The organism is Alistipes sp. DJF_B185, assembly GCF_964250025.1.
In the GTDB taxonomy this organism is placed as follows: Bacteria; Bacteroidota; Bacteroidia; order Bacteroidales; family Rikenellaceae; genus Alistipes; species Alistipes finegoldii.
In genome coordinates, this window is record NZ_CAXUDY010000003.1 from 253,799 (window position 1) to 311,469 (window position 57,671).

Genomic DNA, 57,671 nt, shown 5'->3' on the forward strand with positions numbered 1-57,671 from the left:
TGATTCCCGAAGGCGACAAGTTCGAGCTGCTGGGCTGGGCGATGCCCCGTTTCAACAAATTCTCCGTATCGCGCGCCTACTTCTCGTGGCTCTGCCCCAAGAAGGAGTACAATCTCGATACCAACATGAACGGCGGCGAGCGTCCGTTCGTGGTGACGGGCCTTTACGAGCGGTATCTGCCGATGGACATCTACCCGATGTACCTGCTCAAGGCGTGTCTCGCCGGCGACATCGACAAGATGGAAAACCTCGGCATCTACGAAGTGGTCGAAGAGGATTTCGCGCTTTGCGAGTTCGTCGATCCCTCGAAGATCGAGATTCAGCAGATCATCCGCGACGGTATTAACTTAATGATTAAGGAGGCTTAACGATGAGCGCATTACGCAATTTAGTAGACAAGCTCAAGCCCACGTTCACCAAGGGTGGCAAGCTGGGCTTCTTGGAATCGACGTTCGATGCGTTCGAAACGTTCCTGTTCGTACCCGACACGACGACTTCCAAAGGCGCGCATATCCGCGACTGCAACGACATGAAGCGTACGATGATCATGGTGGTCGTCGCCCTGATGCCGGCGCTTCTGTTCGGTTTCTATAACACGGGTTACATGCACTTCCTCTCGCAGGGCGTGCAGCCCGAATTCTGGGCTTCGCTCTGGTTCGGATTCCTCAAGGTGCTCCCCCTGATCGTCGTTTCGTACGTCGTGGGTCTGGGCATCGAGTTCGCATTCGCCCAGTTCCGCGGCCACGAGGTCAACGAGGGCTTCTTGGTGTCGGGTCTGCTGATCCCGATGATCATGCCGGTGGACATTCCGCTCTGGATGGTGGCTCTCTCGACCGCCTTCGCCGTCGTCTTCGGCAAGGAGGTGTTCGGCGGTACGGGCATGAACGTCTTCAATCCCGCGCTGCTGGCGCGCGCCTTCGCCTTCTTCGCCTATACGCCCTCGATGTCGGGCGCGACGGTGTGGATCGCGGGCATGACCTCCGGCGAGGGCGTGGTGGACGGCTTCTCCGGCGCAACGGCGCTCGAAAACCTGAGCACCACGGGCCGGATGGGCTATTCGGCCATGGACGCCTTCCTCGGTTTCATTCCGGGCTGCGTGGGCGAGACTTCGACGCTGGCGATCCTGATCGGCGCGGCGATCCTGCTCTTCACGGGCGTCGCTTCGTGGCGCACGATGGTCTCGGTATTCGTCGGCGGTCTGGCGATGGGCTATCTCTTCCAAGCGCTCGGCGTGACGACCTATCCGGCATGGTGGCACCTGATCGTCGGCGGTTTCGCTTTCGGTGCGGTCTTCATGGCCACCGATCCCGTCACCTCGGCGCAGACCGATAAGGGCAAATACATCGTGGGTCTGATGACCGGTGCGCTGGCCGTGCTGATCCGCGTGGTCAATCCGGCCTATCCCGAAGGCATGATGCTATCGATCCTCTTCATGAATGCGCTGGCTCCGCTGGTGGACTACTATGTGGTCGAGGCGAACATCTCGCGCAGAAAGAAACGTGTTAAACTGGCAAAATAGGGGAGAATATGGCAACGAAAAAATTCAAATGCACCGTTTGCGGCTACATTCACGAAGGAGACGCCGCACCCGAAAAATGCCCGGTCTGCATGGCCCCCGCCTCGGCGTTCGTCGAACTGAAGGACGAGAAGAAAAAGGGGCTGTTCAGCGACAAGAACGGCAACGCATATATTATAATGTACTCGACGGTGATGGTGGTCATCGTAGCGACGCTGCTGGCCGTGGCCGCACTTTCGCTCCAGTCGCGCCAGTACGCCAACGAGCTGAACGAGAAGAAGCAGTCGATCCTTTCGTCGCTCTCGGCGCAGGGTGAGAATTACGACGCCTTCATCAAGGGCTACGTGCTCGACGCCGACGGCAACGAGCTCGAAGGCGAGGATGTCTTCGAGCTGCTGAAGGACCTTCAGGGCGCTTTCGACGACGGCAAGTTCCCCGTATTCGAAGCCGCCGACGGCCGCGTGGTGATTCCCGTGACCGGCATGGGCCTCTGGGGACCCGTCTGGGGCTATATCGCCCTCGAAAAGGATATGGACACCGTGGCCGGTATCATCATGGCCCACAAGGGCGAGACCCCCGGTCTGGGCGCCGAGATCGCAACGCCGAAATATCAGGCGCAGTTCGTCGGCAAGAAGATCTTCAAAGGCGACGAGTTCGTCTCCGTGAAACTGCGCAAGGGCGGCGCTCAGGACCCCGAACATGAGGTCGATGCCATTTCCGGCGGTACGAAGACCTCGGACGGCGTGACGGCGATGCTCTACAACAGCATGGAACACTACCTGCCGCTGCTCGAAGCCAAGCGCAAGGCCGCGGTCGAGCAGGTCGTATTTGCTCCCGTGCGGGATGAGTCTAACGAAGAAAATGTAGAAAACAATGAGTAAGAACGAAAAAGAGCCTTTGTTTTCGGCTAAGAACATGAAGTTCCTGACGGGGCCGTTCTCCGCGAACAACCCGGTCATCGTGCAGATTCTGGGTATCTGCTCGGCGCTGGCCGTCACCGTACAGCTCAAACCCGCCATCGTCATGGCCTTGTCCGTGACGGTCGTGACGGGATTCTCGAATCTGGTGATGTCGCTGCTGCGCAACGGCGTGCCCTCGCGCATCCGCATCATCGTACAGCTGGTGGTTATCGCCGCGCTGGTAATTCTGGTCGATCAGGTGCTTAAAGCCTACGTTTTCGAGGTTTCCAAGCAGCTGTCGGTTTACGTGGGCCTTATCATCACCAACTGTATCGTCATGGGCCGCATCGAGGCCTTCGCGCTGGCCAACAAGCCGTGGGCGTCACTGCTCGACGGTATCGGCAACGGTCTGGGCTACGGCCTGATTCTGGTGATCGTGGCTTTCTTCCGCGAGCTTTTCGGTTCGGGTTCGCTGCTGGGCTTCCGCATCGTTCCTGAGAGCTGGTATATCGCCGAGGGCGGTTTCTACTCCAACTGCGGCCTGATGCTCTTCCCGCCGATGGCGCTGATCATCGTGGGCTGCATCATCTGGGTGCACCGTTCGCGCAACAAGGATTTACAGGAAAAATAGGAGAATAGCGTATGGAATCATTGAATATCTTTATCCGGTCGATCTTTATCGACAACATGGTCTTCGCGTTCTTCTTCGGCATGTGTTCCTACATCGCCGTTTCGAAGAGCGTCAAAACCGCCCTCGGCCTCGGCGCCGCCGTTACGTTCGTAATGGTGATGACCGTGCCGCTGAACTACTTCCTGTATGAATACGTACTCAAGGCGGGCGCCCTCGCGTGGGCCGGGCTTCCGGACGTCAATCTGGACTTCCTGACCTTCATCGTCTTCATCGCCACCATCGCGGCTTTCGTGCAGCTGGTGGAGATGGCCGTCGAGAAGTTCTCGCCGACGCTTTACAGCCAGCTGGGCATCTTCCTGCCGCTGATCGCCGTGAACTGCGCCATCATGGGCGGCTCGCTCTTCATGCAGCAGAAAGTCGATGCGCTGGAGCTTACGTCGCTCTGGCAGTCGATCGTCTACGGTCTGGGCTCCGGTCTGGGCTGGTGGCTGGCTATCGTGATGATGGCCGCGATCCGCGAGAAGACGACTTACTCGCAGATTCCTGCGGCGCTCAAGGGGCCGGGTATCGCCTTTATCATCACCGGCCTGATGGGTATCGCCTTCATGATCTTCTCCGGTATTCAGTTCTAACCTTAAAAGAGATTCGGAAAACATGGAATTGACTATTATAGTTGCAATCATTGCCTTTCTGGCTGTAACCCTCCTCTTGGTGGGGCTGCTTCTCTTCGCAAAGGCTAAACTGACCTCGTCGGGCGAAGTGACGATCGACATCAACGACGGCGAGAAGGTCATCACCGCCGAGAGCGGCTCGACGCTGCTTTCGACGCTGGCCAACAACAAGGTGTTCCTGCCTTCGGCCTGCGGCGGCGGCGGTTCGTGCGGCATGTGCAAATGTCAGGTGCTCGAAGGCGGCGGCGATATTCTGCCGACCGAAACCGGATTCATTTCGCGCAAGCTGGCCAAGGACCACTGGCGTCTGGGCTGTCAGGTCAAGGTGAAGGAAAACCTCAGGATCAAGGTCCCCGAAGCCGTGCTCGGCGTCAAGAAGTGGGAGTGTACGGTCGTCTCCAACCGCAACATTTCGACCTTCCTCAAGGAGTTCGTCGTGAAGCTGCCCGAAGGCGAGAACCTCAAGTTCCGCAGCGGCGGTTACATTCAGATCGACATCCCGAAGTACGACGCCATCAAGTTCTCGGACATGGACGTCGATGAGAAGTACCGCGCCGACTGGGACAAGTTCAAGATGTGGGATCTGGTTACGACCAACCCCGAAGACACGTTCCGCGCCTACTCGATGGCCAACCACCCGGCCGAGGGCAATATCATCATGCTCAACATCCGTATCGCCACTCCGCCGTTCGACAAGGCGACGGGCGGCTTCATGAAGGTCAATCCGGGTATCTGCTCGTCGTATGTCTTCTCGCGCAAGCCGGGCGACAAGATCACGATTTCGGGTCCTTACGGCGAGTTCTTCCTGCCGGACGACCTGCCCGACACGCAGGAGCTGATCTTCATCGGCGGCGGCGCCGGCATGGCGCCCATGCGCAGCCACCTGATGCACCTGTTCAAGACCGAGAAGACCAAGCGTCCCGTTTCGTTCTGGTACGGCGCGCGTGCGCTGAAGGAGGTTCCCTATCTCGACGAGTTCCACGCCATCGAGAAGGATTTCCCCAACTTCTCGTTCAATCTGGCACTCGACCGTCCCGATCCCGAAGCGGACGCCGCAGGCGTGAAGTACACGCCGGGCTTCGTCCACAACGTGCTGTACGAGAATTACCTGAAGAACCATCAGGCGCCTGAGGACTGCATCTATCTCATGTGCGGACCTCCGATGATGATCGCTTCGGTGGTGAAGATGCTTGACAGTCTCGGCGTGCCGCCCGAAAATATCCTCTACGACAACTTCGGTTCGTAATCCGATTTGTCGGTATTCGAATCCCCGGACAGCTGTCCGGGGATTTTTTTGTGCTACGGAACGGTCCCTTTGCGGGGACGCCGTTTCGGGAATTTTATTATATTTGTAGTAATAACCGATTTACCAACTTAAAACCAAATTCTATCGAAATGAACATTCCTTCCATTTTCTGGTTCATTCCCGCTGCCGCGGTTATCGCCCTGCTGCTGGCTTGGGCGTTTTACCGTGCGATGAAGCGCGAGGATGAAGGCACGCCGCGCATGCGCGAGATCGCCGGGCACGTGCGCCGGGGCGCCATGGCCTACCTGCGCCAGCAGTACAAGGTCGTCGCCATCGTATTCGTGGTGCTGGCGCTGTTTTTCGCCTATCTGGCCTACGGCGCCGGGGTGCAGAACCCGTGGGTGCCCTTCGCTTTCCTGACGGGCGGATTCTTTTCGGGACTGGCCGGCTATTTCGGCATGAAGACCGCGACCTACGCTTCGGCGCGTACGGCCAACGCCGCGCGCCAGTCGCTCGACCGCGGCCTGAAGGTCGCATTCCGCAGCGGCGCGGTGATGGGGCTGGTCGTAGTGGGGCTGGGCCTGCTCGACATTTCGTTCTGGTACGTCATCCTCGAATATTTCGTCGATGTCACCGGACCGCAGAAACTCGTCGTCATCACGACCACCATGCTGACCTTCGGCATGGGCGCTTCGACGCAGGCGCTCTTCGCGCGCGTCGGCGGCGGCATCTATACCAAGGCGGCCGACGTGGGCGCCGACCTCGTGGGCAAGGTCGAGGCGGGAATTCCCGAAGACGACCCGCGCAATCCCGCGACCATCGCCGACAATGTGGGCGACAACGTGGGCGACGTGGCCGGCATGGGCGCCGACCTTTACGAAAGCTACTGTGGCTCGATACTCGCCACCGCGGCCCTCGGAGCCGCCGCCTTCGCTTCGGCGGACGGGATGGCCATGCAGCTGCGCGCCGTGCTGGCGCCGATGCTGATCGCCGCCGTGGGCATCGTGCTTTCGATCATCGGCATCTTCCTCGTGCGCACCAAGGAGGGCGCCACGATGCGCGAACTGCTCCGTTCGCTGGGCGTGGGCGTCAATTTCAGTTCGCTGCTGATCGCCGGCGCGACGTTCGGCATCCTCTACCTGCTGGGAATCGAGAACTGGATCGGACTGTCGTTCTCGGTCATCACGGGACTCTTGGCCGGCATCATCATCGGGCAGGCCACCGAGTATTACACCTCGCACTCCTACAAGCCGACGCAGAAGATCGCCGGAAGCGCACAGACGGGACCCGCCACCGTGATTATCGCGGGTATCGGGTCGGGCATGATCTCGACGGCCGTTCCGGTCCTGACGATCGGCGTGGCGATTATCCTCGCCTACCTTTGCGCCATCGGCTTCGACATGGAGCATATCATGTCTGCGCAGAGCATATCGCTGGGCCTTTACGGCATCGGCATCGCCGCGGTCGGCATGCTCTCGACGCTGGGCATCACCCTCGCCACGGACGCTTACGGCCCGATCGCCGACAATGCCGGCGGCAATGCCGAGATGAGCGGGCTGGGACCCGAAGTGCGCAAACGCACCGATGCGCTCGACGCGCTGGGCAACACGACGGCCGCCACGGGCAAGGGCTTCGCCATCGGTTCGGCCGCGCTGACGGCCCTCGCGCTGCTGGCCTCCTATATCGAGGAGATACGCATCGGACTGCTGCACAACGGCGTGACGGCCCTCGACCTGCCCAACGGCACGACGCAGCTGGTCGAGAAGGCTTCGCTCCTCGATTTTATGGAGTATTACCACGTGTCGCTGATGAATCCGACGGTGCTGATCGGCGTGTTTGTCGGCGCGATGATGTCGTTCCTGTTCTGCGGCCTGACGATGAACGCCGTGGGGCGTGCGGCCCAGAGCATGGTGAACGAGGTGCGCCGCCAGTTCCGCGAGATCAAGGGCATCCTTACGGGCGAGGGCACTCCCGACTATGCCCGGTGCGTCGAGATTTCGACGCGCGGCGCCCAGCGCGAGATGCTGCTGCCGAGTCTGCTGGCTATCGCCGTGCCGGTGGTCGTCGGCTTGGTGTTCGGCGTGGCGGGCGTCATGGGACTGCTTGTCGGCGGCCTGAGTTCGGGCTTCGTGCTGGCCGTGTTCATGGCCAATGCGGGCGGCGCGTGGGACAACGCCAAGAAGATGGTCGAAGAGGGGCATTTCGGCGGTAAAGGCTCCGACTGCCACAAGGCGACCGTCGTGGGCGATACTGTGGGCGACCCCTTCAAGGATACGTCGGGTCCGTCGCTCAATATCCTCATCAAACTGATGTCGATGGTCTCGATCGTCATGGCCGGCCTGACGGTGGCTTTCCACCTTTTTTAGTCTGCCGGAATCCCTTGCTGCGACGGCTGCCTGCATCTGCGGGCGGCCGTCGCTGATTCGGCGGGAGTGCGGATTCGAAACGAAGCATGCCGTCTGCCGTTTGCCGTTCGCCGTTGTCTGTTTACCGCATTCTGCCCGTCGCTTTATCGTTCGCTTTTTGCCTGCGGGATTCCTGTGCCCGCTGCTTTGCGTCTGTCGCTTAGCGTCCGTTGTTTCTTGGCTGCCAGTCCGCTGCGTTGTTGTTTGCTTTTCCGCCGGTTGTCCGCAGCCGGCCTCTCTCCGGCGGCGGTTCTCTGCGCGTCGCTTTGTATCTGCCGCACCGCCGTCCGCCGCCATATGTGAAAAAGCCTTTCGGCCATAACGGACGAAAGGCTTTCGTGTGTCGGAAGATGATGTTATCCGGAGGTGCCGTTATTTCTTGTTCGCGCCGCTTTCGAGAATCGAGACGATGGAGTAGAGCGTGAAGCAGATGGCGCCGAATCCCGTCAGTACGCGCGCCGGAACGAAGTATTTGGTTTCGAACAGCGCCGCTTCGTAGAGGAACGCGGCGAGGAAAAGGCACGCCAGCGCCGTGAGTACCGGAATGATCGGGATGCGGTTGGCCAGCGGGAAATCGGCGTGCCAGATTTTCGCCAGCAGGATCACCTTGCTCGAAATGCTCCAGCAGATCAGCGCCAGTCCGATCAGCACGAAGCCCACGAAATTGATCGACTCGCCCCGGAATGTGAAGATCATGATCAGCCCCAGCACGAAAGCCAGTCCGCCCATGCAGAGCACCAGACTCATCCAGCGGCGGCGTTCGCCCATCGTGTAGCTGCCCCGTGCCTGACGGGCGATGCTGGCGACCAGCGCGATCAGCGAGGTGCAGACGCAGGCGATGCCGAACATGACGCTGCCCGCGACGATATGCGCCGGGAGCGTCCCTATCGAAAACAGCAGGATGCACCAGAGCCATGCTCCGGCGGCCACGGCCGATACGATGAAGATCAGCAGCGAGCTTTGTCCGCGCGAGAATCCCGCGGGATTGATCGAGAAACTGCTGTCGCCTGAGTTTTTGGGGATCAGGCTGAATCTGGTCGAGGAGGTGGCGGCCGTCGAGACGCAGGCCGTGATGAGTCCGAGTCCGCAGACCACATGCCCCGTGACGTATGCGCCCGTCATGTTCGACGTGATGATGAAGATTCCGCAGATGACCGTCATGGCGGCGAAAGCGTAACCGACGGCCGGGAAAAGGTACTTCGCGGCGGCGCTGTAGGTGCCGATGATCTGGCGGATGATGGTCGCGGCCGTGCAGTAGAGCGCGACGCAGATCGAGCCGAGAAAAAAGACGACGGGACCTGCGGTCAGCCGTGAAGGATCGCTTCCGGCGGCGAAGACGTAGGCTCCGTAACCGAAACAGAATGCCGCCATCGCGAGGGGTATGGCGCGGAAAAGAATGCTTATGCCGTGGTTCATAAACTGAGTTTTTGTTCGAACGCAGACCTGCAAATCCCGAACCAAAGAAAAAATGGCTATCTTTACGCCATGAAAAATATCGTTTTCGACCTCGGCGGGGTGCTTTTCGCCCGCGACAAAAATAAGTCCACACAGGAATTCCATGAATTTTTCAGCTTTATCCGCTCGGAGCGGATGCCCCTTTTCTGGGAGGAGTACGACCGGGGCGCATCGACGCTCGGCGAGGTGACCGACATTCTCGCCCGGACGACCGGCTGCCCGCGCGAAAAGTGCGAACGTTTTCTGCTGCTGTCGATCGACATGCAGGAGCCCGTCGCGCCGACCGAACGGCTCGTCGGCGACCTGAAGGCCGCGGGGTACAGGCTTTACGTGCTTTCGAACATGTCGCGCGAGTTCATCGCCTTCCTGCGCCGTTTTCCCGTCTACCGGCTTTTCGACGGCGAGGTGGTCTCCTGCGAGGAGGGGACGGTAAAGCCCGAACCGCGGATTTACGAAATCCTGCTGGAACGCTACGGACTCGATCCCGCCGAAACCCTTTTCATCGACGACCGCGCGGCGAATATCGCCGCCGCCGAAGGGCTGGGCATCGCCGGATACCTTTTCGACCACCGGAATCCCGCCGCCGCATGCGACGAGCTGCGCCGCAGGCTGCTGTAACAATAGGAAGCGATAAAAATAAGAGAGGCCGGTTTTCACCGGCCTCTCTTTGCATTGCAGTCTTTCGGAGACTTAGTTGAACGTGTAGCGGATGCTGAACATGGCCGACCAAGTCGCAACCGTGCTCGCATACTTCGACCAAACGGGCTTGGTGAAGTTGTAGGCGTTGGTCTTGGTGTTGTATTTCAGAATCTGCGACGATTCGAGACGGTCGATGCCGCACCAGTTGCGGTTGATCAGGTTGGCGAGGTTGTTGATATCGACGCCCAGCGTGATCGTGTTGCGCTTGCCGTTGATATTGATGTAGAAATCCTGCGAGAATTTGAAATTCACCATGTGCTGCCACGGCATCACGGCGCCGCCGCGCTTCGAGTATTCGCCGATGTGCTTCGACAGGTAGGAATCCTTGTTGATGAATGCCCAGAAGTCGTTTTTCTGGTCGGCGGCCGAGTAGATGACCTTGCCGTTGTCCACCAGATCGGCGAACGTCATCTTGTCGAGCTGTTCGCGGGTCGGGATGTAGAGAAGCAGGGCTGCACCGCCGTCGCCGGTGACGTTACCCATCGTATAGGAGTAGCGCGAGTAGGAGTAACCGCCGATATAGCCGTGCTGGAACGCTTCGTAGTAGAGTCCGAAGTTCGATGCGCCGTTCTTCTGCGCCAGACGGTAGCCTACGTTGAAGAGAATGCGGTGGGGCGATACGTACGATGCGTATCCCAGTTCGGGCGTGTTCGAACCGTTGCGGTTGAACGTATTGGTGTTATATGCCGAAGTCACTTGGTCGCCGATGCCGTCGATCACGTTCTTGGCGCTCGAATAGGTGTAGGCAGCCATCAGCGAGAGACCGAAGCCCCAGCGTTTCGACACCTGAGCGGAAACCGATGCGTAATATCCGTCAATATCGGCGTTGTTGATCAGGTAAGGATTGATGGAGTATTTCTCTTCGGGATTCTTGTTTCTGATATTCTGGCTCTTCCATGCCTTGCGCAGAGCAGGTTCGCCCGGAAGCTGAATGCCTGCGGGGTTCTCTTCGATACCGAGTTTGGTTACGGTTACCGAGTTGAAATCCTTGTTGTAGATTCCCTCGATATTCAGGTCAACGTCACCCGGCAGTTTCAGATCCAGCGCCAGCGAGGTCTTCCACGTGGAGGGCATCTTGAGTTTCTTGTCCAGAATGGTAGGCTGCGTGTTGGCCGCCAGATCCTGCTGTTTGTAGGTGCCGCCGTAAATGTCCTTCAGCATGTCGTTGACGTTGGTGTGGAAGCTGGGCATGCGCGAATCGCCCTTGTAGAGCGAGAGTCCGTTCTGGATGCAGTTGCTGTTTCCGGCTACCGACACCAGCCATACGAACGGCAGACGGCCGTTGAAGACGCCCGTACCGCCGCGGAGAATGTATTTGCGTTCGCCGGTCATATCCCAGTTGAAACCTACGCGGGGAGCTACGGCCAGACGTGCTTTGGGCATGTCCGAGGTCTTATAGCCGCCGTAGTTGGCGAAAGCCTGCGTGAAGTCCTTGTTCTCGTTGTTGTCGATGGAGGGGTAGGAGGGCACCTCGAAACGGATGCCGACCGTCGCCTTGAAGCGCTCGCTGAAATTGATCTCGTCCTGCAGATAGATCGAATACTGCATGTAGGTGAACTGGGGATACTCCTGAGCCAGTACGTCGTTGTTGCCGTGGGCGATACGGAACGCCAGCGGTTCGCGGTCGTTCTTGAAATCGTCCCATGTCTCATAGACGTAGTAGCCGGCGCCGCCCTGCAGGTAGCCGTTCTTGGCCACGTTGTGCTCGAACTGCAGACCGGCGACGAAACGGTTCTTGCCGACCGTATAGCCGATTTCGTCCGTCACGACGTGCGTGCTGACCTCGCGCAGGTTGCCGTACGTGAAGGGGTCGAGACCGAACGAGGCGTATACGGCGCGGTTGCCTTGGTATTCTTCCAGAATGTCTACGGTCGGGAAGAGCTTGCCGTCGTAGCTGCGCGGCTCGTACTGATGCGAGTAGGTGTAGCGCAGCGTGTTGGTCAGACGGCCTTCGAGGAAGCGCGAATTCAGCTCGGCGGCTACCGACGTGAAGTTCTGCTCCTGATAGTAGCGCGAATTCTGGAAATACATGGCGTAATTCGAAGTACGGCCGTAGTCGTTGCGGTCATAGGTCAGTTTGCTGTCCAGCGGGCTGATCGAACTGGACGGCGACGACGAATACTTGTTCTGCGTACGGCTGAAGCGTACGTTGAGCGAGTTGTTGCGGTTGATGTTCCAGTCTACGCGGGCCATGAGTTTGTAGCCGGGCGTTTTTACCGAATAGCCTTGGTAGGGACCGGGGTTGTAGCCGTATTTGTCGATCAGGAAATTGCTGATTTCGTCGAGTTTTTCGACCGTCGGACGGTTGTACTGCGAGCCGCCGCCGAAGCTCTGGCCGTCGCTGGTGCGTGCCAGACGCGACGTTCCCGGCGTGGTGTTCCACTCGCGCTCGAAGTTGGCGAACACGAAGAGCTTGTCCTTGACGATCGGGGCGCCGATGCTGAAGCCGAGGGTGGTGTTGCGCATTTCGCTCAGCGACAGTTTGCCGCCGTCGTACTTGTCGCCCTGAAGCTGGTCGCTCTTGGCGAAAACATATGCCGAAGCCTTGAATTCGTTGGTTCCCGACTTGGTTACGGCGTTGATCGCACCGCCCGTAAAGCCGCTCTGGCGAACGTCGTAGGGGGTGACCGATACCGACATCTGCTCCAGTGCGTCGAGCGAGATGGGCGAGCCGCCTGCGGGCAGGTTGCCGCCGATGCCGAAGGCGTTGTTGAACGCGGCGCCGTCGACCGTTACGTACGACTGACGGTAGTTACCGCCGCCGATCGCCAGACCCGACGTGGTGGTCGAAGCCTGCGGCGTGAGTTTCATGATGTCGTTCATGCTGCGGCTTACCGAAGGCATCAGCTCGATCTGCTCGCTGGAGATGCTCGTAACGGCGCCTGCGCGGTTTACGTTCATCGAGCTGTTGCGGCCGTCGGCCGTAACGACTACGGCTTCGAGCGTCTGGCTGTCCTTCAGGAAAGCGTTGCGCGTGAGGGTTTCGCCCAGCTGCAGTTCGAGTCCGGGGAACTCGACGCCCTGATAACCCACGAACGAGAAGGTCACGGTGTAGGGACCGCCCGTACGCAGGCCCTGCAGGTTGTAGCGGCCGTCCTTGTTGGTCACGGCGCCGTACTGCGTACCCGAAGGGGTGTGCACGGCGATAACGGTGGCGCCGGCGAGGGGCTGGCCCTGTTCGTCGGTAACCGTACCGTTCATGCCCGAAGTCGTCACCTGCGCGGAAGCCGCGGCGACGGTGAAAATCGAGAGCATCAGAATGAAAAGTTTCTTCATACCAGATAATTTAGTTAATAAAAAAGGGTTTTGTTATGGTTTTCGTTGCATTTGCGATTCGCTTCCCTGCCGCAGACCCCTGCAAGGCCGTTTTCCGGAGTGTCCGTAAAAGCAGAGAGGGATACACCTCGTCCGGAGTATCCCTCGTTACTTATATTATATAGTCACGATGATCTAGTTGCGTTCGTTTTCGCACGTTATAAAAGCCACCCCCCCCCGCATATATACGGAAAAGATGCGAACAGACCGATATGTTGACTAAGTCAGCCATAAGTTTCATAGCACAAATATAAATCAAATATTCCGACGCCGCAATAGAATATGCGAAATTTTTATCAAACAAATTTTCAGTGCGTTGCCGGGGCCGCCGGAGGGGCTTCCGGCACGTTCCTTGCGCCCGCTGCGGCGTATGCGGAACTTCAGGGAAAGATACTGGCGCTATTCGCTTTTCGTGCTGATCCTCGGACTGGGGATCACGATCTGCATCGAGCTGACTCCGTTTCTGGGTGGTCTGCTCGGAGCGGCGACGATCTACGTGCTGCTCCGGCGGCAGATGCAGGTCCTGACGGCCTGCCGCCGCTGGCGGCGCAGTCTTGCCGCCTCGCTGCTGCTGGCCGAGGCGGTGCTCTGTTTTCTGGTCCCCATCAGCCTGATCGTCTGGATGGTAGTCAATCAGGTGCAGGACATCACGCTCCGGCCCGATTTGATCATTACGCCGCTCAAGCACATCGCGGCGCTCATTCACGAGAAAACCGGCTACAACCTCTGGCAGGAGGAGAACATCTCCTCGATGATCGGCATGATTCCCAAGCTGGGGCAGTGGGTCGTGTCGAGCATTTTCGATTTCGGGATCAATATCGTCGTGCTGCTGTTCGTGCTTTACTTCATGCTCATCGGCGGCCGCCGCATGGAGGAGTACTGCCGCGAGATACTTCCCTTCGACAGCTCGGTGAGCGGCAGCGTCATGCGCGAAGTGCATATGATCGTCCGCTCGAACGCCATCGGAATCCCCCTGCTGGCCGTGGTGCAGGGTATCGTGGCCTACATCGGCTACCTGATCTTCGGCGCTCCCAGTCCGCTGTTCTGGGGCGTGCTGACCTGCTTCGCGACGATCATCCCGATCTTCGGCACGGCGCTGGTCTGGCTGCCGCTGGCCGGATACATGGCCCTTGCGGGCGAGTGGGGGCCGGCCGTGGGGCTGACGCTGTACGGCGGACTGGTGGTGACGCACGTGGACAACGTCGTGCGTTTCGTGATGCAGAAGAAACTGGCCGACACGCACCCGCTCGTGACGATCTTCGGCGTATTCATCGGACTCTCGCTCTTCGGGTTCATGGGCGTCATCTTCGGTCCGCTGCTGCTTGAGATGTTCGTCTTCTGCGTCAATATCTTCAAGAAGCGCTACCTCGACGGCACGCCTGATAAACAGCTCTTTGTGCCCGGCGGCGCTGTCAGGGCGCATGGCCCGGAAGTCCCTGCGGAGCGGGGCCTTTACGAAAAGTAATCTTTTCGGTCGTTTTTTGTGAAAATTCCGTGCAAAATAGTTGGAATTTGAAATTGTTTATTATATTTGTTATTGGAATAACAGTAAGAACGAGCATAAGAACCCTTAATCCATATATCACAATGGCGAGAAATCTCAAAATCAGAGACCTTACGTTGCGCGACGGACAGCAGTCCTCGTTCGCGACGCGCATGTCGCAGGCGCAAGTAGACCGCTGCCTGCCGTACTACAAAGATGCAAATTTCTATGCGATGGAGGTCTGGGGCGGTGCCGTGCCCGACTCGGTGATGCGCTATCTCAATGAGAATCCGTGGACGCGTCTGGAGACCATTTACAAGGCCGTCGGCAATGTGTCGAAACTCACGGCCCTGTCGCGCGGCCGCAACCTGTTCGGCTACGCTCCCTATCCCGACGACGTGATCGACGGCTTCTGCCGCAACTCGATCGAGAGCGGGCTGGGCATCATGCGTATTTTCGACGCCCTGAACGACGTGGACAACGTCAAATCGACGGTCAAGTACGTCAAGCAGTACGGCGGCATCGCCGACTGCGCGGTTTGCTATACGGTCGATCCGAAATATCCCGAACCCGGTTTCTTCGCCAAGCTCATGGGCAAAAAAGGCCATGAGCAGGTCTTCACCGACGCCTATTTCCTCGACAAGGCCAAGCAGATGGCCGCGTTGGGCGCCGACATGATTACGATCAAGGACATGTCGGGTCTGATTCCGCCGCGCCGCGTCGCTACGCTGGTCAAGCTGTTCAAGAAGAACATCGACATTCCGGTCGATTTCCATACCCACTGTACGCCCGGCTACGGCCTTGCATCGGTACTTGCGGCAATCATCGCCGGCGTCGATGTCGTCGATACCAACTGCTGGTATTTCGCCGAAGGCACGGGCGCCCCGGCCATCGAGCTGGTGCACGTCTTCTGCAAGAAACTCGGCGTCGATACCGGTGTGAACATGGAGGCCGTCGCCAAGATCAACACCCGGCTGCGCGAGATCCGCAAGGAACTCAACCAGTCGGTATTCGGCACGGAGAAACCCGAACCCAAGCCCTTCAATCCGCTCACCGACACGCTGCCCGCCGAGATCGACGCGCTGTTCGACAAGGCGATCAAGGCCGCTCAGGCCGACGATGAGGCCGCGACGATCGACGCCTGCCGCAAGATCGAAGCTTACTTCGGCTTCCCGGCTCCCAACGAACTGGTGCAGAAGGCCGAGATTCCCGGCGGTATGTATTCGAACATGGTCGCCCAGCTCAAGCAGCTCAAGGCCGAGGATATCCTGCCGCGCGCCATGGAGCTGATTCCGTCGGTGCGTCTGGCCGCGGGTCTGCCGCCGCTGGTGACCCCTACTTCGCAGATCGTGGGCGCGCAGGCCGTGAACTGCGCCCTCGACGAGAAGGCCGGACGTCCGATGTACACCAACAAAAGCTCGCAGTTCGTGGGGCTGGTGAAGGGCGAGTACGGACATACGCCCGTGAAGATCGACCCCGAATTCCGCTTCAAGATCTGCGGCGTCCGCGAGGAGACTCCTTACGATACGTCGAAATACCAGATGCAGCCCAATCCGGAGCTTCCCGAAGCCGGCGGCGTGAAACTCGCCGCCAACGAGAAGGAGGTCCTGCTGCTCGAACTCTTCCCGCTGGTCGCCAAGAACTTCCTGACGGACATGAAGGTCAAGGCCTACGCCGCTTCGAAGCCCGCGGAACCCAAGGCCGAGGAGAAGAAGGCCGAGGAGAGTGTTGCGGCCGCCATTACGGGCAATACCGTTACGGCACCGCTGCCCGGCCGCATCATCGAATTCAAGGTGAAGGTCGGCGATACGGTAAAAGCGGGTCAGGAAATCGTTGTTCTCGAAGCCATGAAGATGGAGAACTCCGTGACGACCGATTACGCCGGCACCGTCAAGCAGATTCTGGCGCATCCCGGCGACAACGTGGCCACCGACGCCGTGCTGGTCGAGATAGTATAGTTCCCTCCGGCCTGCTTATCCGAAGAAAAGCTGCCCGCGTTCTGCGGGCGGCTTTTTTTGATTGCGGATTCGGTAAATATCGCTATATTTGTTCCATCGATTAATTTAACCTCAGATTTATGGCATTTTTCAAAGAATTCAAGGAGTTTGCCCTCAAGGGAAACGTGATGGACATGGCCGTCGGCGTAATCATCGGCGGCGCTTTCGGCAAAATCGTGTCGTCGCTGGTGAATGACATCCTGATGCCGCCGATCGGGGCGCTGATCGGCAATACCGACTTCTCGCAGCTGCGGCTCGATATTTCGAAGTTCCGCGACATGACTTCGAGCGCCGTGCATGCCGTCGGCGATGCCGTGACGGGTGGAGGCGAGACGGTGGCGCAGGCCGCCGTCGAACCCGTCTACTGGAATTACGGCGCTTTCATCCAGCAGTGCATCGACTTTACGATTCTGGCGTTCTGCGTCTTCATGATGGTGAAATTGATGAACCGCCTGATGAAGAAGAAGGAGGAGGCCCCTGCGCCCGCCGCCGGGCCGGTGCTGTCCAAAGAGGAGCAGCTGCTCACCGAAATCCGCGACCTGCTGAAGGCGCAGAAGAAATAGGGGATGTCTCCCCGAAAAGAGGAGTCCGGCCTATTGGTCGGACTCTTTTTTGTGCGAGTACTCCTGCAGTACGTAGGTCGTGAAGATCGGGAAGAACATCATGCCCAGCGAGGGGAGCATCACGCAGAATATCTTGCCGATGGTCGTCACGGGGAATATCTCGGCCCCGACGGTCGTGACGTTCATCCACGCCCACCACAGCGCGTTGCCGAAACCGTGGAGCTTGCTGTTCACGAGTATTTCGTAATCGTAGAAGACCAGCGCCGAAATATAGGTGAAGACGACCACGGTGAAGATGTAGGCGAAGAAGAGTTTTCGGACCTTGTTGTCCACGAGCCACTGCACCACGATGTAAAATGCGAGGAACGCCCGCATCAGCGGCATGATGCCGATCAGCGTGGCCCAGTAGCGGGGGAGTTCGGCGCTGCTCCAGTCGATGATGTTCAGATAGGGTATCGAAATCAGCAGTACGAGGAAATTGCGGCCGAAGAAGCGGGCTTTGCGCTCCGAGGCTGCCCACCGTACGAAGAAATCGCACAGGAACAGAATGCAGACTACGAGCTGGATGATCAGGTAGTTGCGTGAAAAGTGCATGTGGTCGCCGGCGATTATTTCCCACGAAATGGCGGCGAGCAGAACCACTCCAGCGATTACTTTGAGGATGCTCAGGCAGTTACGGATCTCCGTGCGTGTAGATTCTGACAGGGACATATTTTCGGTTTACGTGCACTCGGCTCAAAATCAGTGCCAAAGCGTCGGAATGCGAATTTTCCGTCGATTTTTTGCCCGAAGATTTTGCACGATCGAAAATTTCTATTACCTTTGCATTCGCTTTGATAGCAATGGCGGGTTAGCTCAGCTGGTTAGAGCGCATGATTCATAATCATGAGGTCCCGAGTTCAAGTCTCGGACCCGCTACTTTTTCGAAATGAGGTGCTTAGTAAAATTAAGCACCTCATTTTTTTCTATAGGGTTTATTCGGTAGGTTTTTCGGCATCTGTCTCGGATAAAAACGCTTTTGCGGCGGATCTTATCCTCTCTACGACGTTGGATTGTACTTTGACGGGCATTTCGATAATGGCTTTTGCCGTACGCATCGCTTCGTTTGTCCGCCCGTTTTTTTCATAGAGCCTGAATAATTGATAAAGGGGAACAAATCTGTTCGGAATCATTCGGCTGGCGATAATATAGTGCTCCTCGGCTTTTTCTTGGTTATTCATGTTATCGTAATTGTCCGCAATTATCCGCTGAACGTCATAATCGTTGAAATAGTCCGTGCATTGAAACATGACAGCGTTGCTGCCGGAATAATCTCCGGCATGATTTAAAACGGCTCCGTAATTATAGAGAAACATGGGGTCTCCGTTCCACTGGGCATGCAGAGCCGCATAACGGTCAAGAATTTCGCTCTTGTCCGGAAGACCGTCTTGCCGGGCTAACCGGCCCCAGTGTTTTTCAAATTCCACATCCCGTATCAGGAATATACCAATAACACCCAGCAAAGCCGCCCATATGAATTTTCCCCTGCCGTTTATCCTAAAGGCGGTCGCTGGTTTTATCTTAATCGCGGCCAAGGAATAAGCCAGCAAGACCGTCACGAAAGAATAACGCAGCGGATACGAGAAGCACGCGAAGACAGCTGCGGACAAAATACAAAGATGAGGGATGGTTATTTGCCGGGATGATTTTATCAGAAATACGAATGCGTCGAGTACAGGCAGAAGTCCGACTGCGCCATATTCTATTGCAACCAGCAAATATTCATTGAATGGATGAGTTACATTGCCGGCCAACAGTGCATATGGGCTGTCGGTATTTTTAGCAAAATAATCAGCCTGACAGAGCATATATTCCCGCATAAATCCCGAAGGTCCGAAGCCCAACACCGGTTGGTGGGAAATCATCTCGCAGGTATTTTTCCAGATAAGAATTCGGCCGAGAGCGGAGTCCTTTTTGAGGAGAAACAATCCGGCGACCAATATGACGAATATGATGCCTGATAGCGGAAAAATGAAATTGCGGTGTTTCCTGAGCAGGCCGCAATATCTATGGCCCAAATATACTGCGGCAACAATTACAACGGCAAGGATGCCTGCCCGCGATCCCGAAAGAATTATGGACAGGGTAATAATTGCGGATGCGGCCAATCCGAAAAGGCGCATCCGTTTACTTTTCCGCATGACTGCCAGACAAAAGGGGAAACCTGCTGAGAGGCATGCGGCAAAGCCTGCCGGATTGTCAAAACTCCCTGTAATGTCAAATCCTCGGCTGACATAAAAGATTCCTATGTACTGTAGTAATCCATATACGGCCTGCAGCAGGCATGCTATGACAATGAGAAGATCGGTATTGTGCAAATCCCAATCATCTATTAGCCTGAACGACAGATAAGTTGAAGCGAATGAGGCGATCGAAAGAATGAAAATGTCCGGTTGGGGCGATCCGCTGAAAAATATACGGGCAAAGAGATAGAAGATAAATGCGGCTGCCAAGATTGAGATTTTATCTATGGCGATCTTCGGACGCTTGATCAGGACCAGCAGGCCAAAACCGAGCAGTACGCTTCCTCCTGTAAAGGCATACCATTTCGATACGATTTCGGATTCGACGAATCCACGGCAGTTGAGGAACATGGTCGAAAACAGCATAAGGGCAATGGCCGCGTTTATAACCAATGCCCTTATGTCGAGTGCTGCCAATGATTTATAACTGACCACCTTTTACCAATTTGCGCAGATAATCTTTTGCATCGTTTATACTTCCCCGGAAGATTAATGTACCATCGGGATCGAAGATAATTATCGTCGGGAATAATTTGACTTTTATTTCCGTAACAGCCGGATCATTCCTTTTTATTGAAAAGACCGGAAACGTATAGTTGTACTCTTGCAGTCGGTCCTGTCCGGTCGTAATTGTCTCTGCTTTTTCTTCCCGTCTGAAATGCAAGGCTCCGATTTTTATAGACCGGTTGTCTTTGTATTTGTTATAAAGTTCCTGCAGAATTGGAAACTCCCGGTAGCATACGCCGCAGTTGGTATTCCAACAGTCGAGAAGCAGATACGAACCTTTGAAATCTTCAAGACCGAACGTCTCTCCTTGGGCATTCCGGATATCGAGCGGGCACTTTATTATTTGAGTTACGCGGCCCTTCCAGCTCTTGAAAGTCAAACAATCGTAAATGAAGTCCGCACCGCTCCAGCTCATCCAGACAATCGTCATGGCAGTCAGCAGGCTGATGATTATCCGGGACGACCACCGTCGGCGGGTAAATGTTATATAGGCGGCAGAAATAGCCAGATATCTCATTGCCACCTCCACAAGATACAGGGGGTGAATATCCTCTATTCGTTCACCATACAAAATGGTCGCATACAAAATGCCAATTATTTCGATAATTGAACTTCCGATTGCAATAAGCAGGGCGGTGCTCCGTGGATTATTCAACCTCAGCTTCCAGAGACAAAGGATCGTGAAAATAAAAAATGCACTGGGATCGATCAATATGTCTAATAGGAGGAACCCCTGCAAAAAACTTAATGCTGACGTTCCTCGCCGCAAGTCAATCATACAGTATGATATCAGGACCGATAGTCCGATGAGTAAAACTATTTTTAATCCTTTTTTCATTTTGTTTTTCATGAGGTTCTGACTTGATTTTTTGGCATCTCTCAATGAGATTGGATTCGTCTCACCAAAGCGATTGGCTTTTGGACCGGCAAATTAATTAAATAGATGTAAAATTAATATGGGCCAATCGGCCCATACCGTTAGATTAGATATAATATTTCAGTTACCCATTACAAAGTCCGTCACAAGACCATTGTCCCCCGATGCCACATTTACCTGTTATTTTACAATTGGCTTTTATATTACAATCTCTGTCATTATGACATTCGCTGTCATACCGGCATTCACAATCTGGGGCATCGGCCTCACTTCTTGTCGAAACCCGTAAGGTTTTTAAACTTTCCTGAAGCAAAACTTTTTCATATTCCTCCGCTGTTAGCCATGTAAAAATATGGTAATATACCATATCGTTATCCCAATTATATGTCGTTTGCATATGGTTAATCCATTTCTTTGCATATTCTTCCGCTTCTTCGAGTCCATCCTGCGAATAAAAATATGGAATGAAATAATCATATATGTTTTTCACCTCTTGTTTTTCCTCTTCTGACAACTTGCTGTCCTGCATGATATAAGCCAGCTTCTCTCTCCATAAATTTGCTTTCTTATCTGCTGGCAGCCCTCTGAGAATGGCCCGTTGCTGATCCATGGATAATTCGACTATTTCACTTCTGGTTGCTGTTACATATTTATCGATATTAGTTCTGGCCCATTTTTCAATTTCAGGATTGCAACTATATTTTGCATCAGAAGAACACGATAATAATAAGATTGATATACAGCATACCAATACTTGTTTAATAGAGATAAATGTGAGATTTTTCATAATTAAATTGATTTTAATGTTTATAGTGTTGCCTGTCCTTTCGCCGTTAAAATTTCATTTCGCTTTGTAGCATTCGTAATTAATATGATGCTTCGGTTAAAAGCTCCCAAGTTTTCTTCACTCCCATTATAGGTGATACAAATCTCTCCAACCTGCCCTGTCAAAAGAGGTTTTTGCTCCCATGTTACCTTGATACAACTGCAAGAAGTCAATGCGCTGACAATTACCAAAGGCGCATTTCCCGTATTTGAATACTTTATAACTTTTTTGTTTGGTGTCTTGATAGAAATTTCTCCAAAATCGACCATTTTGGTGTCAAATTCTATCTTGGCGGTTTTAGTCGTATCGGACTGAAGTAATTCCGCATTAAGATATGTATATAAGGGCGCTGTATTAGATTCAAACCATGTTATTGCATGCTCTCTATATTGATTGCTAATGGAATCCCTGTCCAACTTTCGGGTTAATTTATATCCTAAATAATAATTATAAAATGGGGTTCCGTTGAGATTGATTTATTGATATTATCCAGTCCCTTTTTTAGACTGTCGATATTGTCCGAGTCTAAAGAAAGATATGCATTATAAATATTTGAAAAATAGGAAGAAAGTATTTCGCCTTTGATTTTGAAATTTGCATTGGTTAATTGGGGTGCATCCTGACTGTTAATTTGATTGAGCTGAGATACTAATTTGCTATCAAATGAGAAATTCGTTATGTATTTTACCTTTTTTTGAGGTGATATCAACATTGCACATGGCAATGTCTCCAACTGATATATGAAATTAACATGTTCATTATTCTGTAGAGATATATCGCAAAAATAAAAATCGTATGTATTCTTATATCTTGATATAAATCTATTGATATCATACTTTTGGATTTTTGTTATTAAACCTTGATCGCCTATGAATACCCATGATTCCTTTTGAGTTTTATCAATATTCTCCATGGCCTCGTCAAAGGCAATATAATTTATATTGCCTGCAGAGCAGCTTATCAGTACTATTGATAATAATGGAATAAAATATTTTTTCATAATTAAAATTAGAAAAACAAAGATTTTGGAGCAAGTGACGCTCGGTATATTAAAATGTTGATAACAAAAGTATGGATATATTAATTGGATTATCACGCATAAATTAATCGAAGTTGATACTAACTTAATGTTTTAAATTTTGACTTAGTATATTAACTATTTAATATGTAGCGATTTGAACCGTTCGTTTTTGTGCGGGTGCAGCACGGGATGTTCGAGTTGAGGGTGGGGCTGACCGTAATATTTCCATACATTTGCATAACCTAAATTTCGTTTGTTATGAGATTTCTGCTTTTCTTGAATTTTCTCTTCTCCGTTTGTTTTCTTTCCGCTTGCATGTCCCGTCGTAGTGCAGAGGTAATCGAGGCGCTTGAGCTTGCCGGGCGGAACCGCTCGGAATTGGAATGTGTACTTGACCATTATGCAGCGTGTGAGGCGGATAGTCTGAAGTTGCGGGCGGCAGAATTCCTGATTGCCAATATGCCCGGACATCAATGCATATATGGTCCGGAAGTCGATTCGTTCTTTTGTGAGATCGACTCGCTGCTGGATTGTGAAGTCAGTGACTCTTATCCAATTGTGGTGGGATTAAACGAAATTGCGGATCGGCATGCTCCACTGGAATCCGTCATACGTAACGATATCGAAGTTATTACGGCGGATTACCTGATTCATCACATCGACCGGGCGTTCCGCCTGTGGGAAAGTCCATGGGCGGACTACCTGACCTTCGACCGGTTTTGTGCGTGGTTGCTGCCCTATAAGGTTGCGGAATTTCAACCGCTCGACTATTGGTGCGACTCGCTGGGCTGCCGCTTTTCCGAACGGCTTCGAACAGCCCCGCAGAATGATGAGAACAGCTATTCCCCTTATTACAGGACTTTGCAAATCCTGCCCGAAGTGCGGGCGGGTGTCGGACCTAACATACCGCTGAACTATGCCGAATACAAAGGCTACAGGCTTTTTGCCGCTGCGGCTTTTTACAGAATGCCTTTCGGAGACTGTTTCGATTATTCGACGCTCTCCGTCGCCGTATTGCGAAGTCATGGTATCCCCGCGGTATTCGACTATTTACCCCAATGGGGACGGGGATTTCTGCGGCATGCATGGTTCGGTTTTATGAATGACAACGGAGTTTTTATGGCTTCGGAGTGGGGGCTGGATTCCGATCCCGGAACTCCCTTTCATCCGTGGCGCCCGATTCCGAAGATTTATCGGTATAGTTATGCGCCTGTTCCGGCGCGTTCGGATTATCTTCGTAATTCTAAATATCCGCTAGACGGATTTTCTCCTTTCGAAGAGGATGTGACCGACTGGTATATGTCTACCTCCGATCCGAATGTCCCCTTGTTCCGAACCGACCTTTCGGATGATTACCTTTATATAGCCGCATTTAACAATTACCGCTGGAATCCGATTGATGTCGGTCGTCGCAACGGGCGGAAAGGGGTGTTTTCGAAAATGGGCCGCCGAAACGCCTATTTGGTTTTCGGCCATGATGGGAGCGGGCTGGTTCCGGTCTCCCATCCTTTTACGATTGATGCCGGCGGACGCATTTGCTGCCGGAATGCCGATACCACATGCAGAGAGCGTATCCGTGTAACCCGTAAGATGTTGCTGAACGAACATGTCGCACGCATGGAACATCGTATTGTCGGTGCCCGGATCGAAGCCTCCGACTATCCCGACTTCCGGATTGCAGAGGTTTTGTATAGTATCAACAGCGTTGTTTTTCCCGATATGATTCCCGTTCGGGCCTCGAAAAAATATCGCTACTGGCGACTGTATTCTGCCGACGGTTCTCATGGGAGCATTTCCGAATTGCAGTTCTTTATGCCCGGCAGCGATGTTCCGGCGATCGGACGGCCGATCGGAACGCATGGACTTCCGCCGCAGCGGGGGCTGGATAAAGTTTTCGATGGAGATTGGCTTACGTCCTATGATCACCCTGACGCGGACGGCAACTGGTATGGCCTGGCTTTCGACAAACCTGTAGTTATAGATCGGGTCCGCTGCGTGCCCCGTACGGACGATAATCTGATTCATGCAGGGGATACTTACGAGTTGAAGTATTGGGACGGAATAAAGTGGGCTTCATTGGGCTGTCAGGTCGCATGCGAAAGATACCTGTTGTTCGACAATGTTCCCGCAAATGCGCTGCTCTGGCTCAGCAATCTCACCCGTGGTTACGACGAACGGATATTTACGTATGAAAATGACCGGCAGGTTTGGTGGTAATACCTGAACCTCGGATGCTAGGTGGTGGACGGCGGGCGCAAATTGAGGTCCCGAGTTCAAGTCTCGGACCCGCTACGGAAAAAAAGCGACCGCGACATTTGTCGCGGTCGCTTTTTGTTTTTGCGCTGTTTGTTTCCCTCCTCAGCTGTGCCGCCGGGCCAGCTCTTTTTCGAGGTCGGCGACCGAACAGCCGGTCGCTTCGAGCAGCACCAGCAGGTGGTATACGAGGTCCGACGCTTCGTAAATCATCGCCTCGCGGTTACCCGCCACGGCTTCGATCACGGTTTCGACGGCCTCTTCGCCTACTTTCTGTGCGATTTTGTTCACGCCGCGGTCGAACAGCCTGCTGGTGTACGATCCTTCGGGCATCTCGGCGTGCCGGCCCCGAATCACGCTCTGGAGGTAACGGATGAAGCCTTCGGTTTCGGGCGCGGCCCCCGCGAAGCAGCTTTTTGCGCCCGTGTGGCAGGTCGGGCCGTGGGGGACGACGCGGATCAGGAGTGTGTCGTCGTCGCAGTCGGCCGTGACCGAAACGATGTCGAGATAGTTGCCGCTGGTCTCGCCTTTGGTCCAGAGACAGCCCCGCGTGCGGCTGTAGAAGGTGACGCGGCCTTCTGTCAGGCTTTTTTCGTAGGCTTCGCGGTTCATGTAGCCGAGCATCAGCACCTGCAGGGTGCGGTCGTCCTGTATGACGGCGGGAATCAGCCCGTCGGCCTGTTTTGCGGAGTCGAGTTCCGCAAAGGGTTTTGCTTTGATTTTCATGGCGTTTATAATCTTACGTTGATGTTTTGCCGGTGCAGTTCCCGTTTGAGCGCGGGAATCGGAATTTCGTTGTAGTGGAAGATGCTGGCCGCCAGCGCCGCGTCGGCCCTGCCGAGCGTCAGCACGTCGGCGATATGCCGCACCGAGCCTGCCCCGCCCGAAGCGATGACCGGAATGGGTAGTTCGGCCAGCCGTGCGAACGTTTCGCAGGGGTAGCCGTCGCGGGTGCCGTCGTGGTCCATCGACGTGAAGAGAATCTCGCCCGCGCCGCGCCGCCATACTTCGTGCGCCCATGCGAACAGTTCGCGCTCGGTGAGCCGCTTGCCGCCGTGGGTCGTGACGCGCCACACGCCGTCGATCTTTTTGGCGTCGATGGCCGCGACGACGAACTGCGAACCGTATTTCGACGCGATGGCGTCGATCAGCGCCGGATCGCGCACGGCGGCGCTGTTTACCGTGACCTTGTCGGCTCCCGCGTCGAGCAGCCGGCCTGCGTCCGCGACCGATGCGATGCCGCCGCCCACGGTGAACGGAATGTCGATGCGCGCCGCGATGCGCGATACCAGCCCGGTGAAGGTGCCGCGCCCCTCCTCCGTGGCGCTGATGTCGAGATACACCAACTCGTCGGCCCCTTCGGCCGCGTATTTCGCACCGAGTTCCACCGGGTCGCCGACGTTTTTCAGCTCTGCGAAGTTGATCCCTTTGACCGTCTGCCCCTCGCGGATGTCGAGACAGGGAATTATGCGTTTTGCAAGCATCGCTTCAGTTCTTCGAGTGTGATACGTCCTTCGTAGAGGGCTTTGCCGACGATGACGCTGCGCAGGCCCGCGCCGTCGAGCGCCTCGATGTCGGCCATCGAGCCGATGCCGCCGCTTACGGTGATCTCCACGCCGGGAAACTGCCCCTGAAGTGCGGCGTAAAACTCCGCCGATGCGCCGCAGAGCATGCCGTCGCGGGCGATGTCGGTGCAGATTACCTGCGCGAGTCCCTGCGGTGCGAACTGCGCGATCAGCTCCTGAGCCGAGAGCTCGGACGCTTCCGTCCAGCCCTGAACGGCTGCTTTGCCGTTGCGGATGTCGGCTCCGAGAATCAGCTTTCCCGGCCCGAATTCCGCGAGCCATCCGGCGAAAAGCTCCGGCCGGCGTACGGCGACGCTTCCGCAGATGGCTCGGCTTGCGCCCGCGTCGAATACGCTGCGGAGCGCCTCGGTGCTTTTGATGCCGCCGCCGTACTGCACTTCGAGCGCGGTTTTCGACGCTATGCGTTCCAGCACGGCGAGGTTGCGGGGCTGTGCGGCCTTGGCGCCGTCGAGATCGACCATGTGCAGGCGGCGTATGCCCGTCTCTTCGAAGCGGAGCGCCGCTTCGAGCGGGTCGCTGTAATAGGTCGTCCGGCGGCCGTAGTCGCCCTGCGTCAGCCGCACGCAGGCGCCGCCGATAATGTCCGTTGCGGGTATGATTTCTATTTTCATCGTGTTACGGTTTTAAAAAGTTGCGCAGGATCCTTTCGCCCGCCGAACCGCTCTTTTCGGGGTGGAACTGCGTGCCGAAAAAGTTGCCGCGGCCCAGCGCGGCGCTGAACTCCCCGCCGTAATCGGTGCGGGCGATCGTCGCTTCGCAGACCTCCGCCGCATACGAGTGGACGTAATAGACGTAGGTCTCTTCGCCGATTCCTTCCAACAGCGTTCCGCGCAGGCCGCCGACGGTGTTCCAGCCTACATGGGGAATCTTCAGCCCGTTTTCCGCGGGTTTCAGCCGCCTGACGTGCGCCGGGAAAATCCCCAGACAGCGGGCGTCTCCCTCCTCGCTGTCGAGACACAACAGCTGCATGCCGATGCAGATGCCCAGTACGGGCTGCGTCAGGGTGGGGATGACCAGATCGAGTCCCCGCTCGCGGAGTTTGGCCATCGCCGACGAAGCTTCGCCCACGCCGGGCAGCAGCACCCTGTCGGCGCCGCGCAGGAGCGCGGGATAGGCCGTGATCGTGAATTCGGCCCCGATGCGCCGCATGGCGTCGGCGACCGACCGCAGGTTGCCCGTGTCGTAATCTACTATCGCCGTCATAATACTCCTTTGCTGCTGGGTATGTCGTATCCGAATCCGCTGCGGGCCACGGCCATGCGCAGGGCGCGGGCGAAGGCCTTGAAGATCGCTTCGGCCTTGTGGTGGTCGTTGTCGCCTTTGGCCGCAATCTGCAGGTTGCAGCGCGCGGCGCAGCAGAGCGAGTGGAAGAAGTGGCGGAACATCTCCGTCGGGACGTCTCCGACCCGCTCGCGGCGGAATTCGGCGTCCCACTCGAAGTCGATGCGTCCCCCGAAGTCGAGCAGCACCAGCGCGCGGCAGTCGTCCATCGGCAGGGCGAATCCGTAGCGGCCTATTCCGGCCTTGGAGCCCAAAGCCCGATCGATGGCTTTGCCCAGCACGATCGCCACGTCCTCCATCGTGTGGTGTTCGTCGATGTCCAGATCGCCGCGGGCCTCCACTTCGAGCGCCACGCCGCCGTGGTGGGCGATCTGCGCCAGCATGTGGTCCAGAAAACGCAGTCCGGTCGAAATCCCGTCGCCGCAGTTTCTATTGTCGCCGTTCCCGTTGTCGTCGTTCCTTTCGTCACTGCTGCTGTCGTTGATCCTGCTGTTGTCATTTCCGTCGTCGCGGTTTCTGTTGTCGCCGTTCCTTCCGTCACTGTTGTTGTCGCTGTCGCCGTTTCCGTCGCCGCTGTTCCTGCCGGCGTCGTTCCATTCCCCTGCCGGATTTTTCGCCCCGGCCCGGTTGCCTTCCGGTCCGTTGTCTGCGTCCGGATCAACCGGGTTTTTCGTATCCGCGCCGTTCTCCGGAGCGCCGCCGGTTCCGGCGGCCGGACGGTCTGGCGAAACGCCGCCGAACCCTTTGCCGTCGAGGTCGAGCCGGACGGTGATCCGCGTTTCGCGGGTCTCGCGCGTTACGACCACCCGCCGTTCGCCGCGGCGGATGTACTCGGCGATCTCGGACCACGAATCGCTGATCAGCACGCAGGGCTCTTCCGCTCCGGCTTCGCGCAGCATCCGGCGGCCCGCCGTCTCCTGTGCGAACAGAATTCCCCGCGCTCCGAGATTGCGGGCCAACAGGATGTCGGTCGCGCGGTCGCCGACGACGTAACTCGCCGCGAGGTCGTACCCTCCGCCGGTGTAGCGGCCGAACATTCCCGTGCGGGGCTTGCGCGTCGGGGCGCCGTCGCTTTCGAACGTGCGGTCGATCAGCATGTCGTCGAACAGCACGCCTTCGCCCGCCAGCGTGCGGAGCATCTTCTCCTGCGGAATCCTGAAATCCTCCTCAGGAAAGGAGTCGGTTCCCAGTCCGTCCTGATTGGTGGCCATCACCAGCTCGAAATCGAGTCCCCGGAGGACTTTGAGCGCCGAAATGGCTCCGGGCACGAATTCCAGCTTGGCGAGGCTGTCCACCTGCATATCCACGGGCGGCTCGACGATCAGCGTGCCGTCGCGGTCTATGAACAGTGCTTTTTTGAGTGCTTTTTTCATGGTCTGAAGTTTTTGACGGTTTCCAGCATGCGCCCGTTTTCGGCGGGAGTCCCCACGGTGATACGCAGGCAGCCCTCGCATCCCGTGAGCCGCGTACGGTTGCGGACGATCACCCCTGCGGCGATCAGTTCGCCGTAAAGCCGGTCGGGATCGGCGGTCTTCACCAGCAGGAAGTTGGCCTGCGACGGGTAGACCCGCTCGATGCAGCCGCATCCGGCGAGCGCCGCCGCCAGCCGTCCGCGTTCTTCGCGGATTTGCGCGATCTGCGCCGCAATGTCCCGGCGCAGACACTCGGCCGCGGTCTGCTGGGTGAGCGTATTGATATTGTAGGGATACTTGACCTGCCCGAACAGCGCGGCGATCCGCTCCGACGCGAAAGCCAGTCCGAGCCGCAGTCCCGCCATGCCCCAAGCTTTGGAGAGGGTTTGCAGTACGATCAGGTTGGGAAATTCGTCGATCCGCGGCAGGAATCCCTGTCCTTCGGCGAAGTCGATGTAGGCTTCGTCGAGCACCACCACGCCGTCGAAGCGGCGCAGCAGCTCTTCAATCTTCCGGTCGGGGAATGCGTTTCCCGTGGGGTTGTTGGGCGAGCAGAGCCACAGCAGTTTGGTGCGCCCGTCGGCCGCCGCCAGCAGCGCCTCGACCGGAAGCGAGAAATCGGCTCCCAGCGGCACTTCGCGCAGTTCGACGCCGTTGGTCTGCGCCGCCACGCGGTACATGCCGTAGGTCGGCGCGATCGAAACGGCGTTGTCGCGGCCCGGCTCGCAGAAGATCCTGAACGCGAGGTCTATGGCTTCGTCGCTGCCGTTGCCGAGGAATATTTGTCCGCTCCGCACGCCCTTCAGCGCGGCCAGCTGCGCCTTCAGCTCCCGCTGGTGCGGGTCGGGGTAGCGGTTCACGCCGTTGTCGTAGGGGCTTTCGTTGGCGTCGAGCCAGACGCCGATCCCGCCGCCCGCATATTCGTCGCGGGCCGTGGAGTAGGGTTGCAGCGCCAGAATGTTGGGCCGCACGAGCTGCGCCAGCGGTTTCATCGCGCACCTCCTTCCGTCCGGATGCGCACGGCGTTGGCGTGTGCGTCCAGCCCTTCGGCTTCGGCCATGGCCGTAATCGTCGGCGCGAGGGCTTCGAGTCCGCCGCGCGTCAGTTCCTGATAGGTTATCTTGCGCATGAAGCTCTCCGTGTTCACGCCGCTGTAGGCCCGCGCCCAGCCGCCCGTGGGCAGCGTGTGATTGGTTCCCGAAGCGTAATCGCCCGCGCTTTCGGGCGAGTAGCCGCCGATAAATACGCTCCCCGCGGCCGTGATCCGCGCCGCGGCGTCCCATGCGTCCCGCATGGCGACAATCAGGTGTTCGGGGGCGTAGGCGTCGGCGAACGCGATCTGCTCGTCTGGGTCGCTGAAAACCACGATCCGGCTGTTGGCCAGCGAATTGCCGATTGCGTCGCGGCGGCTGAGCCGCGCGGCCTGCTCCCCGACGGACGCTATTGCCCGCTGTGCGAACTCCTCGCTGCGGCAGACCAGCACGGCCTGACTGTCATCACCGTGTTCGGCCTGCGACAGCAGGTCGGCGGCGGCGAATTCGGGCCGGGCGTCTTCGTCGGCCAGCACCAGCACCTCCGAAGGCCCCGCGGGCAGGTCCACGGCGACGTCGGCTGCGCCGGCCAGCTGTTTGGCTTTGGTGACGTAGCGGTTGCCGGGACCGAAAATCTTGTCGACGCGCGGAATGCTCTCCGTTCCGTAAGCCATGGCCGCCACTGCCTGCGCCCCGCCGAGGGCGAAGACGCGGTCCACGCCGCAGAGGTCGGCCGCATAGAGAATTTCGGGTGCGATCCGCCCGTCGCGGCCGCACGGCGTGCAGAGTATCACCTCGCGGCATCCGGCGATCCGGGCCGGCAGGGCGAGCATCAGCACCGTCGAGAAGAGCGGGGCTTTGCCGCCGGGGATATACAGCCCCGCGCGGCCGATCGCCACGGCGCGCTGTACGCACCTGACGCCCGGCATCGTTTCGACCTCGACCTGCGCCGGGAGCTGCGCCCGGTGGAAGGCTTCGATGTTGGCCTTCGCCTGCTCCAGCGCGGCTTTTAACTGCGGCGATACGGCCTTCGCGGCTTCCGCACGCCGTTCGCGCGTCACTTCGAACGTTTCGGGGAGGTATCCTTCGATGCGGCGGACGATCCGGCGCAGGGCCGCGTCGCCGCCCGTGCGCACCTCGGCGAGGATCGCGGCTACGCGCTCCCCGATCTCCTCCTCCTGCCGCGTACAGCGGGCCGTCAGCGCCGGCCATTCGCTGCGCGGGGGATTTACATAGATTTTCGGCATTTCCATTTTTTCGGGTCGTTTTTAGGGGTCAGCGGATCATGTTTTCGAGCGTCAGCACCAGAATTCCTTCCGCGCCGAGGGCCTTGAGCCGTTCGATGCGCTCCCACAACTGCGATTCGCAGATCACGGCGTGTATCGAGCACCATCCCTCCTGCGCCAGCGGCAGGACGGTAGGACTGCGCATGCCCGGCAGGATCGTGATCGCTTCGTCGAGCTTCTCCTGCGGGAGGTTCATCAGCACGTACTTCATGCCGCGGCTTTCGAGTATCGAGTTGAAGCGGAACGTGAGTTGGGCCGTTTCACGGCGTTTATCCTCATCGAGTTCCGGATTTGCAATCAGCACCGCTTCGGAATAAAATACCTTCTCCACTTCGACCAATCCGTTCGAGATCAGCGTGCCGCCCGACGATACGATGTCGAATATCGCGTCGGACATTCCCACGGCGGGGGCGATTTCGACCGACCCTTCGATGGTGTGTATTTCGGCGTCGATGCCCTTCTCGGCGAAGAACCGCGCGAGGATGTTGGGGTAGGAGGTCGCCACGCGCTTGCCGCGGAAGTAGTCCAGTCCGTTGTAATCCGCCGTCCGGTCCACGGCCAGCGAGATGCGGCAGCTGCCGAATCCGAGGTCCATGGTCCGTTCGACCGGGAAGTTCTTCTCCGCGACCTCGTTCAGCCCCACGATCCCCAGATCGGCGACGCCCATGGCCACGGCCTGCGGAATGTCGTCGTCGCGCAGGTAGAGCACCTCCATCGGGAATCCGTCGGCGCGGGAGATGAGTTTGCGCTTGCTTTCGGCGACGCCGATGCCTGCTTCCGAGAGCAGGTCGATGCTCTGCTCGTTGAGTCGGCCTTTGGCCTGAATTGCTATTCTCAGCATGTTTGTTTGTTGTTTTTCAGACACCCGCCTGCGGAACGGACATGAAAAAAGCCCATCCGCAGGGGATGAGCTTCGTTATGATATATAATCCTTATTTACATATGCACATCGATCTTACCCCTTCGGAAAGTGGTTGTGATGATGATGGATATGGTTGAATATTGTCATTTGCAATGTCGTTGGGGCAAATGTATGTATTTTTGGATGAAAAATCAAAATTTCTGCCGAAAAGTTTTCGATAATCTTCCGCCGGTGCCGCCGAAAACCCTCTTTGCTTTCGGTGTTCAGTCGTTTGTTGTTTTGATTGTCAGTTGTTTGCGTCGTTTGTAGATTCGCTGCGTCTTTTCGGTTCGCGGGCCGGTGATTTGTCGTCGGACGGCCGCGAATGGCCACCGCCGAGCCGCGAAAGACGGGGTTGCCGGTTTCAATATACGGATTATGCTTATCTTTGGAGGTCTGCCTAAGCAGTCTTTAGTAAAATATTGTTGTTATGGAAACCGAAAAGAAACGTATCGAATATACCAACGGCGAGATCGTCGTGGTCTGGCAGCCGCACCTCTGCATCCATTCGGGCGTCTGCGTCCGCATGCTTCCCGAAGTTTACAACCCGCAGGAGCGGCCGTGGGTGAAACTGGAAAACGCCACGACCGACCGGATCGTTGCGCAGGTCGAAAAATGCCCTTCGGGAGCGTTGTCCTATCGTAAGGCGTGACGCCCGCTCATCCCGTTGAAAAGCCGCCCATGGATGCTGAATTCGTCGATCTGACGGCCGAAAACCTTGCCGACGAGCATTTGTGCTGCATTATCCGCACGAAAAAGGCCCATCCGGGCGTAGAGGCGAAGCGGCGGTGGCTTTCCGACCGGCTCCGCGAGGGGCACGTCTTCCGGAAGCTGAATGCGAAGGGCGTGGTCTTTATCGAATACGCGCCTCTCGAAACGGCATGGGTGCCCGTGATTGGCGACAACTATTATTATATCTATTGTTTGTGGGTTGCGGGTCCTTACAAAGGCAAGGGCTATGCAAAGGCGTTGATGGAACATTGTCTGGCCGATGCGCGGACGCATGGAAAATCGGGCGTCTGCATGCTCGGTGCGGAAAAGCAGAAAGCGTGGCTTTCGGACCAGTCTTTTGCCCGGAAGTTCGGCTTCGAGGTCGTCGATACGACCGACAACGGCTACGAGCTGCTGGCGCTTTCGTTCGACGGAACCACTCCGCAATTCGCACACAATGCGAAAAAACAGCGTATCGAAAGTCAGGCGCTGACCGTCTATTACGATATGCAGTGCCCCTTTATCCCCGGCAATCTGGAAATGATAAGACAACACTGCGAAGCGCACGGTGTCCCGGCGGATTTCATCGAGGTGGATACGCTCCGCAAGGCCAAGGAGCTGCCCTGCGTATTCAATAACTGGGGCGTCTTCTACAAGGGAAGATTCGAAACGGTGAATCTACTGGACGCCGCAGCCTTGGAACGGATCCTGAAAAAGTGATTCCCGCCGGGACTGTCTCCCTATATCGGCCCTCCCCTCGAAAAAATCTCCGAACCCTTCGTCGTTCCGGATGCTCCATCCCGCCCGTCCCCGCATTATTCTGCTTTTTTTGCCCGCTTTTTCGGGACTCTTTTCGTATATTTGTAATTCGAATCTGAACTTACGCTTATGACATCCGCCGCCGTTATCGCTACCGTTCTGGGCTACATAGCCGTCCTCTTCGCCGTAGCATGGGTCTCCGGCCGCCGCGCCGACAACGCCGGGTTTTTCTCCGGCAACCGCCGCACGCCGTGGTACATGGCCGCCTTCGCCATGATCGGCGCCGCCATGTCGGGCGTGACGTTCATCTCCGTTCCCGGCTCGGTCGCCGTAGACGGCTTTTCCTACATGCAGATGGTCGCGGGCTTCACGGTCGGACAGCTGATCGTCGCTTTCGTGCTGATTCCCACGTTCTACCGCCTGAAGGTGGTGTCGCTCTACGAATACCTCGACGACCGCTTCGGCGTGCGGTCGCACCGTACCGGGGCGTGGTTTTTCTTCGTCTCGAAGATGCTGGGGGCGGCCCTTCGCATCTATGTGGTCTGCGCCGTGATGCAGTTGCTGGTCTTCAGCCATTACGGACTTCCGTTCTGGCTCAATGCGGCGGTCACGATGCTCTTCGTATGGCTCTACACCCAGCAGGGCGGCGTCAAGTCGCTGATCTGGACCGATACGCTCAAGACGGTGTGTCTGGTGGGAAGTCTCGTGCTGTCGATCGTCTTCATCATGCAGGCGCTGGGTATGTCCCTGCCCGAAATGACCCGCGAGGTCGCCGCGTCGCCCTATTCGAAGATGTTTTTCTTCGACGACCCGGCTTCGGACCGCTATTTCTGGAAGATGTTTGCGGCGGGCATCGTGCTGCTGATCGCCATGACGGGACTCGATCAGGACATGATGCAGCGCAACCTGAGCTGCGCCACGCCGCGCGACTCGCAGAAAAATATCGTCCTCACGGCCGTCAGCCAGATTTTCGTGATCTTCCTGTTCCTCGTGCTGGGCGTGCTGCTTTACATCTACATGGACCGCAGCGGGCTGGCGATGCCCGAAAAGGGCGATCAGGTCTTTTCGCAGGTCGCAGTCAACGGCGGATTGCCGGTATTCGTTGGCATACTGTTCGTTATAGGACTTATTTCAAGCACCTATTCAGCCGCAGGATCGGCCCTTACGGCCCTCACGACTTCGTTTACGGTCGATATCCTTGACGGCACGAAACGTTACGGCGAACGACGTCTGACCCGCCTGCGCCGCATCGTCCATGTGGCGATGGCCCTCGGCATGGCGCTGGTGATCCTCGCCTTCGAATACCTTGCCGACGACAGCGTCATCAATCTGGTCTACAAGGTCGCCAGCTACACCTACGGCCCGATTTTGGGTATGTTCGCTTTCGGTATCTTCACGCGTCTCAGGGTGCGCGACGGCTGGATGCCCCTCGTGGCGCTCGCCGCTCCGCTGCTGAGCGCCCTGCTGCAATACTGGGCGTATGAGGCGTGGGGTTACCGGATCGGTTTCGAACTGTTGATTTACAATGCCGCATTTACGATGGCCGGCATGCTTTTACTGGTCAAACGACATGAAAAATAGACTGTTGTATATTCTCCTGCTGCTCGGTCTGTGCGGGCAGGAGGTCTCGGCCGCCGGAATCGATGGCCCTGCGCGCCGCGAAATCGGACGCACGCTGACGCGCATCGTCGCCCGCGAAGTGGCGGGCGGCTATGTCCGCATCGAGGGGGTGGACGCCTCGCGCAAGCGGGTGCGAATCTACACCTCGGTCGGCCTTTCGTACTATCCGTTCCGCGAAGAGAACCTGCGCGCCATGCGCGACTCGGTGCGTCTGCTCATGCCGCCGGAGTTCCGCAAGGCGGACATCGAACTTTATTCCGACAAGCGGGAGGTCGGCGAGCTGATTCCGATGGCCTGCCGAACCGGGGCGGAATACCGGAAACTTTTGCGCAAGAAGAAGATCGTGCCCTTTACCAACCGCTCCGAGCGGCCGCTGGTGACCCGTTCTTCGGCGCCCGTGGTGCCGTCGCAGGGACTCGCCGGGCGGCATATCGCCTTGTGGCAGAGTCACGGCCGCTATTTCGACCAGCCCCAGAACCGCTGGAAATGGCAGCGTTCGCAGTTGTGGCAGACCTGCGAGGACCTCTATACCCAGAGCTACGTGCTGCCGTATCTGGTTCCGATGCTCGAAAATGCCGGGGCCTGCGTGATGCTGCCCCGCGAACGCGACGTGCAGAAGTACGAGATACTGGCGGACAACGATGCCGCCGGGCAGTACCGCGAGGAGGAGGGGCCTGAGAAATGGCAGCCGGGCGGCATGGGCTTCGCGCATGTGCAGCAGGTCTACACGACGGGACAGAATCCCTTCCGGGACGGCACGACGCGCCGCGTGAGATCGGTGACCGGCGGGGCGGAGAGCCGCGCCGTGTGGACGGCCGACATTCCCGAACGGGGCGAATACGCCGTTTACGTGAGCTACGATTCGACTCCGCAAAACGCTGACGACGCGCAGTATACGGTGCATCACCTCGGAGGGGACAGCAGCTTCGCCGTAAACCAGACCATGGGCGGCGGAACGTGGATCTACCTCGGCCGCTTTCTGCTCGACGCCGGTTCGCAGGAGGTCGTGACGCTCACCAACCGCTCGCGTCAGGCGGGCCGCATCGTCTCGGCCGACGCCGTGAAGATCGGCGGCGGTTACGGCAACATAGCCCGCACGGTGTGCGATTCGCTGCGCCGGCCCGGCATGGTATGCCATCTGGAGACGAGCGGCTATCCCCGTTTCTGCGAGGGCGCCCGCTACTGGCTCCAGTGGGCCGGATTCGACGAAAAGGTCTACTCCCCGAAGGAGAACCGGGACGATTACAAGGACGACTACATGTCGCGCGCCCATTGGGTCAATGCCCTGACGGGCGGTTCGGAGCGGATGCCCGACAGCGCCGGGCTGCGCATTCCGGTCGATATGGCGCTGGCGTTCCACTCCGATGCGGGCGTGCGGCTCAATGACGACATCATCGGCACGCTGGGCATCTTCTATACGCGCGAGAACAAGGGCAAGTTCGAAGGGGGCGCCGACCGCTACCGTTCGCGCGACCTCACGGATATCGTCATGACCCAGATCGTCGAAGATATCCGCAGCACGTACGAACCGGCATGGAGCCGCCGCGGGCTTTGGAACCGCGCCTATTACGAAGCGCGCGTGCCGGGGGTGCCGACCATGCTGCTCGAACTGCTGTCACACCAGAATTTCGCCGACATGCGCTACGGCAGCGATCCGCGTTTCAAGTTCCTCGTGAGCCGTGCCGTCTATAAGGGTATCCTGCGCTATATCAGCTCGCAATACGGATTACCTTACGTAGTGCAGCCGCTGCCCGTGGAGTCGCTCGCCGTGCAGTTCGCCGAAGGTGGCAAGGCGGCGGTCACTTGGTCGCCCGTGATGGATTCGCTCGAAACGACCGCGGCTCCGACGGGGTATGTGGTCTATACGCGCATCGACGACGGCGGCTTCGACAACGGCCGTTACGTCGATAAACCCTGCCTGCTGACCGCGCAGGAGCCGGGGCGCATCTACAGCTACAAGGTGACGGCCGTGAATGAGGGCGGCGAGAGTTTTCCGTGCGAGACCGTCGCCGCATGCCGCATGCCCGACGAGAAGGGGACGGTGCTGATCGTCAACGGCTTCGACCGCGTCAGCGCGCCGCTGAGCGTGCGCGCCGATTCGCTGGCGGGGTTCTATACCGACATCGACGGCGGCGTGCCCGACCGGCAGGATATTTCGTTCATCGGCGCGCAGCACGTATTCGACATGCAGATGGCCAAATGCGAGGTAGACAGCATCGCTTTGGGTGCCTGCGCCTGCGATTACGAAACGGAGGTGATCGGCGGCAACACGTTCGACTATCCCGCCCTGCACGGACGTTCGGTCGCAGGGGCCGGATATTCGTTCTGCTCGGCGTCGGTGCGCGCCGTCGAGCGCGGCGAGGTGTCGCCCGACGGTTATTCCGCCGTCGATCTCATTCTGGGCGAACAGCGTTCGACGACCATCGGACGCGGGGTGACGGGCTATGCCTTCAAAACCTTCTCCCCGGAGTTGCAGGCCGTTCTGCGCCGGTATATGGCCGGCGGCGGTGCGCTCTTCGTGTCGGGAAGCTATGTGGCGACCGACCTCTGGACGGGCGGCGAGGCCTCGGACGACGACCGCAGGTTCGCCGAGGAGGTGCTGCACTACACCTACGACGGCGGCCGGGCGGCGCAGCGCGGACGGGTGCGGGTTGTGACTTCGCATCCCGGATTTTCGCGCGACGAGTACCGTTATGTCAATGAATACCGTCCGGACCGCTACCGGGTCGAGTCGCCCGACGCCCTGCGGCCCGCCGGGGCGGGGGCCTTCTCGGTGATGCGTTACGTCGAAAACGGCCGCACGGCGGGCGTGGCCAGCGAAGCGGGCGGAACGTTCGTCATGGGATTTCCGTTCGAGTCCATCGAGAGCGACGTGCAGCGCGACCGGCTGATGCGCGACGTGCTGGACTTCCTGCTGAAGCAAAAGGATAGATGATTTGTGTATTTATTTAAAAATAGTAATTTTATGTCACTCGAACAACAGATTTCGAAAGGGATCATGGAGGCCATGAAGGCCAAGGATACCGTGCGTCTGGGCGCACTGCGCAATGCCAAGAAATACATCATCGAAGCCAAAACGGCGGGACCGGAAATCACCGAACTGCCCGACGCCGACGTGCTGAAGATCATCTCCAAGCTGGCCAAGCAGGGGACCGACTCCGCGGCGATCTTCACCGAGCAGAACCGTCCGGACTTGGCTGCCGAAGAGCTGGCGCAGGTGGCCGTATTTCAGGAATTCCTGCCCAAGCAGCTCACCGCCGAGGAGCTTGCCGCCGAGGTCAAGGCCGTGATCGCCGAGGTCGGCGCGACGTCGATGAAGGAGATGGGCAAGGTGATGGGCGTCGCTTCGAAGAGGCTCGCAGGCCGTGCCGACGGCAAGGATATCTCGGCCAAGGTCAAGGAGTTGTTGGCGTAGGGGCGGCGGATGAGACGGTTGCTGCTGGTCGTTTGCTGGCTTGCCGCGGCGCAGACGGTCTGCGCCCGCAAACCCGCCGTGCGCTTCGACCTGCCTTACACGCTCGAACGGGGCAAGTATGTCGTGACGGTCGAGACCGCTGCGGGACCGCGCCGCTTCGCCTTCGACACGGGGGCTTCGCAGACCTGCATCAGCGAACGGCTCAGCCGCGAACTGGGACTCGCGGCGTCTGGCCGGGGGACGTCGGGCGATTTCGAAGGCCATCGTCATGCGATCACCTATGTCCGGGTGCCGTATCTCCGGATGGGCGAGGCGACCTACTCCGACCGGCAGGTGATCGTGCTGCCCGACAGCTCCTATATCTTCCGCTGTCTGGGCTTCGACGGCATTGCGGGCAGCGATCTGCTGCGCGGCTTCGTCGTGCGGATGCCCAATGCCGACTCGACGATCACGCTGGCGGGCGACCTGCGCCAGCTCGGCGGGTTCCGCTGCCGGGGCGGTGCGCGGATTCACTTTGCGGGAAACGCTCCTGTAATCGCCGTCCGTGTGGGCAGCGGCAAGTCCCGGATGAAAACCTACATGAAATTCGATACTGGCTCCGGGGCCTTGTTCGACTGCCGTTACGACGAGTGCCGGGCGATGATCGAAAAGGGGATTTTGCAGGAGGTGCGCCGCACGGAGGGACATTCCGGCAATCTGGGGTGGACCAACCGCTCGGTCGTCGGTGAAGCCGTGCGGGGTGTGATTCCCGAATTCGTACTGGCCGGGAATACGCTTGCCGGGATGCCCCTCGAAGTGACCCACGGCGGACACAGCAAGCTCGGATGCGGAGTTTTCCGCTGGGGAACGGTCGTGATCGACTATCCCGGCCGCCGTTTCTGGCTGCTGCCGCATGCCGAACAGCCCGGACCGCCCGATGTGTCGGTAAGCGGCGTCACCGTCGCGCTGGACGGAGGACGGTTGGTCGTGGGGCAGGTCTGGGACGAGACGCTTGCGGATAGGGTGGCTCCGGGCGACCGGATCGTATTTCTCGGAACGGTGGATGTGTCGCGGGTCGATCCCTGCGCCGTAATCCGGGGTGAGATCCGCGGCGACAAACCCCAGATGACGGTCGAACGCAAGGACGGTACCCGTGTGACGGTTCCGGTAAAAAGGATGAAATAAATGCACGTATTGGAATATCTGCACCGCAATGTCAAGACGGTCGCCATGCCCTCGGCCATGGTGGCGGGCGCCTTGCTGTGCCGTCCGGTGACGGCGCTCGAAGCGTGGACGCACCAGATGATTACGCCCTCGCTGATCTTTCTGATGCTCTTCGTCACCTTTTGCCGGGTGAAACCCAGCCAGATGAAGCCGTCGATGCTGCACGTGTGGCTGTTGCTGTTTCAGGTCGTGGTGAGCGCGGCGCTTTATTTCGCGTTGCTGCCGCTCGATGCGATCGTGGCGCAGGGTGCGATGATCTGTGTGCTGGCACCCGTGGCGATGGCCGCAGTGGTGATTGCGGGCATGCTGGGGGCCAACGTTCCGACGATGGCGACCTACAGCCTGCTGTGCAATATGGCGATCGCGTTGATAGCGCCCGTCGTGCTTTCGCTGGCCGGAACCGGGGCCTGCTCTTTCACGCAGATACTGGCCCGCATCGCACCGCTGCTGATCATGCCTTTCGCGGCGGCGCAGTTTTGCCGTTTTCTGCTGCCGAAGACCGCGAAATGGATCGGCGACCACAGTCAGATTTCGTTCTACATGTGGCTGGCGTCGCTGGTCGTGATTATCGGCCGCACGACGGCATTCATCATCGACCTGCACGATGCGTCGCTCTCGGTCGAGCTGTGGCTGGCGTTCGCCGCACTGGCGATCTGTCTGGTGCAGTTCAAGGTGGGCCGCATGCTCGGCCGCCGTTACGGGGACGCGCCGGCGGGCGGGCAGTCGCTCGGCCAGAAGAACACGGTGCTGGCCGTATGGATGGCGCAGTCGTTCCTCGACCCCATCTCCTCGATCGCCCCGACGGCTTATATCGTGTGGCAGAACTTCGTGAACAGTTATCAAATTTACAAAAAGGATAGAGAAACGACGAAAGATCGAATATAAATTACTAAAATATAGCGATTTATATTTGATTACGGGAATTTTTGTTGTTTTTGCGATTTTCCAGACAAAGCCCATAATTGCCTGATATTTGTTACTATTTTGTTACTCGAAAATGCTCTGGTAACAAAACAAATTCGCTATATTTGCCGTTGGAGCAACAAACGGGAACGGTATGGCGAAGCAGAAACAGACGGTCAAATTGAAGGAGCCGGTGCGAATCCGGTTCAAGCAACTATCCAACGGGAATCAATCCATCTATTTGGAGCACTATACGGGCGACGTGATCCGCAAGGAGAACTATGTCGGTGGCAAACGGAAATACGAGTTTCTGAAGCTATACCTTATTCCCGAACGAACGCGGGAGGACAAGGTGAAGAACGAAGCGACGCTCGCCCTTGCCAAAGCGATTCAGAGCAAACGGATCGTCGAGGTGCAAAACGATGCGCACGGATTCCAGAACACGAACAAGTCCCGAGTGAACCTGCTCGACTATCTGGAAAATATCGGGAAGCAGTCCGCTGAGCAGGGAAGCCGGAACTATGCCCGAACAGTGCTCAATACCGTCCGGGCATTGAGGCTGTTTCGCGGCGACTATATCGCTTTTCGGGACGTCGATAAGGAGTTTCTCTCGGAGTTTACCGATTACCTGCGACAGATGCCTAAGGCCAGTAAATACGGCGCATTGAAAACCGGAGGCCGGTTGAGCAACAATTCGGTCGTGTCTTATTACGGTACTTTGAGAACAGCCATCAACCGCGCTTACAAGGAGGGAATCATTACCGTCAATCCGACCAAAGAGTTCGATTTCGCAAGTAAGGTGCGGCAGGAGCCGAGCCGCCGCGAGTATCTGACAATCGACGAGTTGAAGACGCTGATAAATACCGAATGTCGGCACGAGATCGTCAAGCGGGCTTTTCTGTTCAGCTGTCTGTGCGGGTTGCGTGTAAGCGACATTCGCAAATTGAGGTGGTGCGACCTACAACGGAACGGCGGACGTGTCCGCATCGAAATTACGATGCAGAAGACCAAAGAACCGCTTTACCTGCCGATTTCGGACGAGGCTTTGAAATGGCTGCCAGAGCGCGGTGAGGCGAACGACAGTGATTTTATCTTTCCGCTGACGCACGAGGGGACGGTGAATGACACGCTGCAACACTGGGCGAAAGTCGCCGGAATAACCAAACACATCTCGTTTCATGTTGCCCGCCATACCCATGCCACGATGATGCTGACTTTGGGCGCCGATTTATATACCGTCAGCAAATTGCTCGGCCACAAGAATATCGCCACGACGCAGATTTATGCCAAAATCGTAGACAAGAAGAAAGAGGAAGCCATCGGGTTGATTCCGAATCTGACCGACTGAAACAGAGGCTAAACGTGCGGACGATGATTCGCACGTTTTTCTTTTTCAACAGTTTTTCGTATCTTCGTATGAAACAAGACGGATTATGGAAGGTATGGAGTTGAAACCGCAGTTCGACGAGCTGCAAAAGATATTCGATCGTTGCATCAAACACGCTTGCCGGGTATTGGAGGAGTGTATTGCGACGAAAACCACCCGATTCGCCCCCGACCAGCGGCAAGAGCAGGAACGGCTGGAGTATAACCGAATTGCCGACGAGCTGGCCGAGCTGTATCTGCACCACTCCGTATTGTCCGACCTCCGGTTCTGTTACTCCGAACCTGCATTCCTTTGGGAGGGCGGATTCTTTGAGGCACTGCATGCCGATGAAAAGAAAAAATACCTTGCATTCTCTGCGCCCTCGTTCGACTACTCCCGATACGAGCGGGATAACACGGCCTATGATGCCGAACTTCCTTATTTCTCTGCTGTCGTAAATGTCGTCGTCCGAGAACGTTATGCCGCTTACTTGCGGCAAAGGGAAATATCCATATCGGAATCTTCGCAGAAGTCGGCTTCTATTACTGCGCCGCCCATTGCGGAAACGGAGAATCCGTTCGATTCGATACTGACCGACGAGCAGATCGCCCACCTCGCTGCGGCCATCAACGACGTCAAGATGTTCAACGTATCGTTGTCGGCGGACGAGTTGAAAGCCATTTTTGCCTGCAAACCCGAAGCGATCGTGCGGTCGAACAACAACCGCCTCGTCGCCTTCTTTTTCTCGGGATTGAGCAGCCGCGGATTGATAACCCCCAACTGGCAATCTGTCATCGCCAATCACAAACTTTTCCTCTCGAAAGATACATCACGCGATAAATACATCAATCAAAGCGACTTATCTACGGCGACCAACTACATCCGCGACGTCGGCGTAGAGGGAAAATACGCAACCCTTGAAAAGTACCTCATGCAAGTGAAAAGACTTTGAGAACGGGTTGAGACCTCAAAGATAGGTCAGTCTGCTATCAAGCTTATCCTCAATATATTTGCCCCCGTAACGGTTACAAGACACGGAGGGCATGCACTCCATTTGTTTTATTTAAAATCCATCGAATTATGGAGAAAAGTATTGAGATGCGAGTTGCAGAACTCGAAAAGCAGGTGTTCCACACCAAAAACGTGTTGAGCTTCGAGGAGGCCAGCCGTTTTCTGAACCTCTCGAAAAGCTACCTCTACAAACTGACGTCGGGTAATCTGATTCCGCACTACAAGCCGCAGGGCAAGATGCTCTATTTCGAGCGGGCGGAATTGGAGGCATGGTTGCGTCGCAATCCCGTCAAGACGCAGGCACAGATTGAAGCCGAGGCACAGCAATACCTGCTCGGCCGCTCCTCGAAGAAGAAGTAGCGATGAATGCGCAACGTGATTCCGCTTCGGTTCCGGTTTCTTCGTGGTGTTCGGCCCGTCTGTTCGTTACGGATGAGTTCGCGGCTCCGCCCGTGATTCTGCGAGTGGATGATTCGGTTATCGGGACTTTGGGGAATTTCAGCGCTTCTACCGGCAAGGCGAAGAGCAAGAAGACGTTCAATGTCTGCGCAATCGTGGCGGCAGCCATGACCGGCGGCACGGTGTTGAACTATTCGGCCTCTTTGCCGCCGGAGAGGCGGCGCATCCTCTACGTCGATACGGAGCAGAGCCGCTTCCATTGCAAGCGGGTGTTGTGCCGGATTCTGCGGCTGGCGGGATTGCCGACCGATGTGCATCCGCCATTGTTGGAGTTCTTGTGCCTGCGCGGTTATGCCACCAAAGAGCGGTTGCGGAAGATCGAGGAGGCAATCTACGACCTCGACGACCTCGGACTGGTCGTTATCGACGGCATCCGCGATCTGGCGCACGACATCAACAGCCCCGGCGAGGCGACCGACCTCATCACGAAGTTGATGCAGTGGACGGACGAGCGGCGCATCCACATCCATACGGTGCTGCATCTGAACAAGGGCGACGACAACACGCGCGGGCATTTGGGCACGGAGTTGAACAACAAGGCCGAAACCGTGCTGCAAATTACCAAAGACGACTTCGACCGCGATATAAGTTCCGTTGCGGCGATGCACATCCGCGACCGGGATTTCGAGCCGTTCGCCTTTCGCATCAACGCCGATGCCTTGCCCGAGCAGGTCGAGGACTACCAACTTCGGCAGACTACCGCTGCCAAAAGTTTCGACTATGCCGAGGTCTGCGAGGCCAAGCACCGCGAGGCGTTGGAATTGTTGTTCTCCAAAGCCGACCGTGTTTCCTATTCGTCGCTTATCGGACGGTTGCAGAGCAGCTATGCCGCCATCGGCCATTCGTTCGGCATCAACAAGGCCAAGCAGCTCAAAGTCTTTTTGGAGAACAAGCGGATGATCGTCAAGGAGGATAAGTTCTACCGTTACAATCCCGATTTCCACTATTGACCTTTGCGGGCGGTTTAGTCCGGAACGAGGGTATATATTATTAAACCATTCTAAACCGGTACGGCGGATTAAACCCCGAATCGTACCAATAAACCGAGTGAAAGAAAAACAGCTTATGGACGCAAAAGCAATCAATAAGTTCCCAATACGGGAATACCTTGCCTCACGGGGCATCCGTCCGGCCAAGGATAGAAGTTATTGTGGCTTGTATCATTCGCCGCTGCGCGAAGATCATATGCCGAGCATGAAAGTGGACTATGACAAGAATCTGTGGATCGACTATGGTGCAGGCGAGGGCGGCACGCTGATCGACCTCGTGATGCACATGGAGCGGTGCGATGCCGGAGAGGCCATGCGGCGGCTGGAGCAATGGATAGATGGGGGCCCTATTTCTTCTTTTATAGGAAAAAATACAGCCCCGCAACGTCCACCCTCAATTGTAGTCGAGAGGGTGCGGCCGCTGGAAAACCCTGCTTTGCTTGACTACCTCATGGAGCGGGGCATCGACCTTGATACAGCTCGTATGCATTGTTCGGAGGTGCATTATCGCGTAGCGGACAAATCCTATTTCGCAGTTGGATTCCGAAACGATGCCGGAGGGTGGGAGCTGCGCAACCGCTATTTCAAGGGCTGCACCTCGAAAGCCCCGACGACCCGACGCGGCGATTATCCGACGTGCCTCGTTTTCGAGGGATTTATGGACTACCTTTCGTTTCTGACGCTCAAGCGCAACCCGAACCCGCCGCACAATATCGTCGTGCTGAACTCGGTAACGAACCTTGCCAAAGCCGTTCCGTTCATCGCGTCGCACGAACGGGTCTATACCTACCTCGACAATGACGAGGCGGGGCGAAAGGCGACCTCTGAATTGAAAGCCGCCTGCCGCAATATCTCCGACCAATCCGTCCACTATCGGCCGCACAACGATTTGAACGACTACCTGCGCAGCCATCGTCCCGTGAAAGGACACAAGCAGTCGCGCGGTCGCAAGTTGTAACGTCGCCCACCATTCGGCCGCTCTGCGCCCGCGGCTTTTCCTCCTCAGAAAAGCCATAGCCTATTAGGGCTTTTCCCGAGCCGCAACACTTCGTGTCGCTGAAAAAGCCCCAATAGGCCAAAGGGCGGCCCTTTGGAAACCCCTTGCGACCGTTTCGGCCGCCGACCGCACATGCGGTCGAAAATCCAACAACCGAAATCATCAACCGCAAAATTATTACTGAATCATGGGATACGTCGTATTGCATTTGGATAAGTCGCCGGACAACGAAGTACCGATGACCGCTCATATCGCACGCACCAAAATGCCGCCCAATGCCATGCCGGAACTGACCTACCTGAATGAAGAACTTGTCGAATTTCCGGAGGGCGTCGCCGACCGAACGGAAGCAATCAACCATCGGCTCGAACATGCCGGACTGACCCGTAAAATCGGGACGAATCAAGTGCGGGTAATTCGTGTCATGCTGACCGGCACACAAGAGGATATGCTGCGTATCGTTCAAGAGGGACGCCTGAAAGCGTGGTGTACCGATAACCTTGCATGGTTGCGAAAAACTTTCGGAGCCGAAAATGTCGTTTCGGCAGTATTGCACATGGATGAAGCGACACCGCATATCCACGCAGCTGTCGTCCCTATCGTAACTGGCGAACGTCGTAAAGTCCGAAAGGAGAAAACTGACGAAACAGGCAAGCGGAAATACCGCACGAAATCTACGGCCCGACCTCGGCTATGCGCTGACGATGTAATGTCGCGTATCAAGCTGAAAGAGTACCAAGACACCTATGCCGCAGCAATGGCCAAATACGGACTGCAAAGAGGTATCGACGGCTCGAACGCCCGACACGTTACAACACAGGAATTTTACCGCAACGCCATTGCCCGACAGCAGAATTTGCAGGACAATATCGGCGAACTACTCCGCATTGAGGAGGAGAAGCTCAAAGCCGTCGAACATGCCACAAAGCAGGAACAGACGGCACGTGCAGAATTGCATCGAACCGCGGCCGAACTGGCTGCGGTAAAAGGCGAGTTGAAGACCGAGAAACTGAAAAACTCCGCCGCCGAGGTCGGCACGACCATCCTCGACGGTATCGGGTCGATGATCGGAACGTCGAAAGTCAAACGGCAGGGGCAGGAAATCGGAGTTCTGCGACAAGAGGTCGCCGCACGCGATGAAACGATCGAAATCCTGCAAACGAAGATTCAGACCATGCAAAGCGAACATAGTCGAGAACTGACGACAATGCAGGCGCGACATACCACCGAAAAGGCGAACCTGACGAATCGACACGAAAAAGAAATGTCGCTATTGAAAGCAATCATCTCGAAAGCGACAACGTGGTTTCCCTATTTCCGTGAGATGATCCGAATGGAGAGTGTTTGCCGAACGGTCGGTTTCGACGATGAACAGACCGCGATGCTTATTAAAGGTAAACCGCTTGAATATAGCGGCAAACTATACTCCGAAGAGCACAACTGCAAATTCACGGTCGAACGAGTAACGGCGCAAATAACTCCCGACCTGACCGACAAACGAAAATTGCAACTAACCATCAGCAAAATACCAGTTAAGGAGTGGTGCAGGGAGAAGTTCGAGAAAGCACGGCACTTTTTCTCTCAAGAGCCACGACAATCCAAAGGCTTTAAACGATAAATATAAGTCCCGATAATCTATGAATTATCGGGACTTATTTATTTTCGGTTTTTGCCAATAGCCTTATCTATAACTTTTTTGAATTTTTCTAAACTATAATCATCGCCGTCATCCAATATAAAACAGCCATTGACATATTCCATATTTTCATCTACGATAATCAAAACATCACTGATCTGTTGCATACCAAGTCGATTCGCGCACCGAAATCTATGGTAGATATTCCATCCGCAAAATTGGTGTTCACTCACTACATTTGCATGGTCTTGAATCTCGTTCATTTTAACCTTGACCTCCTCGTCCAATTCTTTGAGTTGATTAGCGTAATCATCCATTTCTTCTTTGGCCTGCCGATATTCTTCTCTGGCATAGCTGCTCCATCCTCTCGAATCGCTCCAAATGGCAGCCGATGATTTTGCGGAATTGTATTGACGTTGCAGTCGTTCTTTTTTCTCTTCCGCATTTAGCTCGATCAAATCATGAGCGGCTCTAATCACAGCTAAATCCGTATAAATAGAAGTATATGCGCTGTCTATATGTGTTTCAATGGGTTCATAACTATCCGCATCGTAAAGACGTTTCATCATTTCCGACTTGGCAATCTCTGCTCCTCTTTGTTCTCTCGTCTGCACACAACCGAACAAAAATGGGACAATACTTAAAATTAAGAAAATCTGTTTCATAGTGGCTTTTATATTTGTTTTATAGATTTATCTGTAATGATAATGAATGCCCACTCGTTCTTTGCCATCTTTTTCATAAGTATATACATCGTCAATAATGACGGAACCACGACGATACAAATCGTATATCTCCGGAAAATTCGTTTTGATTAATTCGATGCGTTCTCCATAATCTCGAACATAAGTTCTTTTTACGACGCTACACGAGGTTAGCATGATGATAACCGACAGCAAGAGAATCAACCTTCTCATAATAAAAATTGTTTTCATCCTCCAGCTGCCACAAGGATATTAATAGTAACACGAAGCGTGGAACTGCAATGCCACGTCTTAACTTGAAGGTCGTAGGAAACCCATAGATGCAGATGTAGTGATAGCAGCCCACGCTATACGCGTGAGAACCACTATGCCCTCCTTGCATCTAATTGAAAATTTCCTACGTTTTCAAGTTACAAGATAAGCATAACGCTTCTTCTCAATATGTCTGGAACGAGCGAACTCTATCCAAATACAAAAATACGCAATTTTCTTGAGTTTAATATTAACCACTGAAAATTATGAAAGAATTTTATGGCAACCTAATTCAAAATTTGTAATTTTGATACAGCTAAAAAATTGATAAATAATGAAACTTAAAAGTACAGTAATAAAGAATTATAGAGGTATCAAAGAAGAGACATTGGTTTCATTTCAGGATTTCAATTGTATTGTGGGTAAAAATGATGTGGGGAAATCTACTTTATTGAAAGCAATAGATGCATTCCTTAATGAAAATAATCCTAATATAGAGGATAAAAACGTATATAGTGATTCCAATTTTATCGAAATAAACTTAATTTTTGATTCTGCGTCAAGTCCAATTATTTTGGATGATACTATTCCGGTATCACTTTTTGATGAAGAATTAGTTGATGAAAATGGATTAATCTCAGTTAAAAAGGTCTGGGATGTATCCCAAAAAACGATTAAACCTAAAATCTTTTTATGTCGCAAGATATATGATGCAGATGACTTTGTTATGTTGAGTGAAAAAGAGTTACGTACTCTTTGTGCAAAGTTTCATATAGAAACGGCAAAAGCAAACGGAGAAGAATATAACAATAAAGAAAAGCGGGAGAAATTGCGTGCATATCATCATGAAGCAGGCACGTCTTTCCATTTCGATTTTGAAGAAATGCCTGCTACGGGTACAACTCGTCCTAAAAAAATAATAGAAGCATTAAAAGGTATTTTACCGACCTTTGAATACTTTAGAGCTGACAGATCACTTTCAGATAGTGATACCTCTGTCCAAAAATATTTTAAGGATCAGGCTTATAAATTATTGAAATCAGAGATTTCGACAGATGAAGTTGAAGATTCGATTAGGCATCATATTGAGGAGGCATTAGGCAAAATTACACAAAAAATCAATCAAGTAGTTCCAGAAGATGAACAAGTTGAAGCTCAAGTGGAGTTTGATTGGTCGAAATTAATATCTACATCATTTCGTTGTAAAAAAGATGAGGCTAATATTCCTCTAACATCCAGAGGGGATGGTTTCAGACGGATTACAATGATGTCTTATTTTGAGATGTTAGCCGAAGAAAAACACTCTGGGAGGGATATGTTATTTGGGTTTGAAGAACCTGAAACTTTTTTACATCCCGAAACACAGCAGCAATTATATTCAAAATTAATCGGGATGAAAGATAATGGATATCAAATATTGGTAACAACTCATTCTCCTAATATCGTTGCCGAAAGTAATATTGAAGATTTGATATTTATACAACGAATAGATGGAAAGTATACTGTTCGACAACTTCCTCGTATAGATATTTATCAAATTATAGAAGAGTTAGGCATAAAAAGAAATAGTGCGCTTTTGAATGTATTCGGTGATATAAAAGTCCTGTTTTTACTTGAGGGTATTGATGATGTTGGTGCTTTTAATACTTTAGCTCGGGAATATAAGAAACATGGTGATATAGAGAAGACATTTGATGAGTTAGGTGTTTTATTAATTCCGGTTGGTGGATGTGGCGCTATCAAGCATTGGGCAGATTTGCAGATTATTCGAAAAATGCACAAACCATATTATATTTTATTAGACTCAGACAAACTTAATAATGATATGGATTCACCTAATTTATTAAGACTTAGAGAGCTGGGGTATGATGAAACCAATAGCAGTGTTACTCAAAAAAGAGAAATAGAATGCTATATACATCCTGATTATTTTAAAACGCTTAATCCTCCTATTGAAATCGAGTATGGAGATTGGGATGATGTAAAAACAATCTGCAAAAATCATGAATCATGTATCCAACTGGGTGGATCAAAAGTTTGTGCAAAACATTTCCAGAACTTAATATATGAAGATTTAAGAAAAACATTTTGCCCGGATGGAGAGCATGATGAGTTCCTCGACATTTATCATAAAATTTATGATATGTGCGAAGCTTGATTCCCTATATTTACTTTTTACCAATTAGTATGTTCTTGTTATTTGTTATAGGAGGTTGTGTAATTATTATAGCCATAATAGTTGTAATAGTGAAACGACTGCGTCTTACAAAGCAATCGGAACAACTTTCCGCAAAGATTGGTCGTATTCCCTCCTATGAAAGTGCAATAACGAACGACGGTAGAAAAGAAGCTGTTTATGCTCACAATGAGCGTTTTTCAGTCGATATTATTACGGATTTAGAGACCAGTTTTGCCGCCCGTTATATAACCTTTGCGCAAGAAAAAGAATTTACCTGTTATTACGCGGATTATTACCAAGAAGCAAATGCGCTCGTTCCACAACTCAAAAAGTTCAGTATCGAGCCATCGGATGTCATTGTAAAATTTCTCCATGATTTCGATAATATCGGCAAGCTCGTCAGATTGCATAACCAGCAAGTTATCCAAAATTCGCTCGATAGGCACAAACTCTTTTTCGATCATTGTTTGAAATATCCGTTGGACGAACAGCAGAGGCGTTCCATCGTATCGGAAGAGGATAATTGTCTGGTCGTAAGCAGTGCCGGAAGCGGCAAGACATCCTCCATCGTAGGAAAGGTCAAATACCTGATTGAAATAAAGAAAGTCGATCCGACACGGATTCTTCTTATCAGCTATACGAACAAGGCTGCCGCCGAGCTGACCGAACGAATGGGAATCGAGGGCTTGCGCGGCTATACATTCCATAAGTTGGCCCTTGATCTGATCGGGCAGCAAACAGGTAATAAACCTTCGATCTGCGACAATACGGATGCGTTGTTCGTGAAAATATACCGCGATTTGCTGGCCGATTCGCGATTCCGCAAACATGCGGTCGAGTATTTCGTCGATTATCAAGCCAATGAGGCGGATTGGGAGAAACGGAAAAATGAAAGACGGCAGCAGCTGTCCGAACAAAAGGACGTGCGGCTGAAAGCCATGGTTCCGGATATGGACGGCAAACAGATTTACGTGCGGAGCGAGCAAGAGCAGAAAATCTGTTTCGTCTTATCGTCCCTTGGCGTGCAGTTCAGATACGAGGAGCCTTACGAGCATCCGGTGGCCGATGCGATGCACTCCCAATATAGACCGGACTTTTCAATCTATTTTGAGCGTGACGGTAAACCGCAGCGTCTTTATCTGGAGCATTTCGGGGTAGATGAACACGGCTTCGTACCCGCATGGTTCGCCAAAGATCGGAATATATCCTACGAGGAGGCCAATCAAAAGTACAACGACGGCATCACATGGAAGCGGGCCGCCCACGAGAAATTCGGAACAAGACTAATTACGACGTCCAGCGTGGATTTTTACCGTTCGGATATTCGTGAGACGCTCAAACAATTGTTGCTCGATGCCGGTGTCCCTTTGCAAGAACGAACAGATACAGAGTTGTACAGCATGGTATTACCGGAGGGCAGCAAGCAGGAAAAGGCATTTATTAGATTGATCGCTACATTCGTCACCTTGCTGAAATCGAGTTGTCGATCATTGAAAGACGTCTTGAAACAGACTGACGAAGCCAATGACCGGCGTAGTGAGTTCGTAGTCAAAAACATTTTCCGTCCCGTGTATGAACGCTATGCGGAGGCTTTGCGCAGTGGCGGACAAATCGACTTTACGGATGCCATCTTGCAGGCGACCGAACTTTGCCGGGCAACGCATCCTGTGTCGTATGAATATATCATTGTCGATGAATTTCAGGATATATCCGTTGACCGCTACAACTTTCTCAAAGCCTTGCGCGAGGGAAATCCTCCGGCAAAACTCTATTGCGTAGGTGACGACTGGCAATCCATCTATCGTTTCTCGGGAAGCGATATGGCTCTTTTCAATAATTTCGCAGCTTTTTTCGGCCCAACCGAAATCAATAAAATCGAAACGACCTATCGTTTCGGTGAGCCGTTGGTTGGTTTATCGGCTCGATTCATCCAACGTAATACGGCGCAAATAAAAAAGAACATTCGGCCGTTCAGCGAGCAAAGGAAAACCGAGCTATCGTTCCAAGCCTACGACCGAAACAGCTATTGCAATGTCATCGGACAGCTTATTGCATCTATTCCGTCCGACAAATCTGTGTTCCTGCTGGGACGGTATTCATTCGACGATTACTACCTTTCGTTCATGTATAAAAGCGTCAAAGAAGGGAACAGATTTTACTATATCATTGGCGGCCGAAAGGTCGAATTCCTGACCGTGCACAAATCCAAAGGGCTTGAAGCCGACTATGTGATTCTGCTCCAATGCAACAAGGATACCTATGGTTTCCCCTCTCTCGTAAGCGATGACCCGTCTTTGCAATATGTGCTGACGGCAAGCGACCACTTCCCTTATGGCGAGGAGCGACGGTTGTTTTATGTAGCAATCACACGGGCCAAAGTCAAAACATGGGTGCTCTACGATGCACGATTCCCTTCTGTTTTTGTGGACGAGTTTCTGCGTCCCGAAAAAGTTACGGTGGAGAGTTACACCAAGCATCCGAATGCCAACAAGCGGTGGACGCGCCGTGCCGACCAATTTTTGCTGACGCTCCATCGTGAAGGAAAGAGCATCCGATATATTGCGGAGAAGATGGGCCGCAGTCAGGCTTCCATCGTCATGCGGTTGGGGAAGTTAGAAAGTTAATGACCACGTTTGTTGAGTTTGTGTAATGTAAATTATGATTGATATTGATGATTTTAAGCACGAGATAGAGTGTATTTATAAAGATGAAAAATACTCTGTCCGAGATAATGGAGCTGTTTTCCGGTATCCTCGTGATGGTAAACGGCCTCGTCAATATGATAACTTCTGGACTTTCGGTAAGTCCAATGATAAACACGGATACATGGAGATTGCGTCCGTTCGTGTTCACATTATCGTGGCAACGGCCTTTCATGGTCCGAAACCAACGGAAGACCATGTCGTCGATCATATAGATACGAATCGCCGCAACAATCGCCCGGACAATCTTCGATGGGTCACACGATTGGAGAACGCACTCGATAACCCGATTACCCGCAAACGTATCATTATGCGTTGCGGTAGTATCGAAGCGTTCTTAGCCAATCCGTCTTTGTTGAGAGAAAGCGATGTTACCCCCGATTTCAGTTGGATGAGAACTGTAACGGATGCAGAAGCCCAAGTCAGCAAAGAGCGATTATTGGCATGGGCTGAAAGCGACAAGCAAGCATCCGGAGGCACTTTGGGCGAATGGGTATATGGTCGGCAGTCAATTTCGCAAAATGACGGTCAGTCATCGAATGTAGACGAAATTGACAAGTTGCAATCCGATTCCTTAAACGGGTGGGGCCAAATTCCGCCTCGAGCATATGAACGTCCCGTTGAGCCGGAACAAAGAAAACCCAATGTTATGCTCTCGTTAACACCCGGAGCAGCCCAAGAAATCTATTTTTATAATGATAAGCCCAATGAATACCCATGTACTCCGCAGGAATATAGTGGTGATCCTTTAACTGCTTATGCCGCCAATTTGACCGAAAATGCAGTTTATTGGCGGAACAATAATGGAGATCGGGAGTATGTAGTAGACAAGTATGGATTTTCAGAAGATCGAAATTCTCTATATGTAATGACTAAATCCGCATACGTGTGGCAAAGCCAAGAGGATGGAGATTCTATGCCTATTCCCATAGCAAATCTCAATAAAGACGAGTTTAGTGAAAGTGAATTGGACTATCAACTTGGAGTGGTTGTGTACGAAGATAATTTATTCGTACATAAAAGGGTAGAAACCGGTTTTATGCCCAAAGAGTATTTGGAGGAGTTATTTATTGGCAAGAAGAAAAAGATTGACAAGAATTAAAATATTTCGGGAAACCCAATTTTATCCATATTTTTGTTGCTATTTTGTTACTTGCTGCAAGAACTGTTTTATGTTATAGATTAATAATCAGACGAATACAAGCGCAAGTAAATAATATGTGGCAGAACTTCGTCAATTCCTATCAGATTTACCGCCACGATCAGCGGAAGTCGGATTGAGCGCCCTTCGGCGCCGGGCTTTTTTTCCGCCTGCAATCGTCACGAAAAATAGGACAGCCGCGATTTCGGGTCGCGGCTGTCTTGTGTGTATGCGAGGTGTTTCCGGACGAGGGTTATTTCCGGAAGATGAAATAGACGGCCAGAATCAGGCAGAGAAATCCGGCGAGGTGGTTCCAGCGCAGGGTGTCGGATTTCATGAAGACCAATGCGAAGAGTGTGAATACGGAAAGCGATACGACCTCCTGTATCACTTTAAGTTCCCAGATGGAGAACGGGCCGCCGAACTGCGCGGAGCCGATGCGGTTGGCGGGGACCTGAAAGCAGTATTCGAACAGGGCGATGCCCCAGCTCAGCAGGACGATCGCCAGCATGCCGAAGCGTTCGAGTTTCGATTTGAATGCGATATGTCCGTACCATGCGAGCGTCATGAAGGCGTTCGATATGACGAGCAGAACGACGGTGGAGATTCCTTTGAACATATATGCGTCCGGGTTAAAAATCCCGCAAATGTATCAAAAATTTCCGTACGATATCCGCTTCGGGGAAATATTTGCGTCGGCCGGCCGAATCCCGAATCCGGGAGGAGCAGAGGAAAGGTAATGCTGAGGAGGTTGCAAAGGGGGCGCGAGGGGCAGGAAGCGGGGCGTTTTCTTGGGTCGGGCTTCTGAGAGGGGGCAGCCGATCCGCATGATCCGCCGAAGGGGCGCCGGACAAAAATCCCGACCCTATTGTGGTCGGGAATTGCGGCGGCCTTTTGCGGGGCCGTGCGCTTATTTCAGCAATGTTTCGAGGTCGGTGATGTCGCGGAAGTCGCCGATGATGACGTCGGCGTCGGTTTCGGCGGCCAGCATTTGGCGGGAGTGCGTGGACGCCAGCGCGACGATGCGGCCCGCGCCGGCCCGCCGTGCCGACTCGATGCCCGCCTTGGCGTCTTCGAAAACGACGCATTCGGCCGGTGCGAGTCCGAGTGCGGCCGCCGCCGTCAGGTAGATTTCCGGATCGGGTTTGCAGCGCGTCACCATGTCGCCGTTGATTTTGGCGTCGAAAAAGGATTCGATGTCGCACTTCTCAAGCACGAAATCGACATTGGCCCTGCATCCCGATGAACCTACGGCGCAGCGTATGCCCGCATCGCGGAGCTTGCCCAGCAGGGCGACCAGTCCCGGCATGGGTTCGATTTCGGGTGCGTAGATTTCGCGGTAGACGGCCTCCTTCTCGTCGCCAAGCGCCGCCAATCCTTTCTCGCGGATCACCTCTTCGGGCATGATGAGCCGCATGATGTCGTCGTTGCCCATGCCGAAAGCCTGTCCGAGTTTCTCCTTCCAGCCGCGCACGCCGTAGCGGTCACAGAAGATTTCGAACGCCCGGATGTGGACCGGAGAGTTGGCCACGAGCGTACCGTCCATGTCGAATATGGCGCCTTTTATCATATGATTCCGTATTTTAAGCCCCAAAGGTAGTCAAAATCTTCGACACAAGGAACCCTATGTCAGAATTTGAGGTGCATGCTCAGGTTTACGGCGAAGTTCTGCACGTCCTGTCCCGGTTTGGGATCGCGGTGGGTGAGACGCCAGATGCAGTCCACGCGCAGCAGGCGGAAGATATTTTCGACGCCGAAGCCCATTTCGACGTAGGGGTCCGAAACCGACGTCATGCCGCGGGGGAAGAGCAGTGGGGCCTGCGTGTCGGGCAGACTGCCGTCGTTCTCCTTCGAGAGCGTGCCCCACACGCCCTTGCAGACCAGCACTTCGCGCCACTTGAGTTTCTTGACGAGCGGAATGCGGCCCAGCAGGATGCCGTTGAAGTGGTGTTCGAAGAAGAGCGCCACCCATGCGTCCGATGCGAATTCGTAGAAATTCATGCACGAGAAGGCATTGGGATCGTAGAAATAGGTGCCGTTGCCTTCGTGGAGCTTGAGCAGCGGATAAGGGACCTTGCCGAAGATTTTGCCGCCCTGCAACGTGATGTTGGAATAACCCAGCGGCGGCAGTTCGGGTTTGTAGTGGATGCCCCCTTCGAGCCGGTAGTATTCGTAGCTGTCGTTCAGCATGGCGGGAACGCCGGCCGTGAATCCGAGCGTCAGGACGGGGTAGACCGTGCCCATGTACTGTTTGTCGAAGGGCAGGCGGTAGATGCTCTCGTTCTTCGAAATACGCATCCCGACGTGCAGCGCCGCGTCCGATACGGAGTTTACGATCCGGCCGTCGGGACGCACCAGCGGCACGTAGCGGTTGCCGAAGATCTTCTGGATGCGGGCGCCGAGGAAATTGCTGGTGCCGTGGCTCCATTCGTGTTCGTAGCCGATCTCGCCGCGGTTGACCATCGAAAGCCGGGAGTCGCCGCGCGAGAGCAGTGAGCCGAGGATGTTGCTCTCCGTGAGCGCGTTCTGTCCCGCGCCCAGCTGCATCACGTCGTGCCGGCCCGAAACGGTGAGCTTGCGTGTCAGGCGGCGGTTGAAGGCCAGTTCGACGCTGCCGCCGCCCTTGAACATGCCGTCGCGCGTGCCGTAGGCCGCATATCCTGAGAGACGTATGCGTTTGCTGACGGCCGTGGTCGTGCGGAATCCCGGCTGCATGCGGAACCCTTCGAGTTTGTTGAAGCTGGCCAGTTTGTAATAGGGGCCGATACCGATGTATTTGGTGTTCCAGTAACCGACGATCACGGTGTTGATGAGCGTGTAGATGTTGCGGTAGAGCGGCACGTTCTGCACCGAATCGACCATCGAGTAGATGCCTTTCTCCTTCTCGCTCAGCCGGTAGGGGCGCACCTCTTCCCAGAAGGCTTCGTCCGTGCGGCAGACTCCCTCTTCGTCGCCGATGACGACGTTGTTGTCCATGCGCGCGACTTCGTCGGGAATGGGAACCCCGACGCGCACGTCGGAGTAGACCACTTCGCGCGTACCGATGAACGAGGTCAGCTTCGACGAGTCGCCCGTGGCGATCGAAAATTCGGCCGAAACCCGGTCGCGGTGGCGGAACCACGTGCTGTCGGCGACGATGCGGTTGTCGTTTTCGAGCCGCAGGTGTTTGATCCAGTTTACATTGACGCCCTTAGGCATGCGCGCCGAGGCCGACTGCAGGGCGTACGACGCCGAGTCGATATTGACTTCGCCGTCGAGTACGGGCGTGGCGAGCCGCTTGGGATGGAAACGGATTTTGTAGGTTTTGCGCCCCTCCACCTGCATGCTGTCCACCAGAAAATAGTCGTAGAAGGCCAGACCCGAATCGGAGAGCGGACTGGCGAAGCGGACGTTGAAGATGTCGATGTAATTGGCGTAGAAATTGACGTTGCCGTGCATCCGGCCCGTGAACTGGGCGATGGCGAAGCTGTCCTCGACGCCC

The 57,671-nt window shown here is 55.1% G+C and carries 49 protein-coding genes and 1 tRNA gene (2 of these 50 running past the window's edge); 29 read left to right on the forward strand and 21 right to left on the reverse strand.

All coding sequences use genetic code 11. The features are described from left to right. The 7 genes from ACESTR_RS06240 to ACESTR_RS06270 form a co-directional block, all read left to right on the forward strand. On the forward strand, window positions 1-368 hold the 3' end of the coding sequence (locus ACESTR_RS06240) for a Na(+)-translocating NADH-quinone reductase subunit A (RefSeq protein WP_022044015.1). The gene continues 988 nt to the left of window position 1, outside the view; the window shows 368 of its 1,356 coding nt (coding positions 989-1,356); its start codon lies beyond the left edge, outside the window; its stop codon occupies window positions 366-368. Between the two features lie 2 nt (window positions 369-370). Then, on the forward strand, window positions 371-1,519 hold the full coding sequence (locus ACESTR_RS06245; protein ID WP_022044014.1) for an NADH:ubiquinone reductase (Na(+)-transporting) subunit B: 1,149 nt from the start codon (window positions 371-373) through the stop codon (window positions 1,517-1,519). Between the two features lie 8 nt (window positions 1,520-1,527). Beyond that, window positions 1,528-2,397, forward strand: coding sequence for an NADH:ubiquinone reductase (Na(+)-transporting) subunit C (nqrC, locus tag ACESTR_RS06250; protein ID WP_009598541.1), 870 nt, complete (start codon window positions 1,528-1,530; stop codon window positions 2,395-2,397). After that, window positions 2,390-3,046, forward strand: coding sequence for an NADH:ubiquinone reductase (Na(+)-transporting) subunit D (locus tag ACESTR_RS06255; protein ID WP_009598523.1), 657 nt, complete (start codon window positions 2,390-2,392; stop codon window positions 3,044-3,046). The genes nqrC and ACESTR_RS06255 overlap by 8 nt, the downstream gene beginning before the upstream one ends. Before the next feature lie 11 nt (window positions 3,047-3,057). Then, window positions 3,058-3,678: an NADH:ubiquinone reductase (Na(+)-transporting) subunit E gene (gene nqrE, locus ACESTR_RS06260; RefSeq protein WP_009598469.1), complete on the forward strand. Its 621-nt coding sequence runs from the start codon at window positions 3,058-3,060 to the stop codon at window positions 3,676-3,678. Window positions 3,679-3,700: 22 nt separating this feature from the next. Continuing rightward, window positions 3,701-4,963, forward strand: coding sequence for an NADH:ubiquinone reductase (Na(+)-transporting) subunit F (nqrF, locus tag ACESTR_RS06265; RefSeq protein ID WP_009598516.1), 1,263 nt, complete (start codon window positions 3,701-3,703; stop codon window positions 4,961-4,963). Window positions 4,964-5,112: 149 nt separating this feature from the next. After that, complete coding sequence (locus tag ACESTR_RS06270; RefSeq protein ID WP_130062800.1) at window positions 5,113-7,329, forward strand: sodium-translocating pyrophosphatase; 2,217 nt, start codon at window positions 5,113-5,115, stop codon at window positions 7,327-7,329. A gap of 411 nt (window positions 7,330-7,740) precedes the next feature. Here ACESTR_RS06270 and ACESTR_RS06275 read toward each other — a convergent pair whose 3' ends face one another. Continuing rightward, window positions 7,741-8,784 carry a DUF2776 family protein gene (locus ACESTR_RS06275; protein WP_373179012.1) on the reverse strand — a complete coding sequence of 348 codons (1,044 nt, stop codon included), beginning with the start codon at window positions 8,782-8,784 and terminating at the stop codon, window positions 7,741-7,743. A 69-nt stretch (window positions 8,785-8,853) separates the two neighbouring features. On the opposite strand from ACESTR_RS06275, the gene ACESTR_RS06280 reads away from it, so the two are divergent. Further along, the gene (locus tag ACESTR_RS06280; RefSeq protein WP_014776355.1) at window positions 8,854-9,441 is read left to right on the forward strand and encodes an HAD family hydrolase; all 588 of its coding nucleotides are present in this window, start codon (window positions 8,854-8,856) and stop codon (window positions 9,439-9,441) included. A gap of 72 nt (window positions 9,442-9,513) precedes the next feature. On the opposite strand, the gene ACESTR_RS06285 is transcribed toward ACESTR_RS06280, so the two are convergent. After that, window positions 9,514-12,798 carry a carboxypeptidase regulatory-like domain-containing protein gene (locus ACESTR_RS06285; RefSeq protein ID WP_195559283.1) on the reverse strand — a complete coding sequence of 1,095 codons (3,285 nt, stop codon included), beginning with the start codon at window positions 12,796-12,798 and terminating at the stop codon, window positions 9,514-9,516. A gap of 409 nt (window positions 12,799-13,207) precedes the next feature. Between ACESTR_RS06285 and ACESTR_RS06290 the strand changes: the two genes are divergently transcribed. From ACESTR_RS06290 to mscL, 3 genes are all read left to right on the forward strand, one after another. Then, window positions 13,208-14,302: an AI-2E family transporter gene (locus ACESTR_RS06290; protein WP_195559284.1), complete on the forward strand. Its 1,095-nt coding sequence runs from the start codon at window positions 13,208-13,210 to the stop codon at window positions 14,300-14,302. A gap of 122 nt (window positions 14,303-14,424) precedes the next feature. Next, the gene (locus ACESTR_RS06295) at window positions 14,425-16,278 is read left to right on the forward strand and encodes a biotin/lipoyl-containing protein (RefSeq protein ID WP_373179014.1); all 1,854 of its coding nucleotides are present in this window, start codon (window positions 14,425-14,427) and stop codon (window positions 16,276-16,278) included. Between the two features lie 119 nt (window positions 16,279-16,397). Continuing rightward, window positions 16,398-16,880 (forward strand): large conductance mechanosensitive channel protein MscL, encoded by a 483-nt coding sequence (mscL, locus tag ACESTR_RS06300; protein WP_014776360.1) that lies wholly within the window; start codon window positions 16,398-16,400, stop codon window positions 16,878-16,880. 30 nt (window positions 16,881-16,910) lie between these two features. On the opposite strand, the gene ACESTR_RS06305 is transcribed toward mscL, so the two are convergent. After that, the gene (locus ACESTR_RS06305; protein WP_022044008.1) at window positions 16,911-17,591 is read right to left on the reverse strand and encodes a potassium channel family protein; all 681 of its coding nucleotides are present in this window, start codon (window positions 17,589-17,591) and stop codon (window positions 16,911-16,913) included. A 133-nt stretch (window positions 17,592-17,724) separates the two neighbouring features. On the opposite strand from ACESTR_RS06305, the gene ACESTR_RS06310 reads away from it, so the two are divergent. Beyond that, a tRNA-Met gene (locus tag ACESTR_RS06310) sits at window positions 17,725-17,798 on the forward strand. Window positions 17,799-17,854: 56 nt separating this feature from the next. Here ACESTR_RS06310 and ACESTR_RS06315 read toward each other — a convergent pair. The 5 genes from ACESTR_RS06315 to ACESTR_RS06335 all read right to left on the reverse strand — a co-directional run bounded on the left by ACESTR_RS06315 (window position 17,855) and on the right by ACESTR_RS06335 (window position 22,372). Continuing rightward, window positions 17,855-19,579, reverse strand: a complete 1,725-nt coding sequence (locus ACESTR_RS06315; RefSeq protein WP_373179016.1) for an O-antigen ligase family protein — start codon at window positions 19,577-19,579, stop codon at window positions 17,855-17,857. 4 nt (window positions 19,580-19,583) lie between these two features. Next, window positions 19,584-20,519: a TlpA family protein disulfide reductase gene (locus ACESTR_RS06320; protein ID WP_279066417.1), complete on the reverse strand. Its 936-nt coding sequence runs from the start codon at window positions 20,517-20,519 to the stop codon at window positions 19,584-19,586. Window positions 20,520-20,670: 151 nt separating this feature from the next. Next, window positions 20,671-21,333 carry a bacteriocin fulvocin C-related protein gene (locus ACESTR_RS06325; RefSeq protein ID WP_302269366.1) on the reverse strand — a complete coding sequence of 221 codons (663 nt, stop codon included), beginning with the start codon at window positions 21,331-21,333 and terminating at the stop codon, window positions 20,671-20,673. Window positions 21,334-21,353: 20 nt separating this feature from the next. Further along, a complete protein-coding gene (locus ACESTR_RS06330; RefSeq protein ID WP_302269368.1) occupies window positions 21,354-21,788 on the reverse strand; it encodes a DUF1573 domain-containing protein in 435 nt (144 codons plus the stop codon). A 20-nt stretch (window positions 21,789-21,808) separates the two neighbouring features. After that, window positions 21,809-22,372: a hypothetical protein gene (locus tag ACESTR_RS06335; protein ID WP_302269370.1), complete on the reverse strand. Its 564-nt coding sequence runs from the start codon at window positions 22,370-22,372 to the stop codon at window positions 21,809-21,811. Between the two features lie 279 nt (window positions 22,373-22,651). On the opposite strand from ACESTR_RS06335, the gene ACESTR_RS06340 reads away from it, so the two are divergent. Further along, on the forward strand, window positions 22,652-24,610 hold the full coding sequence (locus ACESTR_RS06340) for a transglutaminase-like domain-containing protein (protein ID WP_302269372.1): 1,959 nt from the start codon (window positions 22,652-22,654) through the stop codon (window positions 24,608-24,610). A gap of 141 nt (window positions 24,611-24,751) precedes the next feature. Here ACESTR_RS06340 and hisIE read toward each other — a convergent pair whose 3' ends face one another. The 8 genes from hisIE to hisG are packed head-to-tail and all read right to left on the reverse strand — an operon-like array spanning window position 24,752 to window position 32,083. Further along, complete coding sequence (gene hisIE, locus ACESTR_RS06345; RefSeq protein ID WP_278507093.1) at window positions 24,752-25,372, reverse strand: bifunctional phosphoribosyl-AMP cyclohydrolase/phosphoribosyl-ATP diphosphatase HisIE; 621 nt, start codon at window positions 25,370-25,372, stop codon at window positions 24,752-24,754. 5 nt (window positions 25,373-25,377) lie between these two features. Further along, window positions 25,378-26,130: an imidazole glycerol phosphate synthase subunit HisF gene (hisF, locus tag ACESTR_RS06350; protein ID WP_022044007.1), complete on the reverse strand. Its 753-nt coding sequence runs from the start codon at window positions 26,128-26,130 to the stop codon at window positions 25,378-25,380. Next, a complete protein-coding gene (hisA, locus tag ACESTR_RS06355) occupies window positions 26,112-26,843 on the reverse strand; it encodes a 1-(5-phosphoribosyl)-5-[(5-phosphoribosylamino)methylideneamino]imidazole-4-carboxamide isomerase (protein ID WP_302961238.1) in 732 nt (243 codons plus the stop codon). The genes hisF and hisA overlap by 19 nt, the downstream gene beginning before the upstream one ends. 4 nt (window positions 26,844-26,847) lie before the next feature. Next, window positions 26,848-27,435 carry an imidazole glycerol phosphate synthase subunit HisH gene (gene hisH, locus ACESTR_RS06360; RefSeq protein ID WP_278713742.1) on the reverse strand — a complete coding sequence of 196 codons (588 nt, stop codon included), beginning with the start codon at window positions 27,433-27,435 and terminating at the stop codon, window positions 26,848-26,850. Then, entirely contained in the window at window positions 27,432-28,886 is a 1,455-nt protein-coding gene (gene hisB / locus ACESTR_RS06365) for a histidinol-phosphatase (protein WP_014776366.1), read from the reverse strand. Before hisB ends, hisH begins: the two co-directional genes overlap by 4 nt. Beyond that, window positions 28,883-29,917 carry a histidinol-phosphate transaminase gene (hisC, locus tag ACESTR_RS06370; protein WP_227042350.1) on the reverse strand — a complete coding sequence of 345 codons (1,035 nt, stop codon included), beginning with the start codon at window positions 29,915-29,917 and terminating at the stop codon, window positions 28,883-28,885. The genes hisB and hisC overlap by 4 nt, the downstream gene beginning before the upstream one ends. Next, window positions 29,914-31,209 (reverse strand): histidinol dehydrogenase, encoded by a 1,296-nt coding sequence (gene hisD / locus ACESTR_RS06375; RefSeq protein ID WP_014776368.1) that lies wholly within the window; start codon window positions 31,207-31,209, stop codon window positions 29,914-29,916. Before hisD ends, hisC begins: the two co-directional genes overlap by 4 nt. 22 nt (window positions 31,210-31,231) lie before the next feature. Beyond that, on the reverse strand, window positions 31,232-32,083 hold the full coding sequence (hisG, locus tag ACESTR_RS06380) for an ATP phosphoribosyltransferase (RefSeq protein ID WP_009598221.1): 852 nt from the start codon (window positions 32,081-32,083) through the stop codon (window positions 31,232-31,234). 490 nt (window positions 32,084-32,573) lie between these two features. Between hisG and ACESTR_RS06385 the strand changes: the two genes are divergently transcribed. The 13 genes from ACESTR_RS06385 (at window position 32,574) to mobV (ending at window position 47,194) form a co-directional block, all read left to right on the forward strand. Continuing rightward, window positions 32,574-32,795, forward strand: a complete 222-nt coding sequence (locus ACESTR_RS06385; RefSeq protein ID WP_009598285.1) for a (4Fe-4S)-binding protein — start codon at window positions 32,574-32,576, stop codon at window positions 32,793-32,795. Between the two features lie 29 nt (window positions 32,796-32,824). Continuing rightward, window positions 32,825-33,574 (forward strand): GNAT family N-acetyltransferase, encoded by a 750-nt coding sequence (locus ACESTR_RS06390; protein ID WP_227042349.1) that lies wholly within the window; start codon window positions 32,825-32,827, stop codon window positions 33,572-33,574. 168 nt (window positions 33,575-33,742) lie between these two features. After that, on the forward strand, window positions 33,743-35,194 hold the full coding sequence (locus ACESTR_RS06395) for a sodium:solute symporter (RefSeq protein WP_009598277.1): 1,452 nt from the start codon (window positions 33,743-33,745) through the stop codon (window positions 35,192-35,194). Beyond that, window positions 35,184-38,168, forward strand: coding sequence for a xanthan lyase (locus tag ACESTR_RS06400; protein ID WP_130062806.1), 2,985 nt, complete (start codon window positions 35,184-35,186; stop codon window positions 38,166-38,168). Before ACESTR_RS06395 ends, ACESTR_RS06400 begins: the two co-directional genes overlap by 11 nt. A 30-nt stretch (window positions 38,169-38,198) precedes the next feature. Beyond that, window positions 38,199-38,648, forward strand: coding sequence for a GatB/YqeY domain-containing protein (locus ACESTR_RS06405; RefSeq protein ID WP_014776370.1), 450 nt, complete (start codon window positions 38,199-38,201; stop codon window positions 38,646-38,648). 9 nt (window positions 38,649-38,657) lie between these two features. Beyond that, entirely contained in the window at window positions 38,658-39,812 is a 1,155-nt protein-coding gene (locus ACESTR_RS06410; RefSeq protein WP_217729843.1) for a retropepsin-like aspartic protease, read from the forward strand. Further along, on the forward strand, window positions 39,813-40,736 hold the full coding sequence (locus ACESTR_RS06415; RefSeq protein WP_302574560.1) for a transporter: 924 nt from the start codon (window positions 39,813-39,815) through the stop codon (window positions 40,734-40,736). 172 nt (window positions 40,737-40,908) lie between these two features. Beyond that, window positions 40,909-42,102: a site-specific integrase gene (locus ACESTR_RS06420; protein ID WP_302407617.1), complete on the forward strand. Its 1,194-nt coding sequence runs from the start codon at window positions 40,909-40,911 to the stop codon at window positions 42,100-42,102. A gap of 85 nt (window positions 42,103-42,187) precedes the next feature. Continuing rightward, window positions 42,188-43,072 (forward strand): hypothetical protein, encoded by an 885-nt coding sequence (locus tag ACESTR_RS06425; protein ID WP_373179020.1) that lies wholly within the window; start codon window positions 42,188-42,190, stop codon window positions 43,070-43,072. Between the two features lie 128 nt (window positions 43,073-43,200). Beyond that, window positions 43,201-43,491 (forward strand): helix-turn-helix domain-containing protein, encoded by a 291-nt coding sequence (locus ACESTR_RS06430; RefSeq protein WP_195272860.1) that lies wholly within the window; start codon window positions 43,201-43,203, stop codon window positions 43,489-43,491. A gap of 2 nt (window positions 43,492-43,493) precedes the next feature. Beyond that, window positions 43,494-44,540 (forward strand): AAA family ATPase, encoded by a 1,047-nt coding sequence (locus tag ACESTR_RS06435; RefSeq protein WP_195637317.1) that lies wholly within the window; start codon window positions 43,494-43,496, stop codon window positions 44,538-44,540. A 244-nt stretch (window positions 44,541-44,784) separates the two neighbouring features. Further along, complete coding sequence (locus tag ACESTR_RS06440; RefSeq protein WP_256169672.1) at window positions 44,785-45,537, forward strand: toprim domain-containing protein; 753 nt, start codon at window positions 44,785-44,787, stop codon at window positions 45,535-45,537. Between the two features lie 226 nt (window positions 45,538-45,763). Beyond that, window positions 45,764-47,194 (forward strand): MobV family relaxase, encoded by a 1,431-nt coding sequence (gene mobV, locus ACESTR_RS06445; protein ID WP_281808143.1) that lies wholly within the window; start codon window positions 45,764-45,766, stop codon window positions 47,192-47,194. Window positions 47,195-47,232: 38 nt separating this feature from the next. Here the strand turns inward: mobV and ACESTR_RS06450 are convergent, their stop codons facing one another. Both ACESTR_RS06450 and ACESTR_RS06455 read right to left on the reverse strand, forming a co-directional pair. Continuing rightward, window positions 47,233-47,877 (reverse strand): hypothetical protein, encoded by a 645-nt coding sequence (locus ACESTR_RS06450; RefSeq protein WP_281808145.1) that lies wholly within the window; start codon window positions 47,875-47,877, stop codon window positions 47,233-47,235. Between the two features lie 27 nt (window positions 47,878-47,904). Beyond that, window positions 47,905-48,129: a hypothetical protein gene (locus tag ACESTR_RS06455; protein ID WP_195272850.1), complete on the reverse strand. Its 225-nt coding sequence runs from the start codon at window positions 48,127-48,129 to the stop codon at window positions 47,905-47,907. Between the two features lie 373 nt (window positions 48,130-48,502). On the opposite strand from ACESTR_RS06455, the gene ACESTR_RS06460 reads away from it, so the two are divergent. The 3 genes from ACESTR_RS06460 to ACESTR_RS06470 are packed head-to-tail and all read left to right on the forward strand — an operon-like array spanning window position 48,503 to window position 54,151. After that, window positions 48,503-50,326, forward strand: a complete 1,824-nt coding sequence (locus tag ACESTR_RS06460; RefSeq protein ID WP_253011649.1) for an ATP-dependent nuclease — start codon at window positions 48,503-48,505, stop codon at window positions 50,324-50,326. A 29-nt stretch (window positions 50,327-50,355) separates the two neighbouring features. After that, on the forward strand, window positions 50,356-52,971 hold the full coding sequence (locus ACESTR_RS06465; RefSeq protein WP_195636678.1) for a UvrD-helicase domain-containing protein: 2,616 nt from the start codon (window positions 50,356-50,358) through the stop codon (window positions 52,969-52,971). A gap of 34 nt (window positions 52,972-53,005) precedes the next feature. After that, window positions 53,006-54,151: an HNH endonuclease signature motif containing protein gene (locus ACESTR_RS06470; protein WP_229034961.1), complete on the forward strand. Its 1,146-nt coding sequence runs from the start codon at window positions 53,006-53,008 to the stop codon at window positions 54,149-54,151. A gap of 292 nt (window positions 54,152-54,443) precedes the next feature. Here the strand turns inward: ACESTR_RS06470 and ACESTR_RS06475 are convergent, their stop codons facing one another. From ACESTR_RS06475 to ACESTR_RS06485, 3 genes are all read right to left on the reverse strand, one after another. Next, window positions 54,444-54,809, reverse strand: a complete 366-nt coding sequence (locus ACESTR_RS06475) for a DMT family protein (RefSeq protein ID WP_009598150.1) — start codon at window positions 54,807-54,809, stop codon at window positions 54,444-54,446. Between the two features lie 291 nt (window positions 54,810-55,100). Next, on the reverse strand, window positions 55,101-55,760 hold the full coding sequence (locus ACESTR_RS06480) for an HAD family hydrolase (RefSeq protein ID WP_022043720.1): 660 nt from the start codon (window positions 55,758-55,760) through the stop codon (window positions 55,101-55,103). A gap of 59 nt (window positions 55,761-55,819) precedes the next feature. Next, window positions 55,820-57,671: the 3' portion of a DUF5686 family protein gene (locus tag ACESTR_RS06485; RefSeq protein ID WP_022043721.1), read on the reverse strand. Its footprint extends 662 nt past the window's final position; 1,852 of the gene's 2,514 nt are visible here — the last part of the coding sequence; its start codon lies off the right edge, out of view; its stop codon occupies window positions 55,820-55,822.

Excerpts from the sequence above, each read along its gene's own strand:
- ACESTR_RS06245 (WP_022044014.1), top strand. The coding sequence starts at position 371 with ATGAGCGCATTACGCAATTTAGTAGACAAGCTCAAGCCCACGTTCACC.
- nqrC (WP_009598541.1), top strand. The coding sequence starts at position 1,528 with ATGGCAACGAAAAAATTCAAATGCACCGTTTGCGGCTACATTCACGAA.
- ACESTR_RS06255 (WP_009598523.1), top strand. The coding sequence starts at position 2,390 with ATGAGTAAGAACGAAAAAGAGCCTTTGTTTTCGGCTAAGAACATGAAG.
- nqrE (WP_009598469.1), top strand. The coding sequence starts at position 3,058 with ATGGAATCATTGAATATCTTTATCCGGTCGATCTTTATCGACAACATG.
- nqrF (WP_009598516.1), top strand. The coding sequence starts at position 3,701 with ATGGAATTGACTATTATAGTTGCAATCATTGCCTTTCTGGCTGTAACC.
- ACESTR_RS06270 (WP_130062800.1), top strand. The coding sequence starts at position 5,113 with ATGAACATTCCTTCCATTTTCTGGTTCATTCCCGCTGCCGCGGTTATC.
- ACESTR_RS06275 (WP_373179012.1), bottom strand. The coding sequence starts at position 8,784 with ATGAACCACGGCATAAGCATTCTTTTCCGCGCCATACCCCTCGCGATG.
- ACESTR_RS06280 (WP_014776355.1), top strand. The coding sequence starts at position 8,854 with ATGAAAAATATCGTTTTCGACCTCGGCGGGGTGCTTTTCGCCCGCGAC.
- ACESTR_RS06285 (WP_195559283.1), bottom strand. The coding sequence starts at position 12,798 with ATGAAGAAACTTTTCATTCTGATGCTCTCGATTTTCACCGTCGCCGCG.
- ACESTR_RS06290 (WP_195559284.1), top strand. The coding sequence starts at position 13,208 with ATGCGGAACTTCAGGGAAAGATACTGGCGCTATTCGCTTTTCGTGCTG.
- ACESTR_RS06295 (WP_373179014.1), top strand. The coding sequence starts at position 14,425 with ATGGCGAGAAATCTCAAAATCAGAGACCTTACGTTGCGCGACGGACAG.
- mscL (WP_014776360.1), top strand. The coding sequence starts at position 16,398 with ATGGCATTTTTCAAAGAATTCAAGGAGTTTGCCCTCAAGGGAAACGTG.
- ACESTR_RS06305 (WP_022044008.1), bottom strand. The coding sequence starts at position 17,591 with ATGTCCCTGTCAGAATCTACACGCACGGAGATCCGTAACTGCCTGAGC.
- ACESTR_RS06320 (WP_279066417.1), bottom strand. The coding sequence starts at position 20,519 with ATGAAAAACAAAATGAAAAAAGGATTAAAAATAGTTTTACTCATCGGA.
- ACESTR_RS06325 (WP_302269366.1), bottom strand. The coding sequence starts at position 21,333 with ATGAAAAATCTCACATTTATCTCTATTAAACAAGTATTGGTATGCTGT.
- ACESTR_RS06335 (WP_302269370.1), bottom strand. The coding sequence starts at position 22,372 with ATGAAAAAATATTTTATTCCATTATTATCAATAGTACTGATAAGCTGC.
- ACESTR_RS06340 (WP_302269372.1), top strand. The coding sequence starts at position 22,652 with ATGAGATTTCTGCTTTTCTTGAATTTTCTCTTCTCCGTTTGTTTTCTT.
- hisIE (WP_278507093.1), bottom strand. The coding sequence starts at position 25,372 with ATGAAAATCAAAGCAAAACCCTTTGCGGAACTCGACTCCGCAAAACAG.
- hisF (WP_022044007.1), bottom strand. The coding sequence starts at position 26,130 with ATGCTTGCAAAACGCATAATTCCCTGTCTCGACATCCGCGAGGGGCAG.
- hisA (WP_302961238.1), bottom strand. The coding sequence starts at position 26,843 with ATGAAAATAGAAATCATACCCGCAACGGACATTATCGGCGGCGCCTGC.
- hisH (WP_278713742.1), bottom strand. The coding sequence starts at position 27,435 with ATGACGGCGATAGTAGATTACGACACGGGCAACCTGCGGTCGGTCGCC.
- hisB (WP_014776366.1), bottom strand. The coding sequence starts at position 28,886 with ATGAAAAAAGCACTCAAAAAAGCACTGTTCATAGACCGCGACGGCACG.
- hisC (WP_227042350.1), bottom strand. The coding sequence starts at position 29,917 with ATGAAACCGCTGGCGCAGCTCGTGCGGCCCAACATTCTGGCGCTGCAA.
- hisD (WP_014776368.1), bottom strand. The coding sequence starts at position 31,209 with ATGGAAATGCCGAAAATCTATGTAAATCCCCCGCGCAGCGAATGGCCG.
- hisG (WP_009598221.1), bottom strand. The coding sequence starts at position 32,083 with ATGCTGAGAATAGCAATTCAGGCCAAAGGCCGACTCAACGAGCAGAGC.
- ACESTR_RS06385 (WP_009598285.1), top strand. The coding sequence starts at position 32,574 with ATGGAAACCGAAAAGAAACGTATCGAATATACCAACGGCGAGATCGTC.
- ACESTR_RS06390 (WP_227042349.1), top strand. The coding sequence starts at position 32,825 with ATGGATGCTGAATTCGTCGATCTGACGGCCGAAAACCTTGCCGACGAG.
- ACESTR_RS06395 (WP_009598277.1), top strand. The coding sequence starts at position 33,743 with ATGACATCCGCCGCCGTTATCGCTACCGTTCTGGGCTACATAGCCGTC.
- ACESTR_RS06400 (WP_130062806.1), top strand. The coding sequence starts at position 35,184 with ATGAAAAATAGACTGTTGTATATTCTCCTGCTGCTCGGTCTGTGCGGG.
- ACESTR_RS06405 (WP_014776370.1), top strand. The coding sequence starts at position 38,199 with ATGTCACTCGAACAACAGATTTCGAAAGGGATCATGGAGGCCATGAAG.
- ACESTR_RS06410 (WP_217729843.1), top strand. The coding sequence starts at position 38,658 with ATGAGACGGTTGCTGCTGGTCGTTTGCTGGCTTGCCGCGGCGCAGACG.
- ACESTR_RS06415 (WP_302574560.1), top strand. The coding sequence starts at position 39,813 with ATGCACGTATTGGAATATCTGCACCGCAATGTCAAGACGGTCGCCATG.
- ACESTR_RS06420 (WP_302407617.1), top strand. The coding sequence starts at position 40,909 with ATGGCGAAGCAGAAACAGACGGTCAAATTGAAGGAGCCGGTGCGAATC.
- ACESTR_RS06425 (WP_373179020.1), top strand. The coding sequence starts at position 42,188 with ATGGAAGGTATGGAGTTGAAACCGCAGTTCGACGAGCTGCAAAAGATA.
- ACESTR_RS06430 (WP_195272860.1), top strand. The coding sequence starts at position 43,201 with ATGGAGAAAAGTATTGAGATGCGAGTTGCAGAACTCGAAAAGCAGGTG.
- ACESTR_RS06435 (WP_195637317.1), top strand. The coding sequence starts at position 43,494 with ATGAATGCGCAACGTGATTCCGCTTCGGTTCCGGTTTCTTCGTGGTGT.
- ACESTR_RS06440 (WP_256169672.1), top strand. The coding sequence starts at position 44,785 with ATGAAAGTGGACTATGACAAGAATCTGTGGATCGACTATGGTGCAGGC.
- mobV (WP_281808143.1), top strand. The coding sequence starts at position 45,764 with ATGGGATACGTCGTATTGCATTTGGATAAGTCGCCGGACAACGAAGTA.
- ACESTR_RS06450 (WP_281808145.1), bottom strand. The coding sequence starts at position 47,877 with ATGAAACAGATTTTCTTAATTTTAAGTATTGTCCCATTTTTGTTCGGT.
- ACESTR_RS06455 (WP_195272850.1), bottom strand. The coding sequence starts at position 48,129 with ATGAGAAGGTTGATTCTCTTGCTGTCGGTTATCATCATGCTAACCTCG.
- ACESTR_RS06460 (WP_253011649.1), top strand. The coding sequence starts at position 48,503 with ATGAAACTTAAAAGTACAGTAATAAAGAATTATAGAGGTATCAAAGAA.
- ACESTR_RS06465 (WP_195636678.1), top strand. The coding sequence starts at position 50,356 with ATGTTCTTGTTATTTGTTATAGGAGGTTGTGTAATTATTATAGCCATA.
- ACESTR_RS06470 (WP_229034961.1), top strand. The coding sequence starts at position 53,006 with ATGATTGATATTGATGATTTTAAGCACGAGATAGAGTGTATTTATAAA.
- ACESTR_RS06475 (WP_009598150.1), bottom strand. The coding sequence starts at position 54,809 with ATGTTCAAAGGAATCTCCACCGTCGTTCTGCTCGTCATATCGAACGCC.
- ACESTR_RS06480 (WP_022043720.1), bottom strand. The coding sequence starts at position 55,760 with ATGATAAAAGGCGCCATATTCGACATGGACGGTACGCTCGTGGCCAAC.